This window comes from Comamonas koreensis (genome assembly GCF_021026195.1).
Lineage (GTDB): Bacteria > Pseudomonadota > Gammaproteobacteria > Burkholderiales > Burkholderiaceae_C > Comamonas > Comamonas koreensis.
The window spans coordinates 1-55386 of the sequence record NZ_JAJNCT010000020.1 but is presented as its reverse complement, the minus strand read 5'-3'; the positions used below and the strand labels follow the sequence as shown (position 1 = coordinate 55386).

Sequence of the window (55386 nt, the reverse complement as noted above, 5' to 3'; positions counted from 1 at the left end):
CCTTGACTTCGTCGGTCGACAGCTTGAGCAACGAGGCAGCCAGTGCTTCTTGCGAACCCTGGGTGTCGGCCTTGATGATGATCGGCAGCGATTGCACGTTGCCAGCACCCATCTCAGCGAACATGTTCTCCAGCTTGGCCGCTTGTTGCTTGGCCAGCTTGGTGTTGCGGAACTTGCCAGCACGGTAGGTGGCGATTTCACGGGCGCGGCGCTCATCGGGCAGCACCATGAAGTCATCACCGGCTTGCGGCACATCCGACAGACCCTGGATTTCAACAGGCAGCGATGGACCCGCTTCCTTGGCAACCTTGCCGTCTTCGTCGACCATGGCACGCACGCGGCCATAGGTTTGACCAGCCAGCACGATATCGCCAACCTTCAGGGTACCGGATTGCACCAGCACCGTGGCCACAGGGCCGCGACCCTTGTCCAGCTGGGCTTCGATCACCAGACCCTTGGCATTGGCTTCCACCGGTGCCTTGAGTTCCAGCACTTCGGCCTGCAGCAGCACTTGTTCGAGCAGCTCGTCAATGCCTTGACCCGTCTTGGACGACACGGCCACGAAGGGCGAGTCACCACCGTACTCTTCAGGCACCACTTGCTCAACCACCAGCTCCTGCTTGACGCGTTCGGGGTTGGCATCGGGCTTGTCTGCCTTGGTGATGGCCACCACGATAGGAACACCAGCCGCCTTGGCGTGCTTGATGGCTTCCTTGGTCTGGGGCATCACGCCGTCGTCGGCAGCGGCCACCAGAATCACGATGTCGGTCGACTGTGCACCACGGGCACGCATGGCCGTGAAGGCCTCGTGACCAGGGGTGTCCAGGAAGGTGATCATGCCGCGTGGCGTTTCCACGTGGTAGGCACCAATGTGCTGCGTAATGCCGCCGGCTTCGCCCGCAGCCACCTTGCTGCGGCGGATGTAGTCCAGCAGCGAGGTCTTGCCGTGGTCGACGTGACCCATCACGGTCACCACCGGAGCGCGTGGCAGCGCTTCGGATTCGGCCTGGGATTCCTCTTCGGCGGTGAACGCTTCCGGATCGTCCAGTGCAGCGATGTGCGCCTTGTGGCCCATTTCTTCCACGACGATCATCGCGGTGTCCTGGTCCAGCGGCTGGTTGATGGTGACCATCTGGCCCATCTTCATCAGCGACTTGATCACCTCGGAGGCCTTGATGGCCATCTTGTGGGCCAGCTCGGACACGGTGATGGTTTCTGGCACGTAGACGTCAAGCACGCGTGCTTCCACCGGTGCAGCCGATTGCGAACCACGGTTGTCGTTGCGGTCATTGCCACGGCGGCCACGGGGGCCGGAGCGCCAGTTGTTGCCACGGCCAGCCACGCCACCCGAGGAGTCTCCACGGGTCTTGAGCTCTTTCTTCTTGCCGTTGCTGTCGTTCTGGTTGCTCCAGCTCGACGACAGCTTGGCCGACTTGACTTCCTTGTTGCCAGGCGCTGCGCCAGCGGCAGGCTTGGCAGCGCCAGTCCCGGTGGTGGCAGGCTTGTGCAAGGTGCCCTTCTTGGCATCCGCAGCCTTGACATCCTTCTTCTCTTCCGAAGGCTTCTTGGCCACCAGCACCTTCTTGGGCGCGTTCATCATGGCGCGAATGGCTTCCGCCTCGGCCAGGGCCTTGCGGCGGCGCTCGTCCAGATCGACAGCGCGTGCTGTTTCCTCAGCCTCACGGGCCTTGGATTCGTCTTCAGCCTTTTTCTTTGCTTCAGCCTGGGCTTCGTTGCGGGCAGCCAGCTCCTGGGCATGGCGGCGCGCAGCTTCTTCCTGCTCGGCAGCTTCCTGGGCCTTGCGCTCTTGCGTCTTGGCCACGTAGGCGGCGGCGCGCTCTTCGGCTTCACGCTCCTTGCGCTCGCGGTCTTCACGCTCGGTGCGATCGGCACGTTGCTGCACCAGATCCGCTTCCTGCTTGCTGATCAGCTCAGCTTCGCGGCGGGCTTCCTCTTCACGCTTGACCAGGTCAGCCTTGTGTTCGGCTTCCTTTTGCTTGGCTTCGGCGTGCTTCAGTGCTTCGTCGGAATCGGGTTCTGCGACTTCGTCACGCTTGACGAAGGTACGCTTCTTGCGCACTTCCACCTGGATAGTGCGTGCCCGGCCCGTGGCATCGGCTTGTTTGATCTCGCTGGTAGATTTCTTGGTCAATGTGATCTTCTTGCGGTCTGCAGCGCCGTGGGCGGCCTGCAGATGGGACAACAGCGCTTGTTTGTCCGTTTCAGTCAGCGCATCGGATGCATCCTGCTTAGACACACCTGCGGCTTGCAGTTGTTCCAGCAATGTATCCGGTGATTTTTTGAGTTCAACAGCGAACTCGGCGACAGTATTACTCGACATATCTTGTTCCGTGCCTCCTGACCTTATTCCTGTCCATCAAACCAATGTTCGCGGGCCTTCATGATCAAGGCTTTTGCGTCATCGGCAGACTGTCCGGTCAGCTCGGTCAATTCATCAATGGCCAAATCGGCCAGGTCGTCACGCGTGTGGATTCCACCAGCTTCCAGCTGGGCTACCAACTCAGGCGTCATCCCTTCCAGATCACGCAACTCTTGGGAAACACGGGCAACACTCTCTTCGTGGACGATTTCCATCGTCAGCAGCGCATCCTTGGCGCGCGTGCGCAGCTCATTGACGGTCTCTTCATCGAAGCTCTCGATTTCCAGCATTTCCTGCAGCGGCACATAGGCCACTTCTTCCAGGCTGGAGAAGCCTTCTTCGATCAGGATGTCAGCGATTTCTTCATCCACATCCAGCTTTTCCATGAACAGCTTGCGGGAAGTGCTGGTTTCTTCTTCCTGCTTCTGGGCCGATTCGGCCGCGTCCATGATGTTGATCTTCCACCCCGTCAGATCGGAGGCAAGACGCACATTCTGGCCACCACGGCCAATGGCGATCGCGAGGTTTTCCTCGTCCACCACCACGTCCATGGCATGCTTTTCTTCGTCCACGACGATCGAGGACACATTGGCCGGAGCCAGTGCACCGATCACGAACTGGGCGGGGTCTTCGGACCACAGCACAATGTCCACGCGCTCGCCAGCCAGCTCATTGGTCACCACGTTCACGCGGCTGCCGCGCACACCCACGCAGGTGCCGATCGGATCAATGCGCTTGTCGTGGCTCAGCACGGCAATCTTGGCACGGCTGCCTGGGTCACGGGCGCAGCTCTTGATCTCCAGCAGGCCCTGCTCGATTTCGGGCACTTCATTGCGGAACAGCTCGACCATGAACTCTGGCGCGGAGCGCGACAGCAGGATGGGCGCGCCGCGCAGGGTCAGGTCCACGTCCATGATCATGGCGCGAACACGGTCACCATTGCGCAGATTTTCCTTCGGAATCATTTCACCGCGCTTCAAGCGGCCTTCCACGCGGCCGGATTCGACAATGATGTCGCCCTTGTCCATGCGCTTGACGGTGCCGTTGAAGATCTTGTCGCCACGCGCCATGAAGTCGTTGAGCAGCATCTCGCGCTCGGCATCACGGATCTTTTGCAGGATGACCTGCTTGGCCGCCATGGCACCGATACGGCCGATGGGCACCGATTCGATCTGCTCTTCGATGTAGTCGCCCACCTGCACATCTTCCTTGCGGTCGACGGCGTCCATCAGCATTTCCTCGGCGTCAGGGTTTTGCAGGCCCGCATCATCGGGCACCACCAACCAGCGGCGGAAGGTGTCGTAATCGCCGGTATCGAGGTCGATAGCCACACGCACATCCACTTCGCCGGGATACAGCTTCTTCGTAGCCTGGGCCAGGGCAGATTCCACAGCACCAAACACCACATCGCGCTCTACGTTCTTTTCGCGCGCGATGGCATCCACCAGCATCAACAATTCGCGATTCATGCGACGACTCTCCTATTTCAATCTTTAACCAGAAGGCGGCATCAGCGGCGCCACCATGTGCGGGCCAATCAGGCCTGGGGGTCTTCGTCGGCAGCACCTGCCGCCGCCCTGCCCTTGAAGCTCACGATGGGTGCCAGACGCGCTTCACGCAGCTCGTCAAGCGTAAAACCCAGGCTTTGCAGCGGCGCCGGTGGGCGCTTCTTGCTCACGCGGGCACCGGGCTTTACAGGCGGTGCATCGCTCCAGACGATCTGCCAGCCACCAGCCTCGGTGCGCTCGAGCGTGCCCCGAAACTTCTTGCGATTGGCGCTGATGGTCGTGCCTTCGGCAGCGGCACCGATGGATTCCTTCAGCGTCAGGTCCACCACAGCGCCGGTGAAGCGGATGAAATCCTGCTCATGGCGCAATGGACGATCAATACCGGGCGAGGACACTTCCAGGCGCTTGTACTCCACGCCATCGACTTCCAGTGCAAACTGCAGCTGACGGGTGACCTTCTCACAATCCTCCACCGTCACAAACTGCTCTGGCACGCCTTCCGGACGGACATCATCCGCACTCCAAGGCAGGTCGATGGTGATGCGCAAAAGGCCGCTGGCAGAGCGTTCGATCTCCACCAAGTCGTAGCCCAGGCCGCTCACCGTTTGTAGGGTGGTTTCTTGCAAGCTCACGTGTGCTATTTATCCCGCAAATACAAAAAACCCGAGAACCACGGAATGTTACACATTCCGCAGCATCGAGCTGAAAAACATGCGACCAAAAAAAATGGGCGGTTGGCACCGCCCAGTTGGTCGTGTAGACATCAATTATAGGGGCAAACCAGTATCAATGCAATGATGCAAAGCACCTTTTAGACTGGCGGACTACTCAGCCTGCGCCTTGCGCGCCTGCACGATGGCAGCCGTGCGTTGCAGCAACGCATGGGCGTCGTCGCCTGCGGGCAAGGGGCGCGCATCGCCTTGCGAAAAGCGCTCCAGCATGCGCTGCAGTACGCCGGGCTGGGGCAACACGGGGCCCAGAAACATGGCTTCTGTGCCGCGCCCGAGCAACACAGTAGGGAAGGTGGTGATATCCAGCTCGCCCAGCGCCTCTTCCTCGTCCTCGACATCGAGCCAGACAAAGTCCATGCCCGGCCATTCCTTGGCCAGCGCATCAAAGGCGGGCTGGTACTGGCCACAGGTACCGCACCACTGCGCGCACAAACACACCACCAGCCAGGGCGCCGTCGCAGCCTCGGTCATAAAAAAATCCGTCCCGCAAACAAAGGCGTATTTTTACCACTATTGCGGTAACCGAGCGCTCCACGGCCTTTGCGAATACGCGCTTCTCTGACTTGAATCAGGGCCAAAAGCAACTAAGTTCTAGGGAGTTATCAGCCATTGGGCAGTTGCCTGTACAACAGCAAGCTGCCACATCTTCGGGAGCAGGCATGGATTCCAAAAACTACTACGACGTTCTGGGCGTGGACAAGAAGGCCAGCGCAGACGAAATCAAAAAGGCGTTTCGCAAGCTCGCCCGCAAATACCACCCGGACCTGAGCAAGGAAAAAGATGCGCAAAAGCGCATGGCCGAAGTCAACGAGGCCAATGCCGTGCTCTCGGATGCAGAAAAGCGTGCCGAGTACGACGCCATGCTCGACGCCCCACGCGGCTTTGCCTCCGGCGCAGGCAACCCCTTCCGGGGCACTGAGGGCTTTGACGGCGGCGATTACCAGTTTCGCCGCCAGAGCATGGGTGGTGATGCCGATTACAGCGATTTCTTCCGCCAGATGTTTGGCGACGCCGCGCGTGCCCAGCGCGGCGGCCATGCCGGCGGCGGACCACGCGCGGCGATGCGCGGCGAGGACCAGCATGCCAGCATCGAGCTGGACCTGACCGACAGCTACCAGGGCAGCGAGCGCATGCTGACCCTGCACGGTCAGGAAGTGACCGAGGATGGCGAAGTACGCAGCCAGGAGCGCCAGCTCCAGGTGAAGATTCCCGCCGGGGTGCGTGAAGGCCAGATGATTCGGCTGGCTGGCCAGGGCGGGCCGGGCTACCAGGGTGGCCCGGCCGGCGATCTGCTGCTGGAAGTGCACTTTCGCCCCGACAAGCGCTGGCGCGCTGAAGGCAAGGATGTCTATATGCCCATGCCCGTCAGCCCCTGGGAGGCAGCTTTGGGCGGCAGCGCGGAAGTCAAGACGCCGGCCGGCACGTTGGAGGTGACTATTCCGGCAGGCTGGTCAGCTGGGCGCAAGCTGCGCATCAAGGGCAAGGGCCTGCCCGCTGCCACGTCTGGCGATCTGTACCTGGAGCTGCAGCTGCACATACCGCCCGCCGCCACCGAGCAGGAGCGCGAAGCCTACGCGGCCTTTGCCAAGGCCTTCCCCCACTTCCAGCCTCGCCAAGGAGTGTAACCATGCCCCACTACACGACCGTACACACCACCACCTTGCAGATCATTGACGACGACAGCCTGGATGCCGCCAGCCTGGCCCAGGCCTGCCAGCGCAACCTGGACTGGGTGCAGGCCCGCGTGGTGGATGGCGTGCTCACCCCTAGCACCGGCACGCGCAACCCCGATGCCGTTGCCAGCTGGCGCTTTGCGGCCGCCTGCATTGTGCGTGCACGCCGCGTCGCGCTGCTGGAGCATACCTACGATGCCGACCCCCAACTGGCCGCAATGACTGTCGATTTGATGGAAGAAGTGCTGGAGCTGCGCCGCCGCTTGCAGCGCTGACGCCCGCTTTAGACAGACGCAAAAAAGCCCGCTGATGCGGGCCTTCTCTCACCGAAAGCGCTCCATCCGCATGCCGCGCCTGATCGTGGCAAGCGCGGCATGCGGACGGGGCAAACCGGTAGGCGGTATTAACCGCCCTTGTGCGTACGCTTGCCTGGGTTCTTCTTGGAACGGGTAGCGGTGCCACGGGCACGGCTAGCCTGTTGGCCGCGACCGGGCGTAGGCAGGCTCTTGCCGTTAGGCAGGGCCGGTTGAGGGGTGAACTTGCGGTCAGCTTCCGTAACGATTTTGTTGCCCATCCTGGGACCTCGCGATAAACAAAACCGACATTAGGCCACAGATGCCAAGCAAGCAGATAAAAATACCTGCTAATTCCGATGACTGGGTGCGAAATTAGGCATGCAAGCCGCACGCGGAGCACGCAAATCAGGCGCTTTGCTTACATTTGGTCCGCTCTACCAGCTTGTAAATTACGCCTATCTGGTTAGGATTCATAAAACAGAACAAGGAATAATTTCTTATGCATGAGCTCGATCATCAACGACGACCGCAACAGCGCTCTCTCTGGCTCCCCCTGGCAGCCGGCGCAGCAGCTTTGGCCGTTTACTGGTGGGCCAGCAACAAAACCCGCAAAGTCGTGCCCGTTGACCTGATTGAGCCGGTTGCCGACTTTGATGCAGAACGCTTTGTCGGCGACTGGTATGAGATCGCCCGCATCGAGCGCGGTCTGGGCAAGCCGCTGACCCGCTCGCGCGTGGAATACGAACTGCTGAGCGATGGCAGCCTGGGCATCACCACCCGTGGCTTTCATGCCGGCACCCACCGCTGGGTGGAAGGCCATGGCATTGCCCGCTTTGTGGGTGCACCCAACTTTGGTGCGATGAAGGCCTCCTTCATGGGCCCCTTCCATGAGGGCTACCATGTCGTCGCCATCGACCCGGATTACCGCTGGGCCATGCTGATGGGCGACACCACCGACTCCTTCAAGCTGCTCTCGCGCAAGCCGGTGCTCGACGGCAAGACAGTCGACATGCTGGTGCACCAGGCTGCACTGATGGGCGTGGAAACCTCGCGTATCCATTGGGTGATGCAGGACGGCGTCAACCCCACCGGCCACTGGTAAGCCCCCGTCCCCCGTCAATCGCCGAAGGGGCACCCAAGCCTGCACGTACCGCGTGCAGGCTTTGCTTTGCCGGACGGCGTTTAAACGCCGATCCGCTTGGCGCCAGCACGCTCCTCATCGATCAGTGCCTGCATGCTGCCGGCAAACTGAATCGTCCCTTTCTCCAGCACATAGGCCCGGTCGCTCACCAGACGTGCAAAGTGCAGGTTTTGCTCACACAGCAGAATGCTCACGCCGCGCTGCTTGAGCTGCAGGATCATCTGCGCCATCTGCTCAACGATGACAGGCGCCACGCCCTCAGAGGGCTCATCGAGCAGCACCAGATAGGGGTTGCCCATGAGGGTGCGGGCAACGGTCAGCATTTGCTGCTCGCCGCCACTCATCTGCCCGCCCGGGCGCTGCGGCATCGCGGCCAGATTGGGGAAAAACGCCAGCAACTCGTCCACCGACCACTGGCTGGCCAGGCTGCCATCGGCCCAGCGCCGGGGCGGCTGGCGGCCCACTTCCAGGTTTTCCAGCACCGTCAACGCGCTGAATATGCGCCGCTCCTCCGGCACATAGCCCAGGCCCAGGCGCGCAATGCGCCAGGCATCCGCCTGCGCAATGTTCTGGCCCATGAACTGCACGACGCCCTTGCGCCGCTCCACCAGGCCCATGATGGCCTTGAGCGTGGTGGACTTGCCCGCGCCGTTGCGGCCCATCAAGGCCACCACTTCGCCACGCCGCACCTCCAAGCCCACATCAAACAAAATGTGGGCCTCGCCATACCAGGCATTGAGCTGGTCCACTTGCAGCAACAGCCCGGTCGCTGCACCCGGCATCTGTGCGCTCATACGGTGGGCTCCTCACGCTGTTCGTCACTGTCGTAGGTGCTGCCCTTGCCCAGGTACACCGCTTGCACCTCGGGGTTGCGCCGCACCTCCTCCGGTTGGCCCTCGGCAATCAGCCGGCCCCGCGCCAGCACAATGATGCGGTCGGCATAGGCAAAGACGACATCCATGCTGTGCTCGGTAAACAGCACGGCCATGTCGCGCTCGCGGGCCAATTGCCGGGTCAGCGCCATCAGCTGCAGGCGTTCGGCCTGCCCCATGCCGGCAGTGGGCTCGTCCATCAGCAGCAGCACCGGTTTGTGGGCCATCGCCACGGCCAGCTCCACCCGCTTCACATCGCCATAGGCCAGCGCATTGCAGGCGCGGTCGGCCTGGTCCTGCATGCCCACCAGCGCCAACAAGGCCAGTGCCTCCTCACGCTGAAAGCGTGCCGCCTTCTGCCACAGGCCAAGGATGCGTCCCGCGGCAGACAGCAAGGCCATCTGCACATTCTCGGCCACCGTCAGCGAGGCAAAGGTCTCGGCAATCTGGAAGGTGCGCCCCACCCCCAGGCGCCATATCTCGCGGGGCAGCTTGCCGCCCAGGGCCGTGCCGTTGAGCAGCATGCTGCCGGCATCGGGCACCAGTTGGCCACCCAGCATGTTGAAGGTGGTCGTCTTGCCCGCGCCATTGGGCCCTATCAGCGCCAGCACTTCGCCCCGGCGCAAGGCAAAGCCCACATCGGCCACGGCCTGCACGCCGCCAAAGCGCTTGCCCAAACCGGTCACTTGCAGCAGTTTTGTCATGGATGTCCAAGTGCTCGCGCAGGCGCCTCTGGGCGGCCTGCCGCTACATCAATCTGTGTTATGGGGACGGCCTCAGCTCAGCTCCAGGCTCGCCGCCATCAGCCGCTGTGTATAGGGTTGGCGGGGTGCATCCAGCACCTGCATGACTTCGCCGCTTTCGACCACCTCGCCATCCTTCATCACCAGCACCTCATGCGCCATGGCGCGGATCACCGCCACATCGTGTGTGATCAGCACATAGCTCAGGCCACGCTCGCGCTGCAGGCGCTGCAGCAAGGCCAGCACCTGCTGCTGGATGGTGACATCAAGGGCGCTCGTGGGCTCGTCCAGCACGAGGATCTCGGGGTCGACGATCAGCGCACGGGCAATGGCCAGGCGCTGGCGCTGCCCGCCCGAGAACTCATGCGGATAACGGTCAAGCAGGCCCGGGAACTGGGCCTCGGTCATGCCCACTTCCTGCAATAGCGCCAGCACCTGTTGCTGCAGCTCGGCAGCGGCCAAATGGGGCTGCGCCAGCTGCAGGCCTTCGCCCACAATCTCCTGCACCGTCATGCGGGGCGACAGCGACGAGAACGGATCCTGGAACACCACCTGCACCTTGCGGCGCAGCTGCTGGTTGGCCGCGCTGTTGCGCTGGGCCGGCAGTTGCCAGGCCTGTTCGCCAATGCGCAGCTCGCCATCGCTGGGCAGCAGGCCCAGGATGGCCTGGGCCAAGGTGGATTTGCCCGAGCCCGATTCGCCAATCACGCCCAAGGTCTGGCCACGGCCCAAGGCCAGGCTGGCGCCGCGTACCGCCTCAAAGCGGCCTTTGCGGAACCAGCCGGCAAAGCCCGGCAGCGGCGTTGCATAGGCCACGCTCAGCCCGCTTGTCTGCAGCACCGCCGGCGCCTCGGGCTGGCGGGCCACCACCTGGCGCTGGGGTGTGCTGGCCAGCAGTTTCTGGGTATAGGCATGCTGGGGCGCGGCAAACACCTCGGCCACGGCGCCCTGCTCCACCAGCCGGCCCTTTTCCATCACGGCCACCCGGTCGGCAAAATGGCGCACCAGCGGCAGGTCATGGGTAATCATCAGAACGGCCATGCCGGTCTGGCGCTGCAAATCGCTCAGCAGTTCCAGGATCTGGCCGCGCAGGCTCACATCCAGCGCCGTGGTGGGTTCATCGGCGATCAGCAGCTTGGGCCGGCAGGCCAAGGCCATCGCAATCATCGCGCGCTGGCGCTGGCCACCGCTGAGCTGGTGCGGGTAGCTGCCGGCGCGGCGCTGCGGCTCGGGGATGCCGGTGGTAGCCAGCAGTTGCACGGCCTGCTCCCAGGCCGCCTTGTCGCCCAGGCCCTGCTTGAGCTGCAGCACCTCGGCAATCTGCGCGCCCATGGTCATCAGCGGGTTCAGCGCCGTCATCGGCTCCTGAAAGATCACCGCTATCTCATCGCCACGCACGGCCTGGATCTCGCGCTCGGAGATCTGCAGCAGGTTGCGCCCGCCCATCAGCGCTTCGCCGCGCAGCTGGGCCTCGCCCACCAGGCGCAGCAGGGACAGCGCGGTGATCGTCTTGCCCGAGCCGGACTCGCCCACCAGGGCCAGCTTCTCGCCGGCCTGTATGCAAAAGCTCAGGTCCTTGACCACATCCTGGCCGCCAAAACCCACATAGAGGTGGTTGACCTGCAGCAGCGGCGCGGGCACGGCCACCGGGGCTGGTGTGGGCTCAAGCATGGCGGGCCTCCTGGGCATCGGCGCTGGCGGATGGCACTGGCTGGGCTGGCCCAGCAGCCGGTGCTGCGCCAGCACGTGGTGTGTTGAGCTGCTTGCGCGGGTCCAGCGCATCGCGCAGCGCATCGCCCATAAAGGTCAGCAGCAGCAAGGTGCCGACCAGCACCGCAAAGGTGGCCAGCGAAATCCACCAGGCATCAATGCTGTTTTTGCCCTGGTTCAGCAACTCGCCCAGGCTTGGCGTGCCCGGTGGCACACCCAGGCCCAGAAAATCCAGCGAGGTCAGGGTCAGGATCGAGGCGCTCATCTGGAAGGGCAGGAACGTGACCACCGGCGTCATGCTGTTGGGCAGAATGTGGCGCCACATGATTTTCCAGCTCGGCACACCCAGGGCCCGCGCCGATTTCACATAGTCCATCTGGCGGTTGCGCAAAAACTCCACCCGCACATAGTCGGACAGCGCCATCCAGCCAAACAAGGCCAGCAGCACCAGCAGCAGCGCAGCGCTGGGGGCCAGCACCGCACTGAAAATGATCAGCAGGTACAGCACCGGCATGGCGCCCCATATCTCGGTAAAGCGCTGGAACATCAGGTCCACCTTGCCGCCGAAAAAGCCCTGTATGGCACCCGTCAGCACGCCGATCACCGTGCCCACTGCCGTCAGCGCCAAGCCAAACAGCACGCTGACCCGAAAGCCATAGATCAGCTGGGCCAGCAGGTCACGCCCCCGGTCATCGGTGCCCAGCCAGTTGTCGGCCGATGGTGCCGACGGCGTGGGCGACTTGGCAAAGTAGTTGATGGTGTTGGGGCCGTAATGGTTGAGCGGGAAGAGCGCCCAGTTGCCATCCTTGCGCAGCTGCTGCTGGATGAAGGGGTCCAGGTAGTCGGTGGCGGTGTGGAAATCGCCACCAAACGTGGTCTCGGGGTAGTCCTTGGCCAGCGGAAAATAGGTCTGCCCCTCATAGCGCACGATGAGCGGCTTGTCGTTGCTGATCAGCTCGGCAAACAGGCTGAGCACCACCAGCACCACAAACAGCAGCAGGCTGTAAAAGCCCAGCTTGTTGGACTTGAAGCGGCGCCAGGCGCGGGCAGCGGGCGAGCGGCCCGGCGGGAGTGGGGAAACAGGCTCGGTCATCGTCATGGTCTGCAGAGACGGTGTGGCCACCGTCCCCCTCCTGTCAGTGAATAGGGGGGCCTGGGGCCTGGAGTGGCGACTGTGGCGGCGGTGGCACTGGCAGCCGCGTTGTCGCTGTTGGCCGACAGCCAAACGGCGCGCCATCGGCCATGCTCTGCGCCATGTCTGCCAGCACCAGCCCCCCAGCCTTGCGCACCGCGCTCAAAAGCATTGCCATTTTTGAAGCGCTCAAAGGCGTTGCCGCGCTGCTGGGCCTGTTGGGGCTGCTCAGCCTGCTGCACCACGATCTGCACCGCCTCGCACTGGAACTGATCGGCCACTTTGGCCTCTCGCCCAACGCTCGCTACCCGGCCGTGCTGATCAGCTGGGTGGACAAGATCAATGCCACCTCCATCCATACGCTGGTGCTGCTGGGCGCGACCTATATCGCGCTGCGCTGGCTGGAGGCCTGGGGCCTGTGGCATGACAAGGCCTGGGGCGAATGGCTGGGCGCGCTGTCTTCCGGTCTGTACATTCCCTTGGAAATACAGCACCTGCTGGCGCACCGCCACTGGCAGGGTGCGGTGGTGCTGATGCTCAACATCATGGTGGTGGCCGTGCTGCTGCGGCGCCTGTATTTGCGGCGCAAGGCCTGAGACGCGGCGGCTGGCCGCAGCGGTTGGGGCGGCCAGTACGGGCATGCGCGCCTCAGTCAAACTTGACACGCGGATCCACCCAGACATAGCACAGGTCGCTCACCAGCTTGGTGAGCAGACCGATCAAGGTAAACAGATAGAGGGTGCCCAGCACCACCGGGTAGTCGCGGCGCAGCACGCTCTCGTAGCTCAGCAGCCCCAGACCATCGAGCGAGAACAAGGTCTCGATCAACAAGGCGCCGGTGAAGAAGGCCCCAATGAAGGCCGCCGGGAAGCCGGTGACGATGGGCAGCAAGGCATTGCGGAACACATGGCGCCACAGCACCTGGCGCTCGCTCAAGCCCTTGGCCTTGGCGGTGATCACATACTGCTTGCGGATCTCTTCGAGAAAGGCGTTCTTGGTGAGCATGGCCGTCACCGCAAAGCTGCCAGCCACCATGGCCGTTACCGGCAAGGTGATATGCCAGAGATAGTCCACCAGCTTGGCGGCCCAGCCCATCTCCTCCCAGCCCGATGAGGTGAGCCCCCGCAGCGGAAACCACTGCAGCTGCCCGCCAAAGATCACCAGCAGCGCCACGCCCAGCACAAAGCCCGGTATCGCATAGCCCACCAGCACGATCACCGTGGTGACCATGTCGAAACGGCTGCCCGCGCGCACCGCCTTGGCAATGCCCAGCGGCACCGCAATCAGGTAGCTGATGAAAAAGGTCCACAGCCCCAGGCTGATGGAGACGGGCAGCTTGTCCTTGATCAGCTGCCAGACGCTTTTGTTCTGAAAGAAGCTGTTGCCCAGATCAAAGCGCGCGAACTGGCCCAGCATCTGCACAAAGCGCTCGACGGGGGGCTTGTCGAAGCCGTACAAGGCCTTGATCTCTTCAAGCCGCTTGGGGTCAATGCCCTGCGCGCCCCGGTAGCCCATGCTTGCGCCTTCGGCACCCCGGTTACCAGCCTTGGCCTCCGCCAGGTACTGCTCGACCGGGCCGCCCGGCACGAACTGGATCACCACAAAGGTCAGCAGCAGGACCCCGAACAAGGTGGGAATCATCAGCAGCAAACGTTTGAGGATGTAGGCAAACATGCGGTGCGGGCTCCAATGTCAGCAAGGGCGGGCAAGCGCCGTGGCACTGTGGCAGAAAAGGCCTGGGCAGCGCGGCAGGCGCGCTGGGGCGGTGAGAAGGATCATATAACGGCTGGGCGCTGCGTCAGACCGGGTCATCGCTTGGCAGTGGCTGCGGTGATCGGCGGCATGCGCGCCCACCAGTAGTACATCACCCAGGTCTCGCCCGGCACATAGGCGGGCACCTGCGGCGGCTCCACCAGGCGCCAGGCGTCATACACCACCCGGTGGCTCGCCGCATACCACTGCGGGATGAGGTAGTGACCCGCCACGATGATGCGCTCCAGCGCATGGCAGGCAGGCAGCAGTTCCTGCTCGCTCTTGGCGCTGGCCATCTTGGCAATCATCGCGTCGACGGCCGGGCTTTTGAGGCCAATGAAGTTGCCCGAGCTTTCCTGGTCCGCTGCGGCGCTGCCAAACAGCTCGGCGTATTCCTGGCCGGGGATATTGGTGCCCGGGATGTTGACCGAGATCAGGTCGTAATCGAACTTGTCGACCCGCTGCTGATAGAGCGCGTAATCGGCCACCCGCAGCCTGAGCTTGATGCCCAGCTTTTCCAGGTTGCGCATCCAGGTGGACACGGTGCGTATGCCGCCCTCGTTGCTGTCCAGAAACTCCAGCTCCAGCGCCTCGCCCTTGGCATTGCGCAGCACGCCGTTGGCGTCCACCTTCCAGCCGGCATCGGCCAATAGCGCCTGGGCCTTGCGCAGGTTGTCGCGCAGGCTGCTGCCCTGGTCGGTGCGAGGAGGGTCCTGCAGGGGCCCCAGGGTGCCGGCGGGCAGGTCTTTCTCAAAGGGCTTGAGCAGGGCCAGCTCGGCATCGCTCGGGCTGCCATGCGTTTCGCACACGGTGTTGCCAAACAGGCCATGCACGCGCTCGTAGGCGCCGTAGAACAGCTGGCGCTGCATCCACTCGTAGTCAAAGGCCAGGCCCAGCGCCTCGCGCACCCGCACATCCTGCAGCACCGGACGGCGCAGATTCAGAAAATAGCTTTGGAAACCGGACGGCAGCTTATGGGCAAAGTCCCCCTTGCGCAGCTCGCCCCGGTCAAAGCGCTTGCCGTACAGGCGCCGCGCCCAGTCGCCGGCGCTGAAAAAGCGCATCACATCGAACTCACCGGCCTTGAGCGCCTCCAGCTTGGCGGTGTTGTCCTTGTAGATCTTGATCGTGATCCGGTCAAAATTGGCGCTGCCCAGGCGCACCGGCAGGTCCTTGGCCCAGTAGTCGGGGTCGCGCACATAGGTGATGTCACGGCCATACACCACCGGGCCGATCTTGTAGGGGCCGCTGCCGATCGGCACATCGGTCACGATCTGGTCAAAGCGCTTGGGCTTGCCATCAGCGCCCAGGCCCCAGTCGCGGCTGAAGACCGGCAGGCTGCCCACCGTCAGCGGCAGATCGCGGTTGGGCTTCTTGAAGCGAAAGCGCACCGTGCGGTCATCGATGACATCGCAGCCTTCCACATCGGCCAGCAAGGTCTTGTAGCCAGGCGCGGCGTACTGGCTGATCAGCGCCTCGTAGCTGTGCTTCACATCCTGCGCCAGCACCGGCTTGCCGTTCTGAAAGCGCGCTGCCTTGCGCATCTTGAACGTGGCGGATAGGCCATCGGCCGCCACATCGATGTCTTCGGCCAGCAGGCCGTAGCCGGTCGTGGTCTCGTCCAGGCTGGCGATCAGCAGGCTGTCAAACAGCATCTCGGCCAGGTAGGCCGGGGGCGAGCCTTTGATCGTGAAGGGGTTGTATTTGTCAAAGGTGGAGTAGCGCAGCGCACTGACCAGCCGCAGCTCACCGCCCTTGGGCGCATCAGGATTGGCATAGGCAAAATGCTTGAAATCCGCCCCGTAGCGCGGCTCGCCCCACAGGGCGTAGGCATGGTTGGCCCAGGCAGGTGCTGCCGCAGCAGCCCACAAAATCAGCGGAAGGCAGAATCGCATGCGACAATTCTGCCCTAGCTGGCCACCTGTGCAAGCGTTTACCCCCGAGAAACGCTCTGCCCCGGTGCCAAGTCTTTTTTGGCCATGCCTCATGGCCTGGAACTCATCAGGAGAAGAACAATGGGATTTCTGACCGGCAAGAAACTGCTGATCACGGGCGTGCTGTCCAACCGCTCCATCGCCTACGGCATCGCCAAGGCCTGCCACCAGCAAGGCGCCGAGCTGGCCTTCAGCTACGTGGGTGAACGCTTCAAGGACCGTATCAGCGAATTTGCAGCCGAGTTTGACTCCAAGCTGGTGTTCGACTGCGATGTGGCCGATGACGCCCAGATCGAGAAGATGTTTGCCGACCTGGCCGCCACCTGGGGCAAGTTCGACGGCTTTGTGCACTCCATCGGCTTTGCGCCGCGCGAAGCGATCGCCGGCAACTTCCTCGATGGCCTGTCGCGCGAAGGCTTCCGCATTGCCCATGACATCAGCGCCTACAGCTTCCCCGCACTGGCCAAGGCCGCCCTGCCGTACCTGAACGACAAGTCGTCGCTGCTGACCCTGTCCTACCTGGGTGCCCTGCGCTCCATCCCGAACTACAACACCATGGGCCTGGCCAAGGCGTCGCTCGAAGCCTCCGTGCGCTACCTGGCCGAGGCCGTGGGCCGCACCGAAGACGGCCGCGCGATCCGCGCCAACGGCATCTCCGCGGGCCCGATCAAGACCCTGGCCGCTTCGGGCATCAAGGACTTTGGCAAGCTGCTGGGCCGCGTGGCCGACGCATCCCCCCTGCGCCGCAATGTGACCATCGAAGATGTGGGCAATGTCGCCGCCTTCCTGCTGAGCGATCTGGCATCGGGCGTGACCGCCGAGATCACCTATGTGGACGGTGGCTTCAGCCAGACCGCAGGTCTGTCGGCCGACCAGGTTTAAGCCCTTCCGCTTGAACAAAAGCCCTGCAGGCTTGGAGCCTGCGGGGCTTTTTGCTTTCGATGGCGCAGTTGCATTTTGTCCCACGCTAACGCCATCACGCTAACGGAGTTGTTGAGCCAGCCAAAGTGCAAAACTTGCACATTGCTCTGCTTCAGGCAACCACGTGGGCCAGCATCCACTCATCATCCAGCTCTTGCGGTTTCAGCGCAAAAGATGGAAGGAAGCAGGTTCACAACCCTGCACGGAAGCGCTTGAGCCGCAACGCATTGGCCAGCACAAACACACTCGACAGCGCCATCGCCCCGGCCGCAAACACCGGCGACAGCAAGGTGCCATTGATGGGGTACAGCAGGCCTGCAGCCACCGGGATCAGCGCCACGTTGTAGGCAAAGGCCCAGAACAGGTTCTGGTGGATATTGCGCATGGCGGCGCGTGAGAGCCCGATGGCGGTCACGACACCGCGCAGATCGCCGCCCATCAGCACCACGTCGGCCGACTCGATGGCGATATCGGTGCCCGAGCCCACGGCAATGCCCACATCGGCCTCGGCCAGTGCGGGTGCATCGTTGATGCCATCGCCCACATAGGCCAGCGCACCATGGGCAGCCCGCAGGCGTTTGACGGCCTCAACCTTGCCATCGGGCAGCACCTCGGCCACCACCTCGTCAATGCCCAGCTGCTGGGCAATCGCTTCGCCGGTGCGGCGGTTGTCGCCGGTGATCATCGCCACCTTCAGCCCCATCGCATGCAGGCCTTCAATGGCGGCACGGGTCGTCGGCTTGATCGGGTCGGCCACGGCAATCATGGCCGCCAGCTGGCCATCGATGGCGGCATACAGCGGCGTCTTGCCTTCGGCGCCCAGGCGGGCGGCCTCGTCCGCGAACACCGTTACATCTGCACCCAGCTGCTGCATCATGCGGTCTGCGCCCACCTCCACCCGCGCACTACCCACTTGGGCACGCACGCCAAAACCGGTCACCGATTCAAAGCCGGACAGCGGCGGTATCTGCAGGCCTTCGGCCTGGGCGGCCTGCACAATGGCCTGGGAAATCGGGTGCTCGGACTGGCTCTCGACGGCGGCCACCGCCGCCAGCACGGCGGCACGCTCAAAGCCGGGGGCCAGCACCAGGTCGGTCAGCGCAGGCCGGCCTTCGGTCAGGGTGCCGGTCTTGTCCACGGCCACCACCTGGGCATCTTTCAGCAGCTGCAGCGCCTCGCCCTTGCGGAACAGCACACCCAGCTGGGCGGCGCGGCCGGTGGCCACCATGATCGAGGTGGGAGTGGCCAGGCCCATTGCACAGGGGCAGGCAATGATCAGAACCGCCACCGCATTGACAAGGGCCAGGCTCAGCGCCGGCGACGGGCCCAGCAGCAGCCAGAGCACAAAGGTCAGCAGGGCAGCGGCCATCACCGCAGGCACAAACCACATGGTCACCTTGTCTACCACCGCCTGGATCGGCAGCTTGCCGCCCTGGGCCTGCTCGACCATGCGGATGATCTGCGCCAGCACGGTGTTGCCGCCCACCTCGGTGGCCTCCAGCGTCAACGCGCCCTTTTGGTTGATGGTGCCGCCCACTACATGGGCCCCAAGGGTCTTGTGCACGGGCACCGGCTCACCGCTGATCATCGATTCATCGACATAGCTCTCGCCATCGGTCACCCGGCCATCGACCGGAATGCGCTCGCCAGGGCGCACCTGCACGCTATCGCCGGGCTGCACCGCGTCAATGGCCAGTGATTGCCAATCGCCATCGCGCCGCACCCAAGCCGTCTTGGCTTGCAACTGCACCAGGCGCTTGATCGCCGCCGAGGTGTTGCCCTTGGCGCGCGCCTCCATCCAGCGGCCCAGCAGAATCAGCACCACGATGACCGCTGCCGCCTCGAAATAGACGTGCACAGTGCCCGCAGGCAGTACGCCGGGCGCAAAGGTGGCCACCAGCGAGTAGAGGTAGGCCGACAAGGTGCCCACTGCCACCAGGGAGTTCATATCCGGCGCCGCACGCCAAAGCGCAGGCAGGCCCAGCCGGTAAAAGCGCCGGCCCGGCCCGGCCAGCACCAGGCTGGTCAGCACCCATTGCAGCAGCCAGTTGCTCTGTTGCGGCAGCCATTGGCTCACCCAGTGGTGAAAGCCTGGCAGCATGTGGCCGCCCATCTCCAGCACAAACACTGGCGCGGCCAACAAGGCCGCCAGCCACAGATCACGCAGCAGGCCTTGCTGCGCCTGCTGCTGGCGCTGGGTTTGTGCATCATGGGCATCGGCCGCCTCGCTGGCTTCGGCCGCCTGCGGCAGGCTGCGGGCGGTATAGCCGGCCTTGGCCACGGCGGCCAGCAGTTGCTCGGCGGGCACGCCTGCCGTCAGCTGCACCGTCGCCCGCTCGGTGGCCAGGTTCACGGCGGCGGTCTGCACACCGGGCACAGCCTTCAAGGCCCGCTCGACCCGGCCCACGCACGATGCGCAGGTCATGCCTTCAACTTCCAGCTCCAGCGCATGGGCAGGCACCTTGTAGCCAGCTTTGTGAACCGCTGCCAGCGCCTGCTCCAGCACCTGGGCGGCTGGGGCCTGGTCGCCCAGTTGCAGGCTGGCCTGCTCGGTAGCCAGGTTGACATGGGCGCTTTGTACGCCGGGCACGGCTTGGAGCGCACGCTCGACCCGGCCCACGCAGGAGGCACAGGTCATGCCCTCAATCGGCAGTTGCAGCAGCGGGGTGGCGGATGGGTTGGTTTGGGCAGTCATGGCGGTTGTCTTTCTATCCATGGCAGCCACTCTAAAGATTGCCATGGTGTGAATGTCAAGCCCCTGCCCACAGCGGGTGCAAACACAGCGCGGGCAGCTCCGCCCGCAGCCTTACCAGTTGCTCTGGATCTTGCGCCGGCCGTCCTGCGGGAACGCAGGCTTTTGTGGCACATAGGCGCCCGGCTGCGGCTTGGGCGCGGCGGTATTGCCTGCAGCAGCAGCGCCCGCCCCAGCGCTTGCAGCCGTGCCTGGCGCTGCGGCGCCGGCCTGGGACAGCCAGGTCACCACTTCCGAGCGGTCGGCGCGGGTGGCAAAGTCGCTGGCCGTCAGGCCTTGCTGGTTCCTTATCTTGGGGTCAGCCCCTTCCTTGATCAGCAGTTGCACGGCACTGCGCGTGCCGTACTGGGCGGCCATCATCAACGGCGTGGTGCCATTGGGCGATGTGGCATCGATAAAGGCATGGTGCTCCAGCAGCAGAGCCACCATCTTGAGGTCCGAGCCGTCTTCGCTGGGGGCGGAGACGGCATAGTGCAGCGGTGTCCAGCCCTCTCGGTTCACATCGGCATCGCGGGCAATCAAGGCCTTGGCCAGATCAAGCTGGCCCTTGATGGCGGCCATCATCAACGGCGTCTCACCCTTGGCATTGGCCAGGTTCACATTGGTCGCCGGCAGCGCAATCATGCCTTTGGCGACGCGGTAGGAATCAAGCTTGAAGGCCTGTGTCAAGCCTGTCTCGCCCTTCTCGCTCATGGTGTTGGGATCAAAGCCTCGCTGCACCAGCGCCTCGATGCCCTTGGCATCGTCACGGATGATGCGGGTGAAGAAATCGTCGTACGAGCCCGCTTGCGCGACCGCGCAGGCGAGCAACAAAGCTGCGGCGCAGGCGGCACGCAGCGGAAACAGGGAACCAGACTTGGGCTTCATGACAGCACTCCGCTGAACAATCGGTCGAAATTGCGATTGGTGGCCTCGGCCACCGCTTCCACGCTGATGCCGCGCACCTCGGCAATCTGCGCGGCCACATGGGGCACGTAGGCAGGGATATTGGTCTTGCCGCGAAACGGAACCGGGGCCAGATAAGGGCTGTCGGTCTCGATCAGCAGGCGGTCCTCGGGCACAAAGGCCGCGACGTCGCGCAGATCCTGGGCCTTCTTGAAGGTGATGATGCCGGAAAACGAGATATAGAAGCCCAGGTCCAGCGCTGCGCGGGCGACTTCCATGCTCTCGGTGAAGCAATGGAACACGCCGCCTGCGGCATCGGCGCCACCAGTCTCACCCTCCTCGCGCAGCAGGCGCAGGGTGTCGTCCGAGGCACTGCGGGTGTGGATCACCAGGGGCTTGCGCACCTGCTGGGCCGCACGGATATGGGTGCGAAATCGCTCGCGCTGCCAGTCCAGATCGGCAATCGTGCGGCCGCCCTTGCGGTCTTCCATGCCGTAGTAATCCAGGCCGGTCTCCCCAATCGCCACCACCCGGGGCAGCGCGGCGCGCTCGACCAAGTCCTGCACGCTGGGCTCGGTCAGCCCTTCGGTATCGGGGTGCACACCCACGCTGCACCAGAAGTTGTCATAGCGCATCGCCAGCGCATGCACGTCGGGAAACTCTTCCATCGTGCAGCTGATGCACAGCGCGCGGGTCACCTGCGCCTCGTCCATCTTGGCGCGGATGGCCGGCAGGTCCTGGGCAAGCTCGGGAAAATTGAGGTGGCAGTGGGAGTCGGTGAACATCAATCGTCAACGCTGCAGACGGACAAAGCGCCGCAGTCCAAATACTAAGAACTGCTGCCATTGTCCGCGCTCCGGCGGCAAGGCCGGTTGCTGTCACCGTAAAACCCTGTCAGCCCGGCTAAGAAATGCGGGTGGGACAGGGTCAAAGTTGGGCGCTTAGATAGTTTGCGTCGCGCGGTCGGCCTGCAAGGCCGTGCCCAAGATTTGTTCAATCTTGTAACGCAACTCATCGGTTTTCGGGTCTTTGGGAAAGCGCACACCAATGCCCTGGGTGCGGTTGCCTCCCGCACCTGCCGGCGTCACCCAGCCCACTTTGCCGGCAATGGGGTAACGCTGCGGGTCCTGGGGCAAGGTCAGCAACAGGTAGACGTCGTCGCCCAGCGCATAGTCCTTGGGCGTCGGTACGAAGATGCCGCCTTCCTTGAACAAGGGGATGTAGGCGGCATACAGCGCGGCTTTTTCCTTGATGGCCAGTTGCAGCACACTGGGGCGCGCGCTGGCGGTGGCCGTGGCAGGGGTGGGACTGTTCATAGATTGCAAGGATAACCAAATTTTGCGAACCCATTCCACATGCAGGCGCAAACAAAGGCCAGAAAGCGCTGCTGTTGCACCGCTGTGGCAGGGCCAGACTTAGCGGCGCGATTGCAGCACGCTGGCAGCCTGCGCGACCAGGGCTTCCAGCATCAGCCCCTGGTTGAACGGGTGCGATGCCGTGCGCATCGATTGCGTCAGCGCCTTGCTCCAGCGCGCCAACACCGCCAGCGCCGGGGGCGCGGGCAGATCGGCCGCCTCAAAAAACCGTGGCGCAGCCCCCACACGCAGCATCAGCAAATCATGGCAAAGCTTTTGCAAGGCATCGACCACCTCGGGCGCGGACAGGCTGGACAAGGCGCCGGGCTGACCATTGGCCAGGTCCTTGGGCAATTTCTTCCAGACCTGGGGTGAGCGGCCGGCATGCATTTGCGCCAGTGCATCGTCAGGGCGGCCGCCTGCGGCCTGCAGCAGCGCATCAACCTGGTCGGCCGGCACATCCTGCGCCACCAGCCAGCTGCGGGCCGATGCGGTATCGGGCCACTGCATGGTATGGGCCAGGCAGCGGCTGCGGATGGTGGGCAGCAACTGGTGCGCGGCCTCGGTCGCCAGCACAAAGCGGGCGTCGCCTGGCGGCTCTTCCAAGGTTTTGAGCAGCGCATTGGCGGTGACGGCATTCATCTTTTCCGCCGGGAACACCAAGACCGCCTTGCCCTTGCCCCGGCCCGAGGTGCGCTGGGTGAACTCCACCGCATCGCGCATCGCATCGACGCGGATTTCCTGGCTGGGCTTGCGTTTCTTGTCGTCGATATCGGCCTGGGCCTTTTCCGGCAGCGGCCAGCCCAGTGCCAGCATCTCGGTCTCGGGCATCAGCACGCACAGGTCCGTGTGGGCATGCACATCGATCGCATGGCAGCTGGCGCAGTGGCCGCAGGCGCCCTGGGGCGTGGGCGCATCGCACAGCCAGGCCCGCACCAGGCCCATGGCCAGCGAGAACTGGCCCAGGCCCGAGGGCCCCTGCAGCAGCCAGGCATGGCCGCGCTGGGCCAGCAGCTGCTCACGCTGCTGGGCAATCCAGGGCGCGGTGGGCGCCGGTGCTGTGGATACAGGCTCGGCCGCAGGGGCGTTCTTGGCGGTGGCCATATCAGCCCTCCACCTTGCTGGCGGGCAGCCAGCCCTGGGCCGCTACGGCCTGGCGCACCGCCTGCCATACCGCCTGCTTGGGCCGGTGCGAATCGATGCGCGCAAATCGTTCAGGCTGCGCCAGCGCGCGCTCGGCATAGCCGGCGGCCACACGGGCAAAAAACTGCTGGGGTTCGGACTCAAAACGGTCGGGGGCACGCGCGCCTGCCAGGCGCTCGGCGGCCACCTCGGTGGGCAGGTCAAACCAGATCGTCAGGTCGGGCTGACGCAGCGCACCCTCGCCCAGCTCGGGCCGCTGCTGCACCATGCGCTCCAGCACCGACAGCACCTGCAGGTCAAAACCACGGCCTGCGCCCTGGTAGGCAAAGGTGGCATCGGTAAAGCGGTCGCACAGCACCACGTCGCCCCGGGCCAGCGCCGGCTCGATCACCTGCTGCAGATGGTCCCGCCGGCCGGCAAATACCAGCAAGGCTTCGGTGAGTGCATCCATCGGCTCCTGCAGGAACAGCGCGCGCAGCTTCTCGGCCAGCGGCGTGCCACCGGGCTCGCGCGTGCTCACCACCTGGCGGCCGGCGGCCAAAAAGGCATCGTGCAGGCCCTGGATATGCGAGGATTTGCCGGCGCCGTCAATGCCTTCAAAGCTAATGAACAGGCCGCGCGAAGCAGCTGGGAAAGATGCGGGAGAAGATGGAGTCATGCTGCGCCAGATTGTACGTGCCAGCCCGCCACCCTGATGGGATCAGGCGGCAGGGTCCAAGTCCGTGTCGCCCGCCGCACCCCGCTTGCGGGCCACGGCATAGGCCGTCAGCACCTGGTGGGCGACCATGTCGACACTGGGGCGGGTCACGCCATCGCGGTCCACCCAGACCTTAGGGGTCAGGCTGCCCGACAGGCAGATGCTGTCGCCATCGCCCAGGCCCAACAGCGCCGCCACCGGGGCATCGTCAAAAGCGATGACATTGACAATCAGCATCTCGCCATCGCCTGCACCGGCATTGGCACGCACCTTGGCCAGTGCATACGGCTTGCCGGTTTTACTGATGCGCTCGACCGGCTGGCCCAGTATGCGCCCGGATACCAATCCATCCATCATGCTTTGATCCCCCATTCAAGCCTTGCAGTTTAGCTGCTTGGACAGCGGTTACTGGCGATTTGGGAGGCCAAGATCAGCGCTTGTGGGGAGGCTCGGCCTGTTTCTCGCCGAGCGCGTGGCCCGCCGGTTCTACCGCATGGCTGCTGTCTACTACCCGGAAATTGGGTAACGGCGTTTTGCCCAGCACCCAGGCCATGCGAGAGCCCGCACCCACCAGGGCACCCATTACCCAGAAAACGCCCCCCACCCCAATCGCCGCTCCAGCGGCGCCAAACATCAGCGGCATGCAGACGCTGGAGCCGTTGATCAGCATCAGCCGCAGGCCCACGGCCTCGCCATGGCGCTCTTCGGGGGTGATCTGGTGCAGCATGCTCATGGCCATGGGCTGCACACTGCCCAGGCCAATGCCCAGCAAGGCCGAGCAAAAGGCCATCGCCCAGGCATTGGGCATCAGCGGGTAGATCGCAAAGATGGCGGCGGTCAGCACCATCGCAGCCATCACCACGGTCATCTCACGCAGATGGCGCGAGATGGCAGGCAGCAGCACCCGGATCACAAAGGCCGCCAGCGCAAACACGCCCAGCACGGCACCGATCTCGGAGGCCGACAGCCCCCGGTCGTGGCCCAGCAAGGGCACGACAAAGGTGTGCACATCCCAGCAGGAGGCCACCAGCCAGTTGACGATCAGCAAGCGGCGGAAGGACTGCTCGCGCAGCAGATCCCAGGCATGGTGAGGCTGGCCATCGCTCTTGGGCGGCTCGGCCTCCATCTCCTGCGCGCTGCGCACGCACCACCAGGCGACCACCGAGAACAGCGCCAGCACGGCAAAAGCGATGCGGTAGGACAGGTTGTTGCCGGCCTGGCCGGTCGAGTGGTCGATGATCAGGCCGGTGACCATGGGGCCCAGAAAATTGGCAATCGCCGGGCCCAGCGACAGCCAGCTGAAGATCTGGCGCAATTCGCTGGCCTCATGCGCGACGCGGCCGGCGTGGCGCTGCAGCGCAATGATGGAGATGCCGCAGCCCGCGCCGGTCAGCAGCGCCGACAGGCACAGCACTTCAAAGCGGGGAAAGGCGACGCCGATGGCGGTGCCGACAAAGGCCAGCGCAATGGCCGCCAGCATGGGCTTCATGAAGCCATGCCGGTCGGCGTAGCGGCCTGCGGGCAGCGCCAGAAACACCTGGGTCAGCGCAAAAAGACTGAGCAAGAACCCCACGGCGCCGGGGGTGTGGCCATCGCGCAGGGCCAGCAGCGGGGCTGCCAAGCGCGTGCCTGTCATACAGGCATGGACAAAAAACTGGCCGATGATCAGCCGTATCAACTCGCGATTCACGCGTTTCCTTCAGTGCCTTGTTCACTTGGCACTTGCTTGGCCTGCATTGTCCTCTAGGAAATAGCGTTACCGCTGTCGCCTTCGTCCGGGTCCGTGGTTGATGGGCCAATCTCACCAGCGGTCGGCGTCTCATGCACATGCGAGAGCCGCTTTTTGATCGCGCGCGTGCGCACATCGACCTGCTCGAACTTCTTGGCCGCCTGGTCCAGCGACTTGCGCGTGGCCTCGACCACCTCGCCAAACTTGTTGAACTCGGTCTTGACCTGGCCCAGCACCGCCCAGACCTCGGAGCTGCGCTTTTCGATGGCCAGGGTCTTGAAGCCCATCTGCAGGCTGTTGAGCATGGCCGCCAGATTGGCCGGACCCGAGACCATGACCCGGCAATCGTTCTGCACTGCCTCGACCAGGCCGGGCCGGCGCATCACCTCGGCAAACAAGCCCTCGGTGGGCAGGTAGAGCACCGCAAAATCGGTGGTGTTGGGTGGCGAAACATACTTGCTGTAGATCTTCTTGGCTTCGAGGCGGATCGAGTTCTCAAAGCCAATGCTGGCCGACTGGATCGCCGCCTTGTCCATGCTCTCTTGCGCATCCATCAGGCGCTGGTAGTGTTCCACCGGGTACTTGGAGTCGATGGGCAGCCACACCGGCTTGTCGTCGCTATGGCCCGGCAGGCGGATGGCGAACTCCACCATCTCGTCACTGCCCGGCACGGTCTTGACGTTCCTGGCGTACTGCTGGGCCGTCAGCACGTTGTCGATGATCATGCCCAGCTGCAGCTCGCCCCAGGTGCCGCGCGATTTCACATTGGTCATCACACGCTTGAGGTCGCCCACGCTGCCGGCCAGGGTTTGCATCTCGCCCAGGCCCTTGTGCACCTGCTCCAGCCTGTCGCTGACCAGCTTGAAGGATTCACCCAGGCGCTGCTCCAAGGTGGCATGCAGTTTTTCATCCACCGTCTTGCGCATCTCTTCGAGCTTGCTGGCGTTGTCGCTCTGGATGCTGGCCAGCCGCTCATTGAGCGTGCCGCGCAACTGCTCGGCCTGCTGCTGGTTGGCCTGCAGCAACTGGGCCAGCTGGCGCCCTACCCCATCTTGCATTCCCGTCAGGTGCGACTGCACATCGGTCTTGAGCGTGGTCAGGCTGTGGTGGTTGGCACGGGTGAGCGCATCGACGCGCTGCGTGAGCGAGGTATCGAGCACCGACAGGCGCTGGTTGACGGCGGCATCGAGGTGGGCCAGGCGCTGGGCCAGCTGGGTCTCGAACCCGGCCAGTGCCTGGGCCAGTTCCTGGCGCCCCAGGCGGGATTCGGCCAGACTTTGCGCCATGCGCGCCTCCAGCGATTCGCGGAACTCGCCCATCACATCCTGGCTGCCCTGGTTGAGTTCGCGCAGCTGCAAGGTCAGGTGCTGCGACAGGTGGCTAAGCGCGCCTTCGCTGCGCGCCAGTGCCTGCACGGTTTGCTGCTGGTCACGGGCCTGGCGCTCCTGCTGCTGCAACCAGGCCTCGCCCAGATCGGCCTTGGGCCGGCGCAGCAGCATGACCAGCAGATTGACCAGCACCGCCAACAACACCAAGGTCAGCAGCACCAGGCTGAGCAGCGACCGATCCAGATCCAGATTCACAGGCATTCCCCGCGTTTGAGAAGACTGCAAAAATAATAGCTGCTTGCGCCCATATGGTGGGCACAAACAGCCATCTTTATTGAAATATTTTGCGTTCAGGCAGCGCTGCGGCGGCTGTGCTCCAGATGGTTGACGGGCGTGACCGGCGCCTTGCCGCCCAGGTAGGCGATCAGGTTGTCGGCTGCCAGCTGGGCCATGGCCCGGCGCGTGCCCATCGTGGCGCTGGCGATATGCGGTGTCAGCACCACGTTGGACAGTGCCAGCAGATCCGGGTGCACGGCTGGCTCGCCCTCGAACACATCCAGGCCGGCGGCAGCAATGGTCTTGTTGGCCAAGGCCTTGGCCAGCGCCGCATCGTCAACAATGCCGCCGCGCGCAATATTGGTCAGCGTCGCCGTGGGCTTCATGCTGGCGATCTCGGCCGCACCAATCGTGTGGTGGGCTTCGGGGGTGTAAGGCAGCACCAGCACCAGGTGGTCGGCGGTACTGAGCAGCTCTTGCTTGCTCACATAGCGGGCCTTGCAATCGGCCTCCAGCTCGGGGCTGAGGCGTGAGCGGTTGTGGTAGACCACCTGCATGCCAAAGCCATGCGCGCCACGCCGGGCAATGGCCTGGCCGATGCGGCCCATGCCCAGAATGCCCAGGGTGCTGCCGTGCACCTCGGCACCGGCCAACAGGTCATAGCGCCAGTCCTTCCACTGGCCGGCACGCAGAAAATGCTCGCTCTCGGTGATGCGGCGGGCAGTGGCCATCATCAGGGCAAAACCGAAATCGGCCGTGGTCTCAGTCAGCACATCAGGGGCATTGGTGCCCTGCACGCCGGCTGCCGTCATCGCAGCCACATCAAAGTTGTTGTAGCCCACGGCCATGTTGGCGCAGATCTGCAGCTGCGGGCAGGCGGCCAGCAAGGCCGCATCGATGCGCTGCGAACCGGTGGTCAGCACGCCATCCATGCCTTGCAGGCGCTGGGCCAGCTCGGCGGGCGACCAGGCGACATCATCCTGGTTGGAGCGGACGTCGAAGTGCTGCTCCAGCACGGTGACCACTTCAGGCGAAATGGCGCGGGCAATCAGAATTTTCGGGCGGGACATCGGCAGTTTCCTCGGGGTTCAGCGGAACCAGATAAAAGTCATCACGATAAACAGCGGCACCAGGATGGCGCAGGACCAGGCCATGTAGCCAAAGAAGCTGGGCATGCGCACCCCACGGCTTTCGGCAATGGCCTTGACCATCATATTGGGCGCGTTGCCGATATAGGTGTTCGCGCCCATGAAAACGGCGCCGGCCGAGATGGCGGCCAACGTGGTTGCCATCGAGGTCATCAGCACCTGGGGATCGCCCCCGGCGGTGTTGAAGAACACCAGGTAGGTGGGCGCATTGTCCAAGAAACTGCTGAGAAAGCCTGTGGCCCAGAAATACATCGCCGGATCAGGCGAGCCATCAGGCCGGGTCACTGCACGTACCACGGCGCCAAAGGGGCCATTGGCGCCGGCCTGCAGCATCGCAATGACCGGGATGATGGTCAGAAAAATGCCGGCAAACAGCTTGGCCACTTCCTGCATCGGGCCCCAGTCGAACTGGTTGGCGGCATGGGCCGACGCGGGCGTGAGCTTGAAGGACAGCACGGCCACCGCAATCAGACCCAGATCCCGCACGATGGATGGCAGACCAACGGCTACACCGGCAATGTCCCACTGCAGGTCGGACTTCCAGAAGCCGCTGAGCAGCACCAGGGCCACCACGGCGCCCAGCAGCACAAAATTGATCTTGCCCTCAAAGCCCAGGCTGTGGGTGTCGGGCGTCGGATCGGTGCGGGGCTTTTGCGCATCAAAGCGCAGCATGTAGCGGTCAAGCAGGTAGAAGATCACCAGCAGCGCACCGACCAGGAACAGGGTCTCGGCAAAGATGTGGCGCACGGTCCAGAAGAAATCGACGCCCTTCAAAAAGCCCAGGAACAGCGGCGGATCGCCCAGCGGCGTGAGCGAGCCACCTGCGTTGGAGACGATGAAGATGAAGAACACGACCACATGGGCGCAGCTGCGGCGGGCATCGTTGGCGCGGATCAGCGGGCGGATCAGCAGCATCGATGCCCCGGTGGTGCCCATGAAGCTGGCCAGCACCGCGCCAATGGCCAGGATGGCCGTGTTCAAGCCCGGCGAACCATGCAGGTTGCCACGGATGTAGATGCCGCCCGAGACCGTGAACAAGGCGGTGAGCAGAATCACAAAGGGAATGTACTCAGCGACCAGCGCATGGGCCAGGCTGCCGGCGGCCAGGCCCGGGCCAAAGACTGCGGCAAAAGGCAGCAAAAAGGCCAGCGCCCAGAATGCCGCCACCTTGCCAAAATGGTGGTGCCAGAAGCTGGGCAAAAACAGCGGCATCAGCGCAATCGACAGCAGAATGCCGGCAAAAGGGATGCCCCAGAAAACAGAAAGATCAGCGCCATTGATCGTGGCTGCACTGGCCCATCCCGGCGCCAGCACTGCAGCCCCCACGGCTGCCCTGCCCCACCACGCCCACGCTCCATACCGTTGCCCCACCTGCGCCATAGCCTGCTCCTTGCGTTTCTGATTATTTATGCCTGGCAGCCCAACACCGTCCGGCAGGCGCACACAGCCCGGTGATTTTAGTCAGCGGCCACCGCCCCAGGCAGGCTGCCGGTGACAGCCGCCCTCCCGATTAACCCGCACGTGCGGGGGCAGGTGCCACGCCTTGCGGGCGAATGTGCTGGCTGGGGGGCAGGTTGAAAACCTGGCGCAGGTAGGCCAGGTATTTTTCGTCGTCGCACATGCTCTTGCCGGGCGTGTCCGAGATCTTGGCGACCGGCTGGCCATTGCAGCGGGTCATCTTGATGACGATCTGCAGCGGCTCATAGCCGAGGTCATTGGTCAGGTTGGTGCCGACACCAAAAGCCAGCTGGCAGCGGCCCTGGAAGCGCTCGAACAGCGCAATGGTGCGCGGTATCGTCAGCGCGTCGCTGAAGATCAGGATCTTGGTCAGCGGATCGACCTTGTGCAGCTTGTAGTGGGCGATCAGGCGCTCGCCCCAGCTGAAGGGGTCGCCGCTGTCATGCCGTGCGCCATCGAAGAGCTTGCAGAAATACGGGTCGAAGTCGCGCAGAAAGGCGTCCATGCCATAGACATCGGACAGCGCAATACCCAGGTCGCCCCGGTATTCCTTGGCCCACATGTCAAAGCCGTAGATCTGGCTTTCGCGCAGGCGCGGGCCCAGTGCCTGGCAGGCCTGCAGGTATTCATGGGCCATCGTGCCCAGCGGGGTCAGGCCCAGTTGCTTGGCAAACAAGGTATTGCTGGTGCCGGCCAATTGGCCACGGCGCTCGCCCGGCATTGCCGGATGGGTGGCCACCCCCAGCCCGCCCACCAGGCTGCCCAGCACCTCGCGCTGCCAGCGGTGGCTGAAACGCCGGCGCGTGCCATAGTCGGCAATCTTGAGCGACTCCAGCCCCGGCCCGCGCATGGCCTCGATCTTGCCCGCCAGGCGCCTGCGCCCCTCGGCCCAATCGGGCTCGGGCTGGGTGTTGCGGAAGTAGACCTCGTTGACAATGGCCAGCACCGGGATTTCGAACAGCACGGTATGCAGCCAGGGGCCGGTGATGGTGATGTCGATCTCGCCGCTGGGCAGCGGCAGCACGCTGATGTATTTTTCCTTGAGCTGATAGAGCCGCAGAAAATCGATGAAATCGCTTTTGATAAAGCGCAGCGACTGCAGATAGGCCAATTCGTCATCAGCAAAGCGCAGGCTGCACAGGTGCTGGATTTCGGCGCGAATCTCGTCCACATACGGCGCCAATTGCACGCCGGGGTTGCGGCAGCGGAACTTGTATTCCACCTGGGCCCCCGGGAACTGGTGCAGCACCACCTGCATCATGGTGAACTTGTACAGGTCGGTGTCCAGCAGACTTTGGATAATCATGGTTGGCAGCACAGGGTTGCGCGCCAACACGTGCAGCAGCCCCTTCGGCTGCTACATGCAGACGCCATGTCTCGTATTCACAACCCAGCGCCTATTTCATAAGGTCGCAACAGCGGCAAGTGTAGGCGATTGCCCGCTGCCCTGCTGCGAGGCAGGGCAAGCCTCTGGTTCAGATCAGACGCAAGCCGTTCAGCGCTACGCGCGTGGCATCGGGCAACGCCACCGGGCGGCGGCTGCTGCGGTCTACATACACATGGACAAAATGCCCGCAAGCGGCGCTTTGCGATTCACCGGCGACAAAAATGGCCAGTTCATAACGCACGCTGCTTTTACCCAGATGCGCCACCCGCACGCCCACATCGACATCCTGCGGATAAGACACTGGCGCAAAATAATGGCATTGGGTTTCCACTACGAGGCCTATGCTGCTGCTCGCTTCAATATCGAGCACGCCCTTTTCAATCAGCAAGCGGTTCACGGCGGTATCGAACCAGCTGTAATAAACGACATTGTTGACATGCCCATAGGCATCGTTATCAGCCCAGCGGGTGGTCACGCGCACAAACTGCGCATAATCCGATCGGGGCTGTGGCTGAGGGCGCTCGGCGAGCTGCGGCGAAGAAGACATCTGGCCATCCTGGTCACAAAGTTCGCAGGGATTGTAGAGGTGCCGCTCCCTGCCGTCACCGTAGCGATGCACTGTCGGAGACAAAGGGGAGGTCGCCATCGTACGGACACATACCGCGATTACAAAGTCAGAACAGGCAGATTTCAGCGTGATGGCCATGGGTTAATTGTTACCCTATCAACCAATTAAACAAATGGTAGACGATTGAAATCAAACCAAAAGATTTTTTTGTTGCACTGCACAAAAAAGGCTTGCAAAAGCTGTCTGGATGCCCAACAATAGAGTCATTGTGCAGTGCAGCAATTCAACGCAATGCACAAACCTCCGGCGCACGGGACGTGCCCGGATTTGTACCTTCACCACTTCTAACGAGACGGAGTATGAACATGGCATTGACCCCTGACCAAATCCTGGCTGCACACAAGGCGAATCTGGAAACCCTGCTGGGCCTGACCAATAAGGCTTTCGAAGGCGTGGAAAAGCTGGTGGAACTGAACGTGGCTGCAACCCGCGCTGCGCTGTCCGACGTCTCGGCCAACACTTCCGCCGTGCTGGATGCCAAGAGCGCCCAAGACCTGCTGAGCGTGCAAAGCGGCCTGCTGCAACCCATGGCCGAAAAGACCGCTGCCTATAGCCGCCACCTGTACGAAATCGCTGCTGCTACCAGCCTGGAATTCAGCAAGGCTTTCGAAAACAAGGCTGTTGAAGCCCAGTCCAAGTTCAACGAATTTGTGGACACCGCTGCCAAGAACGCACCTGCCGGCTCCGAAAGCGCCGTTGCCGTGATGAAGACTGCTGTTGCCGCTGCCAACAACGCCTACGACTCCGTGCAGAAGGCCGTCAAGCAAGCAGGTGAAGTGGCTGAGACCAACTTCAACACCATCACCAACAATGCGGTCAAGGCTGCCGGTACGGTCAGCGCTGCTACCGCCCGCAAGCGCTAATGGCTGAGTTGTCTGGCGCGCCGCTGTTGCCGAAGACCTACAATTTGGTCAAACTTTGGCCAGCGCGCTGGACACGATCAAGGGTAAACCCTATAATTTACCCATTGTGTTGAAAATTTCAACGCATCCAGTTGTCTCCTTGGATCTTTTCGAAACCTGGTTTCTTGGATCCTTTTAAAGCCCGGCCTTGCCGGGCTTTTTTTTGCCTTGCATCCGCACAAGGGGCTGCCTGTGGCTCCTACCACCAAGTCCGCACTTAACGTAAGCTGAATAAGCACAGACCCTGCAATGGATTAAATAGAAACAATTCTTGTTTCAATTAAGATCGCGTCTCCAACTTTACAGAGACGTTTTGCCCTATGCATTCTTTGAAAATCCTTGCACTGGCTTGCGCCATCACGGCAGGTGCTGCTGCACAAGCCCAGGAAGTGGTCAACCTGTACTCTGCCCGCCACTACGCGACAGATGAGGCGCTCTATAACAACTTTACAAAAGCGACCGGCATCAAGATCAACCGTGTGGATTCGGACGACGCAGGCATTGTGGCCCGCCTCAAAGCCGAAGGTGCGGCCTCTCCCGCAGACGTGGTGCTGATGGTCGATGCCGCCCGCCTCTACCGCGGCGAAAAGGACAACCTGTTTCTGCCGATCCGCTCGGCTAAACTGGAAGAAGTGATCCCCGCCAACCTGCGCGCCCAACCCGAAGCCGATGGCGGCATCACCTGGTTCGGTCTCTCGACCCGTGCCCGCGTGATCGCCTACAACAAGGACAAGGTCAAGCTCGAAGATGTCGACAGCTATGAAAAGCTGGCCGACCCCAAGAACAAGGGCAAGATCTGCATCCGCTCGGGCTCGCACCCCTACAACCTGAGCCTGTTTGGTGCGGTGACCGAGCACATCGGCGAGGCCAGGGCCCAGCAATGGCTGCAAGGTGTCAAGGACAACCTGGCACGCCCACCCAAAGGTGGTGACACCGACCAGATCAAGGCCGTTGCCGCTGGTGAATGTGATATCGCCATCACCAACAGCTACTACTTCGCCCGTCTGATGCGCTCCAGCAACCCCGCCGATGTTGAGGTGACCAACAAGGTCAGCGTGGTGTTCCCCAACCAAAGCAGCTGGGGCACGCACCTGAACATCGCCGGTGGCGCAGTCGCCAAGTACAGCAAGAACAAGGACAATGCCGTCAAGTTCCTGGAGTACCTGGCCAGCCCGGAAGCGCAGACCTACTTTGCCAACGGTAACAACGAGTGGCCTGCTGCCAAGAACGTGCAGACCGACAACCCGGCGCTGAAGGCCATGACGCAAGACAAGCCTTTCAAGAGCGAGACCATCCCGATCAGTGCCGTGGGCAGCAATATGCCCAAGGTGCAGCAGATGCTGGACCGCGCTGGCTTCCAATAAGCCCCGCGTACTGTCACGAAAAGCCCGTTCGCGGGCTTTTTTTGTGACCGTTCGCCGCCCACCTCTGGGCTAAGATGCACCGATCCAACAACCAGGAGACATAGCGATGCACATCGCCAATAAGGTATTTATCGTCACAGGCGGCGCTTCGGGCCTGGGAGAAGGCACGGCACGCATGCTGACCCGCGAGGGTGCTACCGTCGTCATCGCCGATATGCAGGCAGAAAAAGGCCAGGCACTGGCCCAGGAACTGGACGGCGCCTTTGTGCAATGCGATGTGTCCAATGCTGAACAGGCCCAGGCTGTGGTTGCCAAGGCCGTATCGCTGGGCAAGCTGTTTGGCCTGGTCAACTGCGCAGGCATCGCACCGGCCGAGAAGACCGTCGGCAAAAAAGGCGCGCATTCGCTGGAGTTGTTCAGCAAAACCATCACGGTCAACCTGATTGGCAGCTTCAACATGATCCGCCTCTGCGCCGAAGCCATGGGCCAGAACGAGCCCGAAGCCACCGGCGAGCGCGGCGTGCTGATCTCGACGGCCAGCGTGGCCGCCTATGATGGCCAGATCGGCCAGGCCGCTTATGCGGCGTCCAAAGGCGGCGTCGTAGGCATGACTTTGCCGATTGCCCGCGATCTGGCGCGCAGCGGCATCCGCAACATGACGATTGCTCCCGGCATTTTCGGCACTCCCATGCTGTTTGGCATGCCCCAGGAGGTGCAGGATGCCCTCGCCGCTGGCGTGCCCTTCCCCAGCCGCCTGGGCACCCCTGAGGACTATGCCAAGCTGGTCAAGCACATCGTTGAGAACGACATGCTCAATGGCGAAGTGATTCGCCTCGACGGCGCCATTCGCCTGGCACCGAAGTAATGCCACAGGCCTGCGGGCCTTGGCAAGCAAAAAAGCCGATCTGCAGGGGCCACCCGGTGATCGGCTTTTTCTTGGGCGCTGCACACCAGCAGCAGCCATGAAAAAAGCCTTCTTGCCGCATGACAAGAAGGCTTTTGGAATCTGGCGGAGTGGACGGGACTCGAACCCGCGACCCCCGGCGTGACAGGCCGGTATTCTAACCAACTGAACTACCACTCCTGGCAGGAAGCTTTGCTAGCTATTGTATAGCATCAAGTGCTTCAAACTTGGCGACCCTACGGGGATTCGAACCCCGGTACTCACCGTGAAAGGGTGATGTCCTAGGCCTCTAGACGATAGGGTCAATCCTAGAACTTTGTCTGCGCTGCATTGCTCGTGCAATACCTCAGACAAGTTTAATTGGTGGAGGTAAACGGGATCGAACCGATGACCTCTTGCATGCCATGCAAGCGCTCTCCCAGCTGAGCTATACCCCCCAATTCGTTGATATCGCTCCATGACTTTGTCGCCATCACTCGCTGTACCTGAGTACAGCTTCGCGATGCCTTCGCGTCCTGAAACGATCTCAACAAATTTTAAAACTGTGGCGGAGTGGACGGGACTCGAACCCGCGACCCCCGGCGTGACAGGCCGGTATTCTAACCAACTGAACTACCACTCCTGGCAGGAAGCTTTGCTAGCTATTGTATAGCATCAAGTGCTTCAAACTTGGCGACCCTACGGGGATTCGAACCCCGGTACTCACCGTGAAAGGGTGATGTCCTAGGCCTCTAGACGATAGGGTCAATCCTAGAACTTTGCCTGCACTGCATTGCTGGTGCAATGCCTCAGACAAGTTTAATTGGTGGAGGTAAACGGGATCGAACCGATGACCTCTTGCATGCCATGCAAGCGCTCTCCCAGCTGAGCTATACCCCCCAATTTGCTGATATCAAGCCATGACTTTGTCGGTCTCGCTCGCTGTACCTGAGTACAGCTTCGCGAGCCCTTCGCGTCCTGACATGATCTCAACAAATTTCAAAACTGTGGCGGAGTGGACGGGACTCGAACCCGCGACCCCCGGCGTGACAGGCCGGTATTCTAACCAACTGAACTACCACTCCTGGCAGGAAGCTTTGCTAGCTATTGTATAGCGTCAAGTGCTTCAAACTTGGCGACCCTACGGGGATTCGAACCCCGGTACTCACCGTGAAAGGGTGATGTCCTAGGCCTCTAGACGATAGGGTCAAAACCTGGACTGGCCTTGCGGCTGTCGATTAAAAAAGCGCCCTCTCAAACAAAGGCGCTTCTCATCGAGCGACTGACCAAACTGGCGGAGTGGACGGGACTCGAACCCGCGACCCCCGGCGTGACAGGCCGGTATTCTAACCAACTGAACTACCACTCCTGGCAGGAAGCTTTGCTAGCTATTATATAGCATCAAGCGCTTCAAACTTGGCGACCCTACGGGGATTCGAACCCCGGTACTCACCGTGAAAGGGTGATGTCCTAGGCCTCTAGACGATAGGGTCAAAACCTAAGAACCGATTTCTCGTTTCCGATAATCTTTGGTGGAGGTAAACGGGATCGAACCGATGACCTCTTGCATGCCATGCAAGCGCTCTCCCAGCTGAGCTATACCCCCGTATCGGCAAGTTTTACAATTTACTTGTTGCTGCTCACCGAAGACTCGAATTATAGGGCGTATTTCAGCGCTTTTGCAGTCTTTCGATAATTTTTTCACGACCGAGTAATGCAAGCACCGCGTCCACCGAGGGCGTATGGGCTGTACCCACGGCCAAAACACGCACCGGCATCGCCAGTTGCGGCATCTTCAAGCCATGTGTCTTGAGCACTTGCTTGAAGCCGGCGCCGATCGCTTCCTTGCTCCAATCACCCTCTTGCAGCACCTGCAGCAGCTCGTCGATCACCGGAATGATCTCAGGCGTTACATGGGTGCTCAGGTCTTCTGCGCTGGGCTGCACATCCTTGTAGAACACCTGGGCCCATTGCGCCAGATCCACCAGGGTGTCGCAGCGGTCTTTGAACAATGCACAGATGCGTGGCAGACGGCCATCACCGACGGTGATGCTGTCCAGGCCCAGGTTCTTCAGGAATGGGGTCAGCATGGCTGCCAGCTCGTCATCGGGCGTCAGCTTCATGTGCTGGGCATTGACCCAGCGCAGCTTGGCCTCGTCGAACTGGCCCGCGCTGCGGCCCAGGTGGTCCAGGTTGAACCACTCCAGGAACTGCTGGCGCGAGAAGATTTCGTCATCCCCGTGGCTCCAGCCCAGGCGTGCCAGGTAGTTCACCATGGCATCGGCCAGGTAGCCTTCGTCGCGGTACTGGGTCACGGCCTTGGCGCCATTGCGCTTGCTCATCTTCTCGCCCTGCTCATTGAGCACGGTAGGCAGGTGGGCAAACACCGGCACATCGGCACCCAGCGCTTCGAAGATGTGGATCTGGCGCGGCGTGTTGTTCACATGGTCGTCACCCCGGATCACGTGGGTGATGGCCATGTCCATGTCATCGACGCAGACGCAGAAGTTGTAGGTGGGCGTGCCATCGGGACGGGCGATGACCAAGTCATCGAGCTCCGAGTTCTGGAACTCGATGCGGCCCTTGCACTTGTCTTCCCAAGCCACGACGCCGGTCAGCGGTGTCTTGAAGCGCAGCACGGGCTTGACGCCTTCGGGCACGGGCGGCAGCACCTTGCCTTCTTCGGGGCGCCAGGTGCCGTCATAGCGCGGCTTTTCCTTGTTGGCCATCTGCTTTTCACGCAGCGCGTCCAGCTCTTCCATGCTCATGTAGCAGGGGTAGACGGCACCCTTTTCCTGCAGGGTGGCCAGCACTTCCTTGTAGCGGTCCATGCGCTGCATTTGGTAGAACGGGCCCTCATTGGGGTCCAGTTGCAGCCAGGCCATGCCTTCCAGAATCACATCGACGGAGGCCTGGTTGGAGCGCTCCAGGTCAGTGTCTTCGATGCGCAGGATGAAATCGCCCTGGTTGGCGCGCGCAAAGGCCCATGGGTAGAGGGCCGAGCGGATGTTGCCCAGGTGGATAAAGCCGGTAGGCGATGGGGCAAAACGGGTACGTACTTTGGTGCTCATGTCAGGGTATCCAGGCCGCGCAACAGGTCGGCTTTCAAATCATCCAGGTGTTCCAGGCCGACGGAAATGCGGATCAGGCCCTGGCCCACGCCAGCGGACTGGCGCTGCTCTTCGGTCAGGCGGCCGTGCGAGGTGCTGGCCGGGTGGGTAATCGTGGTCTTCACATCACCCAGGTTGGCCGTGATCGAGCACAGCAAGGTGCTGTCGATCACATGGAAGGCTTGGGCGCGCAGCTGCTCCGCCCCCTCACCCACCACATCAAAGGCCAGCACGGCACCGCCCATGCCATTTTGCTGGCGCATCGCCAGCGCATGCTGCGGGTGGCTTTCCAAACCAGGGTAGTACACCCGGGCGACCTTGGGGTGCGCCTCCATCCAGCGTGCCAGCTCCAGTGCGGCAGCACTTTCGGCTTTCACACGCAACGACAGGGTCTCCATGCCCTTCATCACCACCCAGGCGTTGAACGGAGAAAGGTTCAGTCCACCACTGCGCAGGAAGGTGCCCATGACCTTGTCGACCAGCGCGACGGTGCCGCAGACGGCGCCTGCCATCACGCGGCCCTGGCCATCTAGGAACTTGGTGCCCGAATGCACCACCAGATCAGCGCCCAGCTTGGCCGGTTGCTGCAGCACGGGGGTGGCAAAGCTGTTGTCCACCGCCAGCAAGGCGCCATGCGCATGGGCGAGGTCGGCCAGCGCGGCAATGTCGCACAGATCGGTCAGCGGGTTGGTCGGCGTCTCGGCAAACAGCATGCGCGTGTTGGGCCGGATGGCGGCCTTCCAGGCCTCCACATCGGTTTGCGCCACAAAGCTGGTTTCCACACCAAAGCGGGCCATCTCGGTGCCCAGCAGCTTGATGGTCGAGCCGAACATGGACTGCGAGCAGATCACATGGTCGCCGGTCTTCAGCACGGTCAGGGCGACCAGCAAGATGGCGGACATGCCGGTCGAGGTGGCGATGGCGCATTCAGTGCCTTCCATCGCCGCCAGGCGGCGCTCAAAGCTGGTCACCGTCGGGTTGCCAGTGCGGGTGTAGGTGTAGCCCTCTTCCAGCGCGGCAAAGCGGCGCGCGGCCGTCTCGGCATTCGGTTGCACAAAGCTGCTGGCCAGGTACAGGGCTTCACTGTGCTCGCCCCATTGGCTGCGCTCCACCGCCTCACGGACCGCCAAGGTATCGGGATGCAGGCCCGGCGGCAATTTCTTATCAGTCATTCTTCTTCCCAAGCAGTACGCAGACCGCTATCAAGCTGCATCCGTCACATCGGCATTGCGCAGTGACAGACGCGAGGTATCGAGATCGTCCTCTTCGGTGGTGACACGGCCTTCATTGACCTGCGAGATGCCTTCAGGCGTGATGCCGGTCACATAGATGCCGTCAAAGCACGAAGCCTCGAAGCCATGCACGCCGGTATTGAGCTTGCCCACGGCGTTCTTCATGCCATCGACGTCCTGGTAGATCAGCGCATCGCAGCCGATGTACTGGCGAATCTCTTCCAGGCTGCGGCCATGGGCCACCAGCTCCTTGGCGGTGGGCATGTCGATACCGTAGACATTGGGGAAACGCACCGGTGGCGCAGCGCTGGCCAGGTAGACCTTGTTGGCGCCGGCGTCACGCGCCATCTGCACGATTTCCTTGGAAGTGGTGCCACGCACGATGGAGTCATCGACCAGCAGCACATTGCGGCCCTGGAACTCGCTGCCAATGGCATTGAGCTTCTGGCGCACCGACTTCTTGCGCGCGCCCTGGCCCGGCATGATGAAGGTACGGCCCACATATCGGTTCTTGACGAAGCCTTCGCGGTAGGGCTTGCCCAGCAGCTGGGCCAGTTGCATGGCGCTGGGGCGGCTCGATTCGGGGATCGGGATGACCGCATCGATTTCATTGGGCGGCACCATCGAGATTACGCGCTTGGCCAGCGTCTCGCCCAGGTTCAGACGTGCCTGGTAGACCGACATGCCATCGAGCACCGAATCCGGACGGGCCAGGTAGACAAACTCGAAAATGCAGGGGTGCAGGCTGGGGTTTTCAGCGCATTGCTCGAAGGTGAGCGAACCGTCGTCGCCGATGAATACGGCTTCGCCGGGGGCGATATCGCGCTCCAGCTGCTGCATCGTGCCTTCCAGTGCCACCGATTCGCTGGCCACCATCACGGTGCCATCGGCGCCACGGCCAATGCACAGCGGGCGGATGCCGTTCGGATCGCGGAAAGCCACCACACCGTGGCCGGCAATCAGCGCGATCACCGCATAGGAGCCCTGCACGCGCTTGTGCACCGCACGGATGGCATTGAACACATCCTGCTTCTGCAGCGGGATGCCATGGGTGGCGCGCTCGAGCTCATGGGCGAACACGTTGAGCAGCACTTCCGAGTCGCTCTCGGTATTGGTGTGGCGGTGGTCGGTGGAGAACAGCTCCTTGCGCAGCTGCACGGCATTGGTCAGGTTGCCGTTGTGCACCAGCACGATGCCAAAAGGCGCATTGACGTAGAAAGGCTGGGCTTCCTCTTCGCTGTAGGCATTGCCTGCGGTGGGGTAGCGCACCTGGCCCAAACCCACATTGCCCGGCAAAGCCCGCATATTGCGGGTACGGAACACATCCTTGACCATGCCTTTGGCCTTGTGCATGAAGAACTTGCGACCCTGCTGGGTTGCAATGCCTGCTGCATCCTGTCCACGGTGTTGCAGCAGCAACAGCGCGTCATAGATCAATTGATTGACCGGCGTGCTACTGACGACTCCGACGATTCCACACATAATGAGCGTTCCAAAAACGTTAACGCGGCTCTGCCGCGATGCGTGAACCAGCCTCGGTGAGCTGGTCCACCAGCGAAGACCAATGTCTTCCCAATTCTTGCGGCATCCATGGCCGCAACACTGACACTGCCGACACCAGATGCGGTGCGAAGACTGAAGTGTTCCAGATTTGCGATTCCCGCATCGATGTCAGCATAAAAACCAGAGCGATCAACACAAGTAGTAACACCCCACGCAGGGCGCCAAACAGTGCGCCCAGCGTGCGGTCAAAGGGCCGCAAACCCACGATCTGAACCAGCTTGCCGATGATGCGAATCACCAGCCCCAAGGCGAAGATGGCGGCAACAAAGACGATCACAAGGCCTGCGGCGATCCGCACGCCCTCGTCCATCTCCTGCATCGGCAACCACATGCCGACCTGTGCACCCCACAGGCGCGCCGCGAAAAAGGCCAGAACCCAGCTGATCAGCGACAGCACCTCGAACACCAGGCCGCGCATGGCGCCGATCAGCACCGATCCCACCAGGATCAAGATAAACACCCAGTCCAGTGCCGACATGTCAATGCTCCATCCACAAGGACCAGGAAGCGCCTGCCAGGGCCCGCACCCGGCAAGGGGTGCCATGCAATGTCAACGCGCAGTAGAAAGGTGTCACAACGAAAAGCAGTAGGCAGCGACGCCAGTCTTACATCGGCAGTAAAGCAGCAGGCAGGCCCTGGGCGCGCACCTTGGCTGCGGCGCTGTCAGCCTCTTCCTTGCTGTTGAAAGGACCCACGCGCACACGGATGCGGTTGCCCGCCGCCGTCTTGACCGACTGCGTATAGGCTGGCACGCCGGCCATCTGCAGCTTGGCACGCACCTCGGCGGCCTTGCTCTCTTCGGCAAACGCGCCCACCTGGATCGCATAGCGGCTGGCTGCCGCTGCCGGCTTGGCAGCGGGCGCAGCGGCTGCTGCTGCCGCAGGCGCACTGGCAGTGCGGCCTTCCATCATCGCGCGGACCCGGTCGGCTTCGTCATCGCGCTTGGGCTTGGCGGGTTCTGCCGGCTTGGGCTTGGGCTCTTCCTTGGGCTTGGCCTCAGGTTTGGGCTCGGGCTTGGGTTCGGGTTTAGGAGCCGGCTTGGGCTCAGGCTTGGGTTCTGGTTTGGCAGCGGGCTCTGGTTTGGCCGCTGGCTCGGGATTGCTGGTCGTGGTGGCAGGCTTTTCAGCGGGTTTGCTGGCGGCAGCCGATGCTGCGGCGGCGGTCGCGGCGGCTGCTGCAGTGGCGCCAGCCGCTGTAGAGGCCGTGGCAGCAGGGCTGGCCGCACTGTTTCTTGTGCCGACAATCTCTTCGCCCGCATCCAGGCCATTGTCATTGCCGGAATGGCTGCCGTGCGACGCTGCGGCATTAGACGACGGCGGTACGGCCAGGGCGGCTACGCGCTCGCGGTCCGGGATCTCGATCGAGGCATTGACCGGCACGGGGCGCGGCTGGGTGTCGAACAGCATCGGAAAGCCGATGATGGCCGCCAACACCAGCACCGTGGCACCGATCAGGCGATGGCGCGCGCGGCGTCGCATGGCCTCCACGCTTTCGGCAGGATTGCTGCGCGGCGCACGAATGACGCGCGGGCTCTCCGCTTCCTGTTGCTTTTTACCGGGCCATCGAAGATTGAAAATTGCCATGGACGATTGGAGGTCGAGCTTGAAAAATGCGGCTGCGGAGCGCCCCACCTGGGGCCGCCATCAGTTCAGGTGCTTGGCATCGAGCCGTGGCACCCCATCCTTCAACACCCCGCCTACCGTGTAGAACGAGCCGAAAACGACGATTCTATCAGCGGGCCCCGCCGCTTCGACGGCCGCCTGGAATGCAGCCATCGGGTCAGGGTAACAAGCTGTAGCCACATCGCGGCGCTGGTCGGACAGCAGGTGCACGGCATTCCATTTGGACTGCAGGTCTGCTGCCTTCTCGGCGCGGTCGGTCGGCAGGTCGCAGAAATACCAGCGGTCCACCAGGGGGCCGACCTTGCGCAGCATCGGCGTCAGGTCCTTGTCATGCATGGCACCAAAGATCGCATGGGTGGTGGGAAAGTAGCCCATCGCATCCAGGTTGGCTGTCAGCGCAGCAATCGCATGCGGGTTGTGCGCCACATCCAGCACCAGGGCTGGCTGGCCGGGCACGATCTGGAAGCGGCCGGGCAGCTCCACCATCGCCAGGCCATTGCGCACGGCCTGGGCCGTAACCGGCAGCACCTGGCGCAGCGCCTCATAGGCGGCCAGCACGCCGGAGGCATTGACCAGCTGGTTGGCCCCGCGCAGCGCCGGGTAGGCCATGCCGGCGTAGCGGCGGCCCCGCCCCGCCCAGCTCCACTGCTGCTTGTCGCCTTCATAGTTGAAATCGCGGCCAAAGCGCCACAGGTCTGCGCCAATGCTTTGCGCATAGTCGATCACGCTTTGCGGCGGCACCGGGTCGCTGACGATGGCCGGTTTGCCCGGGCGCATGATGCCGGCCTTCTCGCGGCCGATCGATTCGCGGTCGGGCCCCAGCAGGTCCATATGGTCCAGATCGATGCTGGTGATGATGGCGCAGTCCGTGTCGATCATATTGGTGGCATCGAGCCGGCCGCCCAGGCCCACTTCCAGGATCGCCACATCCAGCTTGGCCTGGCTCAGCAGGCGCAGGATTGCCAGCGTGGTGAACTCGAAATAGCTCAGCGAAATCTCGGGCGCCTGCAGGCGGGCCGCTTCCACCGCTTCGAAATGCGGCAGCAGATCGGCCGCCGAGACAATCTCGCCATGCACGCGGCAGCGCTCTTCAAAATGCACCAGGTGGGGCGAGGTGAACACCCCGGGGCGGTAGCCGGCTTCCAGCGCCACGGCTTCCAGCATGGCGCAGGTCGAACCCTTGCCATTGGTGCCCGCCACCGTGATCACCGGGCAGGGAAAGCGCAGCGCCAGGCGCTCGGCCACGGCCTTGACGCGGGTCAGCCCCATGTCAATGGTTTTGGGATGAATCTGCTCGCAGTGGCTCAGCCACTGGTCCAAGGTATCGAAACGGGTTTGCATGGGGCCAGATTGTCGCGTAATTGCGGCTGTGTCATCATTGTTCCCCATGAGTAACCACACCATCGCCGTCTACGGCATCCCCAACTGCAGCACCGTCAAAAAAGCCCGTACCTGGCTCGATGCGCAGGGCGTTCAGCACCAGTTCCACGATTTCAAGAAAGCCGGCGTCCCCGCCAGCCACCTGCCCGACTGGATCGCCAAGGCGAGCTGGGAAAAGCTGGTCAACCGCCAAGGTACCACCTGGCGCAAGCTGGACCCTGCCGTGCAGCAGGCCGTGGCCGATGCAGAAAGCGCCAGCGCGCTGATGATTGCCAACCCCAGCGTGATCAAGCGCCCGGTGGTGGAATGGGCCGATGGCTCCGTCACCGTAGGCTTTGATGAGGCGGTCTGGAGCAGCAAGATCGCCTGAGCGGTTACAGCTGGGCCGTGTTGACCGGTGCTTTACGCTGCGACATGGCACAGATACACGCCAGGGGCAGCATATGTGCATGCTGAACTTAATGCCTGCAGCCGAGTCTTAAAAATTTGTGCAGGCGGTGTAAAGCGTGTCGCCCAGACTCGGTACTGGCGCGTTGAGCACCCAGCAACTTATCGCTTTTTTGGAGGCATTGATGCCACATCTGCTCTCAGCCCGCCTGATCGTGCTGGCTGCGCTGTCCACCTTGGCGGCAGCCAGCCCCTCGGTCTGGGCCCAAAATTACTCGCCCTCGTCTGATCCCTTCTTGCCGCAGCAGGCGCCTGGCGCGCAGCCACCACTGCCAGCGGGCGAGCAGCCTTATGGCCGCGTGCTGTCGGTCACGCCGGCCTACCGCCAGGTCAATACGCCGCAGACCGTCTGCAATGACCAGCAGGTCTATACCGGCCAGCGCACCTCCGGCGTGGGCGCCATTACCGGCGCCGTTGTCGGTGGTTTGCTGGGCAATGGCATCGGCCATGGTTTTGGCCGCGCTGCAGCCACCGGCGCAGGCGTGATCGCCGGCTCGGCCATTGGCAACCAGCTCGAAGGCGGCACGCCCAGCTACCAAACGGTACGGCAATGTGCCAACCAGTACACCACGCAAAACCAGCCCGATGGCTACAACGTGGAGTATGAATATGCAGGCCGCCGCTACAGCACGCGCACGGCCACCGCCCCCGGGGAATGGCTGCCGCTGAGCGTGCAGCCTGCCGCTGCAGCCTATGACAACCCACCCCAGGACTATGCCAACACAGTGCCCGAGCCCGGCGTTGTCGTCAGCAGCCAGCCGGTCTACCAGCAGCCGGTATATATGGCACCGCCCCCCGTCTATGTCGCGCCGGCGCCTGTGTACTATGCGCCACCGCCCGTCATGCTGCAGCCCTCGGTGCAGATTGGCGTGGGTGGCTATTGGGGCGGCCATCGCGGCCACTGGCGTTAAATTGGCGCGCCCGCGCCTCCCCATGCCACGCATCCTGGCATGACAACCAGCAGCAGTGCAGACGCCCTGCTGCTTTTTTTATGCCTGCCATGCCGCTCAACTGCCCCACCATGTTCCAGAGACGGGCAAAGGCCTCGCCTACAATGGCGGTTTTCCTCCTTTTACCTGTTGTCCTCCATGATCACTGAGAGCATTGACGGCGTACGCCTCACCACCAAGGCCAATGTTTATTTTGATGGCAAGTGCGTCAGCCACAGCTACCAGCTGGCCGATGGCACCAAGCAATCGGTCGGTGTGGTGCTTGCAGCCACCTTGACCTTTGGCACGGCCGCCGCCGAGATCATGGAATGCGTTGCCGGCGCCTGCGAGTACAAGCTCGACGGCAGCGACGCATGGCAAAAGTCCGGCCCTGGCGAGAAGTTCAGCGTTCCGGCCAACAGCAAGTTCGACATCCGCGTGGCCGAGGCCTACCACTACATCTGCCACTACGCCTGATTTTTGGGGGCCGGCGCAGTGCTACCGAGCGCATGCCTCCCACTGCACGGCGCTGGCCGGGCTGACCGCTGAACCAGCCCACACCCCGACAGCACCGCAGCAGCGCCCGTTTTTAGAGAAAAGCCACACCATGGAAACCATCCTGCAACATGTTCCCGTCGGCCAGAAGGTCGGCATCGCCTTCTCCGGCGGCCTCGACACCAGCGCAGCGCTGCGCTGGATGAAGAACAAGGGCGCCCTGCCCTATGCCTACACGGCCAACCTGGGCCAGCCCGATGAGTCCGATTACGACGAAATCCCGCGCAAGGCCATGGAATACGGTGCCGAGAAGGCCCGCCTGATCGACTGCCGCAGCCAGCTGGCCAACGAAGGTATCGCCGCCATCCAGGCCGGCGCCTTCCACATCTCCACCGGTGGCATCACCTACTTCAACACCACGCCGCTGGGCCGTGCCGTGACCGGCACCATGCTGGTGGCCGCGATGAAGGAAGACGACGTCAACATCTGGGGCGATGGCTCGACCTTCAAGGGTAATGACATCGAGCGTTTCTACCGCTACGGCCTGCTCACCAACCCCGCGCTGAAGATCTACAAGCCCTGGCTGGACCAGACCTTCATCGACGAGCTGGGCGGTCGCGCCGAGATGTCGGCCTTTATGACCAAGGAAGGCTTTGGCTACAAGATGAGCGCGGAGAAGGCCTACTCGACCGACTCCAACATGCTGGGCGCCACCCATGAAGCCAAGGACCTGGAGTTCCTCAACAGCGGCATCCGCATCGTCAACCCCATCATGGGCGTGGCATTCTGGAAGCCCGAAGTCGAAGTCAAGGCCGAGGAAGTCTCCGTCACCTTCGAAGAAGGCCGCCCTGTGGCCCTGAACGGCCAGCGCATCGAAGACCCTGTGGCCTTCTTCCTGGAAGCCAACCGCATCGGCGGCCGCCACGGCCTGGGCATGAGCGACCAGATCGAGAACCGCATCATCGAAGCCAAGAGCCGCGGCATCTACGAAGCCCCCGGCATGGCCCTGCTGCACATCGCCTACGAACGCCTGGTGACCGGCATCCACAACGAAGACACCATTGAGCAGTACCGCATCAACGGCCTGCGCCTGGGCCGTCTGCTGTACCAAGGCCGCTGGTTCGACCCACAGGCCATCATGCTGCGCGAAACCGCCCAGCGCTGGGTGGCCCGCGCCATCACCGGCACGGTGACCCTGGAGCTGCGCCGCGGCAATGACTACTCGCTGCTGAACACCGAATCCTCCAACCTGACCTACAAGCCAGAGCGCCTGTCGATGGAAAAGGTGGAAGACGCGCCATTCAGCCCTGCCGACCGCATTGGCCAGCTGACCATGCGCAACCTGGACCTGATGGACACCCGCGACAAGCTGGCCATTTACACCCAGACTGGCCTGCTGACCGCCAGCGGCAGCCACGCGCTGCCCCAGTTGGGCAACGACAAGAAGTAATTCCGCCAGCGGAGTACTTCCCATAAGCAAAACCGCTGTGCGCCTGCCAAGGCCACAGCGGTTTTTTTATCGTCTGAATGCGCTGGGGAAGAACGGCGTTCAGGCCTCGGCCACCAGGTAGACCTTCTTCACAAAGCTGTCCACCTCCCAATGGCCGGTCCAGCCCTCGGGCATGATGAAATGGTCGCCGACGCCAAAGCGGTGCACGGTGCCGTCGGGGTCGACCAGGCGGCAGTCGCCTTCGACGATGACGCAAAACTCGATATAGCCCTGCACATTGGAGCTGAAGTGGCCGGCGGTGGACTGCCAGGTGCCCGAGCTCACCTTGCCGCCCAGGCCTTCGAACACATTCATGGTCTGGTACTCGGTATCGCCGCTGATCGGGCGGCTGGGTTTGCCGATGACGGGATTGACCAGGGTCTTGGCGGGCCAATGGATGATGGAGATCTTGGAATCGGCGGAGCGGGGATGGGACATGGCGGGGATCAAGGAGCTTGTGCAAATGCGCAAGCAGGCATTATCTGGCAGAGCTGCTGCGCGGCGCTTTGCCCGTTTGTGAAAAGCCCAAGAAAAGGCAGCTCCGATGGAGCCGCCTGCTTGTATCTGGCACGCCTGCAGGCGCTTCAGATGGAAGATCAGTGGAACTGCTCTTCTTCGGTCGAGCCGGTCAGCGCCTTGACGCTGGACGAGCCGCCCTGGATCACCGTGGTCACATCGTCGAAGTAGCCTGCGCCCACTTCCTGCTGGTGCGACACAAAGGTGTAGCCTTGCTCGCGGGCAGCGAATTCTGGCTCCTGGATCATCTCCACATAGTGCTTCATGCCTTCGCCACGGGCATAGGCGTGGGCAAACTTGAAGGTGTTGTACCAGTTGCTGTGGATGCCGGCCAAGGTGATGAACTGGTACTTGTAGCCCAGCGCAGCCAGTTCGTCCTGGAACTTGGCAATCGTGGCATCGTCAAGGTTCTTCTTCCAGTTGAAGGAAGGCGAGCAGTTGTAGCTCAGCAGCTTGCCAGGGCTGGCGGCATGCACCGCCTGGGCGAACTCACGGGCAAAGCCCAGGTCCGGCGTGCCGGTCTCGCACCACACCAGATCGGCATAGGGCGCGTAGGCCACGCCACGGCTGATCGCCTGCTCCAGACCGTTCTTGACGCGGTAGAAACCTTCTTGCGTGCGCTCACCCACCAGGAAGGGCTTGTCATTGGCGTCGTGGTCGCTGGTGATCAGGTTGGCCGCTTCGGCATCGGTGCGGGCCAGCACGATGGTGGGCACGCCCATCACATCGGCAGCAAAGCGCGCAGCGATCAGCTTCTCGCAGGCTTCATGCGTAGGCACCAGTACCTTGCCACCCATGTGGCCGCACTTCTTGACGGCCGCCAGCTGGTCTTCAAAGTGCACGCCAGCAGCGCCCGAGGCAATCATGTTCTTCATCAGCTCGAAGGCATTCAGCACGCCGCCAAAGCCCGCTTCGGCATCGGCCACGATGGGCAGGAAGTAGTCGATGAACTCCTTGTCGCCCGGGTTCACGCCCTTGGCCCACTGGATTTCGTCAGCGCGCTTGAAGGTGTTGTTGATGCGGCGCACCATGGTGGGCACCGAGTCATAGGCGTAGAGCGACTGGTCGGGGTACATGGTCTCCGAGGTGTTGCCATCGGCCGCCACCTGCCAGCCCGACAGATAAACCGCTTCCAGACCCGCCTTGGCCTGCTGCATGGCCTGGCCGGCAGTGATCGCACCGAAGGCATTCACATAGCCCTTCTTGGCGCCGCCATTGATCTTGTCCCACAGCACCTGGGCACCGCGCTGGGCCAGGGTGTACTCCGGCTGCACGCTGCCACGCAGACGCACCACATCAGCGGCCGAGTAACCGCGCTTGACGCCCTTCCAACGGGGGTTTTGCGCCCAATCCAATTCAAGGGCGGCAATTTGCTGTTCGCGGCTGAGTTGCTGGTTCAGTTTCTGAGACATGGGGGACTCCTGTGGTCAAGTTGGATGAACTAACGGATCGAAAACCGGTGGACAGATACCGTCTGTCCATGGCTTTAACTGTACGCCTGCCCCACCGAATATTTTTGTCTTATGTCTTATATAAGACTAATTTTTTACCATTCAAAATCAAAGAACTACTAACACTATTTCGCATTGAGAAATGCCATTTCTCGTATTGAGAAATATTGACGCACTGCAATATCAGGATATTTCACAATATGAGAATCCGTTTTCAGAACCGCTGCTGTCCAGACTGCCGCAGCGTTGCCTGCCAGAGGTTGGCCAATTGCGGCATGATGCGGATGGCCCATTGTGCAAAGCGGATGTGACAGGTTTCTTGCGCTGGCGCCCTCTGCCCTGATCGCCTTGCACGCCCTTACCGTCTTTGCACCCATGCGCATCCATAGCAAGCCCCTGGCTTATTTCTACCTGGCACTCAGCATGTCGCTGGTGGGCGCCTACGTCGCGCTCTCCAAACCACTCGCCGCCACCTTTCCGGTTCTGTTGCTGGCCTGGCTGCGTTTTGGCATTGGCGGGGTGGCCATGCTGGGCTGGCTCAAACGCCCGGCCACCGAAGCGCCTTTGCCCGCCAAGGCCAAGGGGCTGCTGTTTCTGGAATCCTTTTTTGGCAACTTTCTCTTCACGCTGTGCATGATCACCGGCGTGTCGATGACCAGCGCCGTCACCGCGAGTGTCACGATGGCGACCATTCCTGCCGCCATTGCGCTGCTCAGCTGGTTGGTGCTCAAGGAGCGCATCAGCCTGCGCGTGATGATTGCCATCAGCCTGGCGGTGCTGGGCATCGTGCTGCTGGCCTTTGCCAAGCCCGGCGCCAGTGACCATGCGGGCGCTGTGGCAGAGGCAGACCCCAGCAAGCACTGGTTGGGGCAGCTCCTCCTGGTGGGCGCGGTGCTTTGCGAGGCCTGCTACGCCGTCATCGGCAAAAAACTCACCAGCAGCCTGAGCCCCAAGCGCATTGCGGCGCTGATCAACCTCTGGGGTTTTGTGCTGACCCTGCCTTTTGGCCTGTACCTGGCTTGGCAGTTTGACTTTGGGCAAGTGGGCATCGCCACCTGGTTGCTGCTGCTGGGCTATGCCTTGGCGGCCTGCATGGTCACCGTCTGGCTCTGGATGACCGGGCTGCAGGTGGTGCCCGCCTCGCAAAGCGCCGTGTTTACGGTGATGCTGCCACTGTCCACCGCGCTGGTCGGGGTGGTGTTTCTGGGCGAAACGCTCAACGGCCTGCAGATGCTGGCCTTTGCAATTGCCGTCTCCAGCCTGGCACTGACGACCTTGCCAATGCCCCTCCGTGGCAGAGGACAGACAGTTTTGCAACGAGACCCGGATTGACACGGCTTTGGGAGCCAGTACCATGCTCCAAGGGAAAATGCTCTAATCTGACCAGAATCAACGCCCTAAGCTACAAGTTGATAGCTTTGATCCATCAACAAAGGTTAGCGAAGCTAAAACAAGCAACATTTCGAGGCAAAAAAATGCCGCGCTCCCTTGGAAAGCGGTTTTTTTGCCGTTAGCATGGCTGTAACCAGCGGAGGACGCCTCTGGCTGGCATAGAGATATTGACACAAGGAAACCAAAACATGGCAACCGCATCCAAGACCGCAGCGCCTGCAAAGAAGCGCACCCCCAATGCAGCTTTCATGAAGCCGCTGACCCCTAGCGCCGAACTGGGCGCCGTTGTGGGCACCGCTCCGCTGCCACGCACGGAAATAATCAGCAAGCTGTGGGTCTACATCAAGGCCCACAATCTGCAAGACGCCGCCAACAAGCGCATGATCAACGCCGATGACAAGCTCAAGAAGGTGTTTGGCAAGCCCCAGGTGTCGATGTTCGAGATGGCCGGCCTGATCGGCAAGCACGTCAAGTAAGTCGTAGTGAGCTTCCGCAGTGCAGGCCTTTGCACTGCCCCTCAAGAAACCAGCATCAACCATGCTGGTTTTTTTACGTCTGTGCATCCGTTGCGGGCGACTTCTCCTGTGCAAGGCCAAGACTGCTGCTTGCGCGTTGGTTGATGGCACTGAGCGTCCATACCTTCCCGCCGTTCGCGCGTATCCCCGCGCTTTCAGAGCAGATTCGCTCAGCATTCCGCCATCCTTGCCTGACTTGCCTGGTGTATCAGCTCCTCCTCAGGGCCCTCAGTCAGCAGATTTTTCTGTAACGAGGCTTTCATCACCTCATTTCACAAATCATTGATTCATAACAATAAATATGATCAATCTTGCGTAGACGCATAGGCTATCGCATACATCTTTGCCACAGCATCCCTATTGCGGTCAGGAGATTATTGCGAATGCGACAAATTCTTATTTATAATTCGCTTCAGTTATTCACTAGCCAGCCACCACGCTGTTCATCCGACCATGATCGTTTGTGTTTGCCGCCGAGTCTCGGACAAAGAGATTGCTCGCCACGCGCATGCAGGGATGTCGTTCGATGAGATCCAGTTCGAACTGGGTGTTGGACTGCAATGCGGCTGCTGCGAAGGTTGCGCCCGCGATGTGGTCGAGCAGTGCAGCGCGTCGCGTCCGGTTGCCGCCTTGCGCAATGAGGCAGCAGTGCATCCGGTCCAGCTTGCCACCACCATCATGGAAAGCAAAGCATGGAACTCTTCGCCGCTGTCTTCGGTAGCCTGATTCTCGTCGCTGCCTCTCTCTGGTGGGTCTTTCAGAAGTAAGCCACCAACGCATTGATATGCCGTGCTGCGGCTTCAAGCTGCAGCATTTTTTATTGCCCTTATGCTTTCACCAGACCCTTACAGCCCCTCCAAAAAAATGGGGCGCAATATCGTGGTTACGGGTTCGGTGCTGGCAGCGCACGTTGCAGGTCTTTGGGCCTTGCAGGCAGGCCTGCTCAAAAGTGCAGCCATCGAGATGCCCAAGCCCGAGCCGGTCATGGTGCAGTTGATTGCGCCCGAGCCCATGCCCGTGGTTGCGCCGCCCCCTCCTCCGACACCCAAGCCACCGCCGCCGGCACCGAAGCCGCCGCCAAAGCCGACGCCCAAGCCAGTCCCCAAACCTGCGCCCAAACCCCAGGCCATCAAGGACCCGACGCCTGCGCCTAACGCAGTCACTGGCACCACCGAGGCCCAGCCGCCGGCACCGCCCATTGAGGCACCGCCGCCCGCGCCACCCTCGCCACCACCAGCTCCGCCGGCACCGCCTGCGCCTCCACCACCACCGGTGATCCAGCTGCCGTCGAGCAATGCCGCCTACCTGAACAATCCCGCTCCGCAGTACCCGGCGATCAGCCGCCGTATGGGTGAGACCGGGACGACGATCGTGCGTGCCTACATTGACGAAGAGGGCAAGCCTCAGGAGCTGCAACTCAAGCAGTCCAGTGGCTATGACCGTCTGGACCAGGCCGCCATGGATACGGTGCGCAAATGGCGCTTCAAGGCCGGCACCTCCAACGGAACTCCCCGGCCCATGTGGGTCAACGTGCCCATCAAGTGGGAACTCAATTAAATCGAACGGAAATAGGATCAGTTATGGACTCGCAATTCGGCATCGCCCACGTCTGGGCTCAGGGAGATTTCGTGACCAAGACGGTTGCCGTCATTCTGGTGGCCATGTCTCTCGCTTCCTGGATCGTGATCGTCATCAAGGCGCTCGACATCATGCGTTTCAAGAAATACGCCCGCAATGCGCAGGACTTCTGGCACAGCGCGGACTTCGCAGCCGGCCTGAACAAACTGGGCGAGCAAGGCGACAACCCCTTCCGCCAGTTGGCCATCGAAGGCCGTGAAGCCACTGCCCACCACCGCAAGACTGCTGAACACCTGCATGACTCGTTGGACGTCAGCGACTGGATCACACGCTGCCTGCGCAATGGCATCGATGAGTTCACCGCCCGCGCCCAATCCGGCCTAGCCGTGCTCGCATCGGTGGGCTCCACGGCTCCGTTCATCGGTCTGTTTGGCACGGTCTGGGGCATCTACCACGCGTTGGTGGCCATCGGCATGTCAGGTCAATCCTCGATCGACAAAGTCGCCGGTCCCATCGGCGAGGCACTGATCATGACCGCGCTGGGCCTGGCGGTTGCGATTCCCGCCGTGCTGGGTTACAACGCGCTGGTGCGTGGCAACAAGTCGGTGCTTAACCGCCTCAACAGCTTTGCCCATGACCTGCATGCATTCTTCGTCACCGGCACCCGTCTGAACGTCGATACCAGCAAGCCAGGCGCCGTGGTCACGCCGCTCAAGAAAGGTGCCTGATCATGGCTTTTGGAACGCAAGACGATGCCGATGAGGTCATGAACGAAATCAACATGACGCCGCTGGTCGACGTCATGCTGGTGCTGCTCATCATCTTCATCATCACCGTGCCGGTGATGAAGCACTCGGTCAACATCGACCTGCCGCGCGCCGTCAACACGCCGGAAGATGCCAAGCCGGACACCATCCAGCTGGCCATCCTGCCCGACGGCAGCTACAACTGGAATGGCAAGGCCGTGACCGACGCCGAGCTGGAAGCCAATATGCAGGCCGAAGCCAGCAAGGAACCCCAGCCCGAGCTGCACATCCGCGGTGCCCGCGATGTGAAGTACGAAAAAGTGGCCCAGGCCATGGCCGCTGCCCAGCGCAGCAACCTCAAGAAGATTGGCTTCATCACCGACCAGGTGGGCGAGTAAACAGCTCCCCCTCCCAGCAAGGGCTCCAGCAGGAGCCCTTTTTTGACCGGATCCAGACCAGATCAGGTTTACCCGCAGTGACGCCCAAGCGACGCCAGCAGCCCGCTTGCTCTGCCTAAACTGGGCCGCAGGACAAGCGCCATGGCGACCTGTACTGGCCGAAGCAGCGGCGGGCAAACCGACCATCACCAGCGCCTCCCCCAACTATCACTAGATTGAGGAGACACCGATTGATGAAGACGTCCCGCACCCAGCCATCCCCAACCCCCTTGCGCCGGCGCCAGATGCTGCGCCTGGCCGTGGCCAGTGCCGCTGCCGCCAGTGGGCTGCCGCTGGCCACCGTCGCGCGTGCAGCCAGCGACAAGGCCAGCTTCCCGGCCAAGCCGGTGCGCGTGATCGTGCCCTTCGCCCCCGGGGGTGCCACCGATGTGCTGGCGCGCGGGGTCAGTGACCGGTTGGGCCAGCAGTTGGGCCAGCCTGCCATCGTCGACAACCGCCCTGGCGCCGCAGGGCTGCTGGCCTGCGATGCCGTGGCCAAGGCGGCGGCCGATGGCCATACCCTGACCCTGGGGACGACCAGCACCATGCTGTCCAACCAGTTCATGTTCAAGAAAATGGCCTATGACCCGCAAAAGGACATGGTGCCCGTGGTGCGCATCTGCTGGGCGCCTATTGTGCTGGTGACCAACAGCCAGGTGCCCGCGCGTAATTTACGTGAGTTGATTGCCTACATCGGGGCCAACAAGGGCAAGCTCTCGTACGGCAGCTACGGTATTGGCTCGCAAGGCCACCTGGTGCTGGCCAGCCTGAGCAACCTGACGAATGCCGACATGAGCCACATCGCCTATAAGGGCGAGGCGCCGATGGTGCAGGATCTGGTGGGCGGCCAACTGATGATGGGCATTGGCAGCATTCTCTCGCTCAAACAGCATATCGACAGCGGCAAGCTGCGCGCGATCAGCTTTACCGGCCCTAATCGCGTGCCCGCGCTGCCGGATGTACCCACCTTTGCCGAGCAGGGCCACAGGGAAGATGCGTTCACCATCTCCGGCTGGCTAGGCATCGCCGCCACCGGGGGAACGCCTGCGGCTATCGTTGAGCAGCTCGCTGCCGAAGTGCGCAAGGCCCTGCAGACCCGCGAGGTGAATGCCCGGGTGTTGGTTGCCGGTTTTGTGCCGTTTACCGACGACAGCCCGGCAGGCTTTCAAGCTGACTGGACGCGGGAGCTGCCGATCTGGAAAAAGCTGCTGGTCGATGCCGGCGTGCAACCCACCTGAGCCCCAGAATCCTGCGGAGCGCGTCTGTCAGCGCGTCAAACGGTATTCAGCCACGGTCGCCAACGCCTGCACCGTGGCTTTTTGACTTTTACCAAGGCAAATTTCAAATAAACACTGGACTTCACGAATACGAATCGTTATCATTTGCTTCAGTTTTATCCCTGTGAGTACTGCCATGCAAACCATCGCCCTACCCGCCACCCCGCTTGCCGCTGCCAGCAAGAGTGCCAGCGCGTCCCAAGGCCATGCCACGCAATCGGCTGCCCTTGAGAGCAGTGCGCTGCTGCAAGGTGCCAAAGCGGTATCCATCGTGCACAACGGTGCCATTTACCGTTTGCAAACTACCAAGCTCGGCAAGCTCATCCTGACCAAGTAAACCTGCATCGCCCGCCTCTGGCTGCGCTACCTCATCCAAGGGGCTTGGCGGCAAGCGAAGCACTCTGGGCTTCCCCCAGTTTCCCGGACACTTTGCCTAGCCCTTTAAACGTTGCCGCTCCTCGAATTGAACCGGGCTAAGG

53 protein-coding genes and 11 tRNA genes (1 of these 64 only partly in view) are annotated in these 55386 nt (G+C 62.3%); 20 read left to right on the top strand and 44 right to left on the bottom strand.

Features of this window, described 5'->3' with window-relative positions; all coding sequences use genetic code 11:
- From infB to LPW39_RS14405, 4 genes are all read right to left on the bottom strand, one after another.
- Positions 1-2341, bottom strand: partial view of a translation initiation factor IF-2 gene (gene infB, locus LPW39_RS14420; protein ID WP_230776254.1) — the 5' portion only. The gene continues 518 nt to the left of window position 1, outside the view; only the first 2341 of its 2859 coding nucleotides appear in the window; it begins with the start codon at positions 2339-2341; its stop codon lies beyond the left edge, outside the window.
- 23 nt (positions 2342-2364) lie between these two features.
- A complete protein-coding gene (gene nusA, locus LPW39_RS14415) occupies positions 2365-3849 on the bottom strand; it encodes a transcription termination factor NusA (RefSeq protein WP_230776252.1) in 1485 nt (494 codons plus the stop codon).
- A 68-nt stretch (positions 3850-3917) separates the two neighbouring features.
- Positions 3918-4520, bottom strand: coding sequence for a ribosome maturation factor RimP (gene rimP / locus LPW39_RS14410; RefSeq protein ID WP_230776250.1), 603 nt, complete (start codon positions 4518-4520; stop codon positions 3918-3920).
- A gap of 192 nt (positions 4521-4712) precedes the next feature.
- Positions 4713-5090 carry a thioredoxin family protein gene (locus LPW39_RS14405; RefSeq protein ID WP_230776249.1) on the bottom strand — a complete coding sequence of 126 codons (378 nt, stop codon included), beginning with the start codon at positions 5088-5090 and terminating at the stop codon, positions 4713-4715.
- A gap of 188 nt (positions 5091-5278) precedes the next feature.
- On the opposite strand from LPW39_RS14405, the gene LPW39_RS14400 reads away from it, so the two are divergent.
- The 3 genes from LPW39_RS14400 (at position 5279) to LPW39_RS14390 (ending at position 7690) form a co-directional block, all read left to right on the top strand.
- A complete protein-coding gene (locus LPW39_RS14400) occupies positions 5279-6244 on the top strand; it encodes a DnaJ C-terminal domain-containing protein (protein ID WP_230776247.1) in 966 nt (321 codons plus the stop codon).
- Positions 6245-6246: 2 nt separating this feature from the next.
- Positions 6247-6567 (top strand): MerR family transcriptional regulator, encoded by a 321-nt coding sequence (locus tag LPW39_RS14395; protein WP_230776245.1) that lies wholly within the window; start codon positions 6247-6249, stop codon positions 6565-6567.
- Between the two features lie 637 nt (positions 6568-7204).
- Positions 7205-7690, top strand: a complete 486-nt coding sequence (locus tag LPW39_RS14390) for a lipocalin family protein (protein WP_230776243.1) — start codon at positions 7205-7207, stop codon at positions 7688-7690.
- Between the two features lie 80 nt (positions 7691-7770).
- Here LPW39_RS14390 and LPW39_RS14385 read toward each other — a convergent pair whose 3' ends face one another.
- From LPW39_RS14385 to LPW39_RS14370, 4 genes are all read right to left on the bottom strand, one after another.
- Positions 7771-8523: an ABC transporter ATP-binding protein gene (locus LPW39_RS14385; protein WP_230776241.1), complete on the bottom strand. Its 753-nt coding sequence runs from the start codon at positions 8521-8523 to the stop codon at positions 7771-7773.
- Positions 8520-9305 (bottom strand): ABC transporter ATP-binding protein, encoded by a 786-nt coding sequence (locus tag LPW39_RS14380; RefSeq protein ID WP_230776239.1) that lies wholly within the window; start codon positions 9303-9305, stop codon positions 8520-8522. Before LPW39_RS14380 ends, LPW39_RS14385 begins: the two co-directional genes overlap by 4 nt.
- Positions 9306-9377: 72 nt before the next feature.
- A complete protein-coding gene (locus LPW39_RS14375) occupies positions 9378-11015 on the bottom strand; it encodes an ABC transporter ATP-binding protein (protein ID WP_230776237.1) in 1638 nt (545 codons plus the stop codon).
- Complete coding sequence (locus LPW39_RS14370; RefSeq protein ID WP_407928856.1) at positions 11008-12153, bottom strand: ABC transporter permease; 1146 nt, start codon at positions 12151-12153, stop codon at positions 11008-11010. The genes LPW39_RS14375 and LPW39_RS14370 overlap by 8 nt, the downstream gene beginning before the upstream one ends.
- Positions 12154-12308: 155 nt before the next feature.
- Between LPW39_RS14370 and LPW39_RS14365 the strand changes: the two genes are divergently transcribed.
- The gene (locus tag LPW39_RS14365; RefSeq protein ID WP_230776235.1) at positions 12309-12782 is read left to right on the top strand and encodes a DUF2127 domain-containing protein; all 474 of its coding nucleotides are present in this window, start codon (positions 12309-12311) and stop codon (positions 12780-12782) included.
- A gap of 52 nt (positions 12783-12834) precedes the next feature.
- Here LPW39_RS14365 and LPW39_RS14360 read toward each other — a convergent pair whose 3' ends face one another.
- Positions 12835-13860: a microcin C ABC transporter permease YejB gene (locus LPW39_RS14360; protein ID WP_133858806.1), complete on the bottom strand. Its 1026-nt coding sequence runs from the start codon at positions 13858-13860 to the stop codon at positions 12835-12837.
- Between the two features lie 134 nt (positions 13861-13994).
- Positions 13995-15833 carry an extracellular solute-binding protein gene (locus tag LPW39_RS14355; RefSeq protein WP_230776233.1) on the bottom strand — a complete coding sequence of 613 codons (1839 nt, stop codon included), beginning with the start codon at positions 15831-15833 and terminating at the stop codon, positions 13995-13997.
- A gap of 120 nt (positions 15834-15953) precedes the next feature.
- Between LPW39_RS14355 and fabI the strand changes: the two genes are divergently transcribed.
- Positions 15954-16754: an enoyl-ACP reductase FabI gene (fabI, locus tag LPW39_RS14350; protein WP_021027875.1), complete on the top strand. Its 801-nt coding sequence runs from the start codon at positions 15954-15956 to the stop codon at positions 16752-16754.
- Positions 16755-16983: 229 nt separating this feature from the next.
- On the opposite strand, the gene LPW39_RS14345 is transcribed toward fabI, so the two are convergent.
- From LPW39_RS14345 to LPW39_RS14285, 13 genes are all read right to left on the bottom strand, one after another.
- Complete coding sequence (locus tag LPW39_RS14345; protein ID WP_230776231.1) at positions 16984-19488, bottom strand: heavy metal translocating P-type ATPase; 2505 nt, start codon at positions 19486-19488, stop codon at positions 16984-16986.
- Between the two features lie 111 nt (positions 19489-19599).
- Positions 19600-20412 (bottom strand): ankyrin repeat domain-containing protein, encoded by an 813-nt coding sequence (locus LPW39_RS14340; protein ID WP_230776229.1) that lies wholly within the window; start codon positions 20410-20412, stop codon positions 19600-19602.
- Entirely contained in the window at positions 20409-21215 is an 807-nt protein-coding gene (locus tag LPW39_RS14335) for a TatD family hydrolase (RefSeq protein WP_230776227.1), read from the bottom strand. The genes LPW39_RS14340 and LPW39_RS14335 overlap by 4 nt, the downstream gene beginning before the upstream one ends.
- Before the next feature lie 156 nt (positions 21216-21371).
- The gene (locus tag LPW39_RS14330) at positions 21372-21746 is read right to left on the bottom strand and encodes a PilZ domain-containing protein (RefSeq protein ID WP_230776219.1); all 375 of its coding nucleotides are present in this window, start codon (positions 21744-21746) and stop codon (positions 21372-21374) included.
- A gap of 99 nt (positions 21747-21845) precedes the next feature.
- Positions 21846-22889: a DNA polymerase III subunit delta' gene (locus LPW39_RS14325; RefSeq protein WP_230776211.1), complete on the bottom strand. Its 1044-nt coding sequence runs from the start codon at positions 22887-22889 to the stop codon at positions 21846-21848.
- A gap of 1 nt (position 22890) precedes the next feature.
- Positions 22891-23586, bottom strand: a complete 696-nt coding sequence (gene tmk, locus LPW39_RS14320) for a dTMP kinase (protein ID WP_230776209.1) — start codon at positions 23584-23586, stop codon at positions 22891-22893.
- 42 nt (positions 23587-23628) lie between these two features.
- Entirely contained in the window at positions 23629-23982 is a 354-nt protein-coding gene (locus LPW39_RS14315; RefSeq protein WP_230776207.1) for a single-stranded DNA-binding protein, read from the bottom strand.
- Positions 23983-24055: 73 nt separating this feature from the next.
- A complete protein-coding gene (locus LPW39_RS14310; protein WP_230776206.1) occupies positions 24056-25315 on the bottom strand; it encodes an MFS transporter in 1260 nt (419 codons plus the stop codon).
- Between the two features lie 53 nt (positions 25316-25368).
- The gene (gene rmuC / locus LPW39_RS14305; RefSeq protein WP_407928855.1) at positions 25369-26853 is read right to left on the bottom strand and encodes a DNA recombination protein RmuC; all 1485 of its coding nucleotides are present in this window, start codon (positions 26851-26853) and stop codon (positions 25369-25371) included.
- A gap of 179 nt (positions 26854-27032) precedes the next feature.
- Positions 27033-28028 carry a 2-hydroxyacid dehydrogenase gene (locus LPW39_RS14300; protein ID WP_230776195.1) on the bottom strand — a complete coding sequence of 332 codons (996 nt, stop codon included), beginning with the start codon at positions 28026-28028 and terminating at the stop codon, positions 27033-27035.
- 18 nt (positions 28029-28046) lie between these two features.
- On the bottom strand, positions 28047-29486 hold the full coding sequence (locus LPW39_RS14295; protein ID WP_230776193.1) for a sodium:proton antiporter: 1440 nt from the start codon (positions 29484-29486) through the stop codon (positions 28047-28049).
- Positions 29487-29616: 130 nt separating this feature from the next.
- Complete coding sequence (gene pncB, locus LPW39_RS14290; RefSeq protein ID WP_230776191.1) at positions 29617-30870, bottom strand: nicotinate phosphoribosyltransferase; 1254 nt, start codon at positions 30868-30870, stop codon at positions 29617-29619.
- A 169-nt stretch (positions 30871-31039) separates the two neighbouring features.
- The gene (locus tag LPW39_RS14285) at positions 31040-31498 is read right to left on the bottom strand and encodes an acyl-CoA thioesterase (RefSeq protein ID WP_230777290.1); all 459 of its coding nucleotides are present in this window, start codon (positions 31496-31498) and stop codon (positions 31040-31042) included.
- Positions 31499-31884: 386 nt separating this feature from the next.
- On the opposite strand from LPW39_RS14285, the gene LPW39_RS14280 reads away from it, so the two are divergent.
- The 3 genes from LPW39_RS14280 to LPW39_RS14270 all read left to right on the top strand — a co-directional run bounded on the left by LPW39_RS14280 (position 31885) and on the right by LPW39_RS14270 (position 34710).
- Positions 31885-32442: a phasin family protein gene (locus LPW39_RS14280; RefSeq protein ID WP_230776189.1), complete on the top strand. Its 558-nt coding sequence runs from the start codon at positions 31885-31887 to the stop codon at positions 32440-32442.
- A gap of 359 nt (positions 32443-32801) precedes the next feature.
- Positions 32802-33845 carry an extracellular solute-binding protein gene (locus LPW39_RS14275; protein WP_230776187.1) on the top strand — a complete coding sequence of 348 codons (1044 nt, stop codon included), beginning with the start codon at positions 32802-32804 and terminating at the stop codon, positions 33843-33845.
- A 106-nt stretch (positions 33846-33951) separates the two neighbouring features.
- On the top strand, positions 33952-34710 hold the full coding sequence (locus LPW39_RS14270; protein ID WP_230776185.1) for a 3-hydroxyacyl-CoA dehydrogenase: 759 nt from the start codon (positions 33952-33954) through the stop codon (positions 34708-34710).
- Positions 34711-34852: 142 nt separating this feature from the next.
- Here LPW39_RS14270 and LPW39_RS14265 read toward each other — a convergent pair.
- The 17 genes from LPW39_RS14265 to folC all read right to left on the bottom strand — a co-directional run bounded on the left by LPW39_RS14265 (position 34853) and on the right by folC (position 43596).
- Positions 34853-34929, bottom strand: a tRNA-Asp gene (locus LPW39_RS14265).
- Positions 34930-34977: 48 nt separating this feature from the next.
- Positions 34978-35053: transfer RNA gene (locus tag LPW39_RS14260), tRNA-Glu, on the bottom strand.
- A 57-nt stretch (positions 35054-35110) separates the two neighbouring features.
- Positions 35111-35186 (bottom strand) — tRNA-Ala (locus tag LPW39_RS14255).
- Positions 35187-35294: 108 nt separating this feature from the next.
- Positions 35295-35371, bottom strand: a tRNA-Asp gene (locus LPW39_RS14250).
- 48 nt (positions 35372-35419) lie between these two features.
- Positions 35420-35495: transfer RNA gene (locus LPW39_RS14245), tRNA-Glu, on the bottom strand.
- A 57-nt stretch (positions 35496-35552) separates the two neighbouring features.
- Positions 35553-35628, bottom strand: a tRNA-Ala gene (locus LPW39_RS14240).
- A 108-nt stretch (positions 35629-35736) separates the two neighbouring features.
- Positions 35737-35813, bottom strand: a tRNA-Asp gene (locus tag LPW39_RS14235).
- Positions 35814-35861: 48 nt separating this feature from the next.
- Positions 35862-35937: transfer RNA gene (locus LPW39_RS14230), tRNA-Glu, on the bottom strand.
- An 83-nt stretch (positions 35938-36020) separates the two neighbouring features.
- Positions 36021-36097, bottom strand: a tRNA-Asp gene (locus LPW39_RS14225).
- 48 nt (positions 36098-36145) lie between these two features.
- Positions 36146-36221, bottom strand: a tRNA-Glu gene (locus LPW39_RS14220).
- A gap of 37 nt (positions 36222-36258) precedes the next feature.
- A tRNA-Ala gene (locus LPW39_RS14215) sits at positions 36259-36334 on the bottom strand.
- A gap of 64 nt (positions 36335-36398) precedes the next feature.
- The gene (gene gltX, locus LPW39_RS14210; RefSeq protein WP_230776183.1) at positions 36399-37799 is read right to left on the bottom strand and encodes a glutamate--tRNA ligase; all 1401 of its coding nucleotides are present in this window, start codon (positions 37797-37799) and stop codon (positions 36399-36401) included.
- On the bottom strand, positions 37796-39010 hold the full coding sequence (locus tag LPW39_RS14205) for an O-succinylhomoserine sulfhydrylase (RefSeq protein WP_230776181.1): 1215 nt from the start codon (positions 39008-39010) through the stop codon (positions 37796-37798). Before LPW39_RS14205 ends, gltX begins: the two co-directional genes overlap by 4 nt.
- Before the next feature lie 30 nt (positions 39011-39040).
- The gene (gene purF, locus LPW39_RS14200) at positions 39041-40552 is read right to left on the bottom strand and encodes an amidophosphoribosyltransferase (protein ID WP_230776179.1); all 1512 of its coding nucleotides are present in this window, start codon (positions 40550-40552) and stop codon (positions 39041-39043) included.
- A gap of 19 nt (positions 40553-40571) precedes the next feature.
- Complete coding sequence (locus LPW39_RS14195) at positions 40572-41111, bottom strand: CvpA family protein (protein ID WP_230776177.1); 540 nt, start codon at positions 41109-41111, stop codon at positions 40572-40574.
- A 127-nt stretch (positions 41112-41238) separates the two neighbouring features.
- Entirely contained in the window at positions 41239-42111 is an 873-nt protein-coding gene (locus LPW39_RS14190; RefSeq protein WP_407928845.1) for an SPOR domain-containing protein, read from the bottom strand.
- A 165-nt stretch (positions 42112-42276) separates the two neighbouring features.
- A complete protein-coding gene (folC, locus tag LPW39_RS14185; RefSeq protein ID WP_230776173.1) occupies positions 42277-43596 on the bottom strand; it encodes a bifunctional tetrahydrofolate synthase/dihydrofolate synthase in 1320 nt (439 codons plus the stop codon).
- Positions 43597-43642: 46 nt separating this feature from the next.
- Between folC and LPW39_RS14180 the strand changes: the two genes are divergently transcribed.
- The 4 genes from LPW39_RS14180 (at position 43643) to argG (ending at position 46956) form a co-directional block, all read left to right on the top strand.
- On the top strand, positions 43643-44005 hold the full coding sequence (locus tag LPW39_RS14180; protein ID WP_182323643.1) for an ArsC family reductase: 363 nt from the start codon (positions 43643-43645) through the stop codon (positions 44003-44005).
- 202 nt (positions 44006-44207) lie between these two features.
- The gene (locus LPW39_RS14175; protein ID WP_230776171.1) at positions 44208-44993 is read left to right on the top strand and encodes a glycine zipper 2TM domain-containing protein; all 786 of its coding nucleotides are present in this window, start codon (positions 44208-44210) and stop codon (positions 44991-44993) included.
- 177 nt (positions 44994-45170) lie between these two features.
- Complete coding sequence (ppnP, locus tag LPW39_RS14170) at positions 45171-45488, top strand: pyrimidine/purine nucleoside phosphorylase (protein ID WP_230776163.1); 318 nt, start codon at positions 45171-45173, stop codon at positions 45486-45488.
- A gap of 130 nt (positions 45489-45618) precedes the next feature.
- Positions 45619-46956: an argininosuccinate synthase gene (gene argG / locus LPW39_RS14165; protein ID WP_133855521.1), complete on the top strand. Its 1338-nt coding sequence runs from the start codon at positions 45619-45621 to the stop codon at positions 46954-46956.
- A gap of 99 nt (positions 46957-47055) precedes the next feature.
- Here argG and LPW39_RS14160 read toward each other — a convergent pair whose 3' ends face one another.
- The 3 genes from LPW39_RS14160 to LPW39_RS14150 all read right to left on the bottom strand — a co-directional run bounded on the left by LPW39_RS14160 (position 47056) and on the right by LPW39_RS14150 (position 49339).
- On the bottom strand, positions 47056-47433 hold the full coding sequence (locus tag LPW39_RS14160; RefSeq protein WP_230776161.1) for a cupin domain-containing protein: 378 nt from the start codon (positions 47431-47433) through the stop codon (positions 47056-47058).
- Positions 47434-47591: 158 nt separating this feature from the next.
- The gene (aceA, locus tag LPW39_RS14155; RefSeq protein WP_116924135.1) at positions 47592-48923 is read right to left on the bottom strand and encodes an isocitrate lyase; all 1332 of its coding nucleotides are present in this window, start codon (positions 48921-48923) and stop codon (positions 47592-47594) included.
- 164 nt (positions 48924-49087) lie between these two features.
- On the bottom strand, positions 49088-49339 hold the full coding sequence (locus tag LPW39_RS14150) for a hypothetical protein (protein WP_230776151.1): 252 nt from the start codon (positions 49337-49339) through the stop codon (positions 49088-49090).
- Here LPW39_RS14150 and LPW39_RS14145 point away from each other — a divergent pair.
- From LPW39_RS14145 to LPW39_RS14115, 7 genes are all read left to right on the top strand, one after another.
- The gene (locus LPW39_RS14145) at positions 49338-50294 is read left to right on the top strand and encodes a DMT family transporter (protein ID WP_230776149.1); all 957 of its coding nucleotides are present in this window, start codon (positions 49338-49340) and stop codon (positions 50292-50294) included. The genes LPW39_RS14150 and LPW39_RS14145 overlap by 2 nt on opposite strands.
- A 248-nt stretch (positions 50295-50542) precedes the next feature.
- On the top strand, positions 50543-50830 hold the full coding sequence (locus LPW39_RS14140) for an SWIB/MDM2 domain-containing protein (protein ID WP_133855525.1): 288 nt from the start codon (positions 50543-50545) through the stop codon (positions 50828-50830).
- A gap of 492 nt (positions 50831-51322) precedes the next feature.
- A complete protein-coding gene (locus tag LPW39_RS14135; protein ID WP_021028611.1) occupies positions 51323-51595 on the top strand; it encodes a (2Fe-2S)-binding protein in 273 nt (90 codons plus the stop codon).
- A gap of 102 nt (positions 51596-51697) precedes the next feature.
- The gene (locus LPW39_RS14130) at positions 51698-52426 is read left to right on the top strand and encodes an energy transducer TonB (RefSeq protein WP_116924137.1); all 729 of its coding nucleotides are present in this window, start codon (positions 51698-51700) and stop codon (positions 52424-52426) included.
- 23 nt (positions 52427-52449) lie between these two features.
- On the top strand, positions 52450-53175 hold the full coding sequence (locus LPW39_RS14125; protein ID WP_230776147.1) for a MotA/TolQ/ExbB proton channel family protein: 726 nt from the start codon (positions 52450-52452) through the stop codon (positions 53173-53175).
- Positions 53176-53177: 2 nt separating this feature from the next.
- Positions 53178-53591 carry an ExbD/TolR family protein gene (locus LPW39_RS14120; protein WP_230776145.1) on the top strand — a complete coding sequence of 138 codons (414 nt, stop codon included), beginning with the start codon at positions 53178-53180 and terminating at the stop codon, positions 53589-53591.
- A 233-nt stretch (positions 53592-53824) separates the two neighbouring features.
- A complete protein-coding gene (locus tag LPW39_RS14115; protein ID WP_230776143.1) occupies positions 53825-54868 on the top strand; it encodes a Bug family tripartite tricarboxylate transporter substrate binding protein in 1044 nt (347 codons plus the stop codon).
- A 27-nt stretch (positions 54869-54895) separates the two neighbouring features.
- Here LPW39_RS14115 and LPW39_RS14110 read toward each other — a convergent pair whose 3' ends face one another.
- On the bottom strand, positions 54896-55045 hold the full coding sequence (locus LPW39_RS14110) for a hypothetical protein (protein ID WP_230776141.1): 150 nt from the start codon (positions 55043-55045) through the stop codon (positions 54896-54898).
- Here LPW39_RS14110 and hemP point away from each other — a divergent pair.
- Positions 55044-55244, top strand: coding sequence for a hemin uptake protein HemP (hemP, locus tag LPW39_RS14105; protein ID WP_230776139.1), 201 nt, complete (start codon positions 55044-55046; stop codon positions 55242-55244). The two genes, LPW39_RS14110 and hemP, sit on opposite strands and share 2 nt — an antisense overlap.
- Positions 55245-55386 lie beyond the last annotated feature (142 nt).

Bases quoted from the DNA above. Each gene is read 5' to 3' on its own strand.
- nusA (WP_230776252.1), bottom strand. From the start codon at position 3,849: ATGAATCGCGAATTGTTGATGCTGGTGGATGCCATCGCGCGCGAAAAG.
- LPW39_RS14405 (WP_230776249.1), bottom strand. From the start codon at position 5,090: ATGACCGAGGCTGCGACGGCGCCCTGGCTGGTGGTGTGTTTGTGCGCG.
- LPW39_RS14400 (WP_230776247.1), top strand. From the start codon at position 5,279: ATGGATTCCAAAAACTACTACGACGTTCTGGGCGTGGACAAGAAGGCC.
- LPW39_RS14395 (WP_230776245.1), top strand. From the start codon at position 6,247: ATGCCCCACTACACGACCGTACACACCACCACCTTGCAGATCATTGAC.
- LPW39_RS14385 (WP_230776241.1), bottom strand. From the start codon at position 8,523: ATGAGCGCACAGATGCCGGGTGCAGCGACCGGGCTGTTGCTGCAAGTG.
- LPW39_RS14380 (WP_230776239.1), bottom strand. From the start codon at position 9,305: ATGACAAAACTGCTGCAAGTGACCGGTTTGGGCAAGCGCTTTGGCGGC.
- LPW39_RS14375 (WP_230776237.1), bottom strand. From the start codon at position 11,015: ATGCTTGAGCCCACACCAGCCCCGGTGGCCGTGCCCGCGCCGCTGCTG.
- LPW39_RS14370 (WP_407928856.1), bottom strand. From the start codon at position 12,153: ATGACGATGACCGAGCCTGTTTCCCCACTCCCGCCGGGCCGCTCGCCC.
- LPW39_RS14365 (WP_230776235.1), top strand. From the start codon at position 12,309: ATGTCTGCCAGCACCAGCCCCCCAGCCTTGCGCACCGCGCTCAAAAGC.
- LPW39_RS14360 (WP_133858806.1), bottom strand. From the start codon at position 13,860: ATGTTTGCCTACATCCTCAAACGTTTGCTGCTGATGATTCCCACCTTG.
- LPW39_RS14355 (WP_230776233.1), bottom strand. From the start codon at position 15,833: ATGCGATTCTGCCTTCCGCTGATTTTGTGGGCTGCTGCGGCAGCACCT.
- fabI (WP_021027875.1), top strand. From the start codon at position 15,954: ATGGGATTTCTGACCGGCAAGAAACTGCTGATCACGGGCGTGCTGTCC.
- LPW39_RS14345 (WP_230776231.1), bottom strand. From the start codon at position 19,488: ATGACTGCCCAAACCAACCCATCCGCCACCCCGCTGCTGCAACTGCCG.
- LPW39_RS14340 (WP_230776229.1), bottom strand. From the start codon at position 20,412: ATGAAGCCCAAGTCTGGTTCCCTGTTTCCGCTGCGTGCCGCCTGCGCC.
- LPW39_RS14335 (WP_230776227.1), bottom strand. From the start codon at position 21,215: ATGTTCACCGACTCCCACTGCCACCTCAATTTTCCCGAGCTTGCCCAG.
- LPW39_RS14330 (WP_230776219.1), bottom strand. From the start codon at position 21,746: ATGAACAGTCCCACCCCTGCCACGGCCACCGCCAGCGCGCGCCCCAGT.
- LPW39_RS14325 (WP_230776211.1), bottom strand. From the start codon at position 22,889: ATGGCCACCGCCAAGAACGCCCCTGCGGCCGAGCCTGTATCCACAGCA.
- tmk (WP_230776209.1), bottom strand. From the start codon at position 23,586: ATGACTCCATCTTCTCCCGCATCTTTCCCAGCTGCTTCGCGCGGCCTG.
- LPW39_RS14315 (WP_230776207.1), bottom strand. From the start codon at position 23,982: ATGATGGATGGATTGGTATCCGGGCGCATACTGGGCCAGCCGGTCGAG.
- rmuC (WP_407928855.1), bottom strand. From the start codon at position 26,853: ATGCTGCTGCGCCGGCCCAAGGCCGATCTGGGCGAGGCCTGGTTGCAG.
- LPW39_RS14300 (WP_230776195.1), bottom strand. From the start codon at position 28,028: ATGTCCCGCCCGAAAATTCTGATTGCCCGCGCCATTTCGCCTGAAGTG.
- LPW39_RS14295 (WP_230776193.1), bottom strand. From the start codon at position 29,486: ATGGCGCAGGTGGGGCAACGGTATGGAGCGTGGGCGTGGTGGGGCAGG.
- pncB (WP_230776191.1), bottom strand. From the start codon at position 30,870: ATGATTATCCAAAGTCTGCTGGACACCGACCTGTACAAGTTCACCATG.
- LPW39_RS14285 (WP_230777290.1), bottom strand. From the start codon at position 31,498: ATGTCTTCTTCGCCGCAGCTCGCCGAGCGCCCTCAGCCACAGCCCCGA.
- LPW39_RS14280 (WP_230776189.1), top strand. From the start codon at position 31,885: ATGGCATTGACCCCTGACCAAATCCTGGCTGCACACAAGGCGAATCTG.
- LPW39_RS14275 (WP_230776187.1), top strand. From the start codon at position 32,802: ATGCATTCTTTGAAAATCCTTGCACTGGCTTGCGCCATCACGGCAGGT.
- LPW39_RS14270 (WP_230776185.1), top strand. From the start codon at position 33,952: ATGCACATCGCCAATAAGGTATTTATCGTCACAGGCGGCGCTTCGGGC.
- gltX (WP_230776183.1), bottom strand. From the start codon at position 37,799: ATGAGCACCAAAGTACGTACCCGTTTTGCCCCATCGCCTACCGGCTTT.
- LPW39_RS14205 (WP_230776181.1), bottom strand. From the start codon at position 39,010: ATGACTGATAAGAAATTGCCGCCGGGCCTGCATCCCGATACCTTGGCG.
- purF (WP_230776179.1), bottom strand. From the start codon at position 40,552: ATGTGTGGAATCGTCGGAGTCGTCAGTAGCACGCCGGTCAATCAATTG.
- LPW39_RS14195 (WP_230776177.1), bottom strand. From the start codon at position 41,111: ATGTCGGCACTGGACTGGGTGTTTATCTTGATCCTGGTGGGATCGGTG.
- LPW39_RS14190 (WP_407928845.1), bottom strand. From the start codon at position 42,111: ATGCGACGCCGCGCGCGCCATCGCCTGATCGGTGCCACGGTGCTGGTG.
- folC (WP_230776173.1), bottom strand. From the start codon at position 43,596: ATGCAAACCCGTTTCGATACCTTGGACCAGTGGCTGAGCCACTGCGAG.
- LPW39_RS14180 (WP_182323643.1), top strand. From the start codon at position 43,643: ATGAGTAACCACACCATCGCCGTCTACGGCATCCCCAACTGCAGCACC.
- LPW39_RS14175 (WP_230776171.1), top strand. From the start codon at position 44,208: ATGCCACATCTGCTCTCAGCCCGCCTGATCGTGCTGGCTGCGCTGTCC.
- ppnP (WP_230776163.1), top strand. From the start codon at position 45,171: ATGATCACTGAGAGCATTGACGGCGTACGCCTCACCACCAAGGCCAAT.
- argG (WP_133855521.1), top strand. From the start codon at position 45,619: ATGGAAACCATCCTGCAACATGTTCCCGTCGGCCAGAAGGTCGGCATC.
- LPW39_RS14160 (WP_230776161.1), bottom strand. From the start codon at position 47,433: ATGTCCCATCCCCGCTCCGCCGATTCCAAGATCTCCATCATCCATTGG.
- aceA (WP_116924135.1), bottom strand. From the start codon at position 48,923: ATGTCTCAGAAACTGAACCAGCAACTCAGCCGCGAACAGCAAATTGCC.
- LPW39_RS14145 (WP_230776149.1), top strand. From the start codon at position 49,338: ATGCGCATCCATAGCAAGCCCCTGGCTTATTTCTACCTGGCACTCAGC.
- LPW39_RS14150 (WP_230776151.1), bottom strand. From the start codon at position 49,339: ATGGGTGCAAAGACGGTAAGGGCGTGCAAGGCGATCAGGGCAGAGGGC.
- LPW39_RS14140 (WP_133855525.1), top strand. From the start codon at position 50,543: ATGGCAACCGCATCCAAGACCGCAGCGCCTGCAAAGAAGCGCACCCCC.
- LPW39_RS14135 (WP_021028611.1), top strand. From the start codon at position 51,323: ATGATCGTTTGTGTTTGCCGCCGAGTCTCGGACAAAGAGATTGCTCGC.
- LPW39_RS14130 (WP_116924137.1), top strand. From the start codon at position 51,698: ATGCTTTCACCAGACCCTTACAGCCCCTCCAAAAAAATGGGGCGCAAT.
- LPW39_RS14125 (WP_230776147.1), top strand. From the start codon at position 52,450: ATGGACTCGCAATTCGGCATCGCCCACGTCTGGGCTCAGGGAGATTTC.
- LPW39_RS14120 (WP_230776145.1), top strand. From the start codon at position 53,178: ATGGCTTTTGGAACGCAAGACGATGCCGATGAGGTCATGAACGAAATC.
- LPW39_RS14115 (WP_230776143.1), top strand. From the start codon at position 53,825: ATGAAGACGTCCCGCACCCAGCCATCCCCAACCCCCTTGCGCCGGCGC.
- hemP (WP_230776139.1), top strand. From the start codon at position 55,044: ATGCAAACCATCGCCCTACCCGCCACCCCGCTTGCCGCTGCCAGCAAG.
- LPW39_RS14110 (WP_230776141.1), bottom strand. From the start codon at position 55,045: ATGGCAGTACTCACAGGGATAAAACTGAAGCAAATGATAACGATTCGT.